Source organism: Streptomyces sp. NPDC018019 (genome assembly GCF_044327805.1).
GTDB lineage: Bacteria > Actinomycetota > Actinomycetes > Streptomycetales > Streptomycetaceae > Streptomyces.
In genome coordinates this window covers 173,014-219,047 of sequence record NZ_JBIRGD010000016.1, presented here as the reverse complement: position 1 = coordinate 219,047, position 46,034 = coordinate 173,014, and the positions used below count along the sequence as shown (strand labels likewise).

Genomic DNA, 46,034 nt, shown 5'->3' with positions numbered 1-46,034 from the left:
ATCGACCCCGCCGAGACCCGCGAGGTGCTCATCCGCTCCCTGGAGATGCTCCGCAGCAAGCACGCCGACCTGCCCGCCCGCAAACACGGCAACCCGCCCCAGTAGGGCGCGGCAGGCACCGACCGGACCCCGACCGGACCTTTCGCAGACCGGAGAAACGACGTGACCACTCCCGTTCAGACCAGCCCCATCCGTGTGGAGAAGGGCGAGGCCAGCGAGGAAGAGCTGGCGGCGCTGACCGCCGTCCTGCTCGCCCGCGCCGCCCACCGGCCGGCCGCCGACGCCGTCCCGGGCCGCCGCCGCGCCGGCACCGCCCGCTGGCGCCGCCTGGAGCGCCAGCACGGCTTCCACGGCGCCGGCAGCTGGCAGCGCTGAGCACAGCCGTCATCCGCACCACCGGGCCCGGTACTCACGGCGAGTACCGGGCCCGTGGCGTTGCCTGTCCGGTGCTTGGTTCGGCCCTCGCGCCACGTTGCTGCGGCGGCCGAATCAAGGCGTAGGTTCGCACCGACTCTCGGGGCGGGAGCTGTCCAACGCGCGCTGCCCGTGCTGACATGCGCTCGTCATGGCGCTCCCGGCGTCCCCGAACCGCCGGCCCGGGAGCGGCCCCCGGACGACCGGAAGGAAAGCCCATGTTCCGCACCCTGGGTGTCGGTGCCGCCGCGGCATCGCTGCTGATCCTCGCCGGCGCGGCGTCCCCCGCCTCCGCCCAGACGTCCCGGTTCGGCGACGCGCCGCCGGACGGCAGGATCACGATCAATGTCGCCACCGTCAACGGCTCGGGCTGCCGGCCCGGCAGCGCGGCGGTCGCCGTCGCGCCCGACAACACCGCGTTCACCGTGACGTACAGCGAATACCTCGCCCAGGCGGGCAAGGACAGCAGACCCACGGACTCCCGCAAGAACTGTCAGATCGCCCTGAACGTCCAGGTCCCGCAGGGCTTCACCTACGCCATCGCCCGCGCCGACTACCGCGGTTACGCCCAGCTCGCGCCCGGCGCCCACAGCCTCCAGCAGGCGGGCTACTACTTCCAGGGCAGCCCCCAGACCGACCGCAAGAGCCACCGCTTCACCGGCCCGTACGACGCCAACTGGCAGAGCTCCGACGAGACCGGGATCGACGCGCTGGTCTACGCGCCCTGCGGGGAGAAGCGCTACTTCAACATCAACACCGAGCTCCGGGTGGACGCCAAGACCTCCGACCCCAAGCTGACCAGCTTCATGGCGATGGACTCCACCGACGGCAGCATCAACACCAAGTACCACTTCTCCTGGAAGCAGTGCCCCAAGCCGTAGCCGTCACGGAAGCCGGGTCCGGCCGGGCCCGGCTTCCGCGTACCGCGGTCCGGGGGGAGCGGCGACGGCCGGGGCCGCCCCGCCTCCGTCCCCGCCCGGCCCGGCGGCGGGCTCCGGCAGCTTCAGATACAGCGTCAGGACGGCGGAGAGCACGTACAGCGCGGCGAAGACGAGCACGACGCCCGCCGGGCCGAGCGGGCCGAGGAAGACGCTGACGATGGCCGGGCCGACGAAGGCCGCGCCGCCCGCGCCCAGGTTGAGCAGGGCCATCGCGCCCCCCTTGTGGTCCGGGGCGAGGGCCGGGACCAGCGCGGAGATCGGCACGAACCCGGCCAGCGTGACGCCGTAGAGCATGCCGACGACGAGCGCGACCCCGTAGTGGCCGCCGACCGCCTTCGGTACGAAATAGAGGGTGAGCGTGGTGACCGCGCAGCCGATGCCGCCGAAGGAGGCGATGGTGCGCCGCCAGCCGATCCGGTCGCCGATCGCCCCGAAGAGCAGGTTGCACAGCACGTTGGTGCCGTAGATGACGGCCAGCAGGGTCAGCCAGCGGCCCTGGCCGAAGCCCAGCTCGTCGCCGAAGAAGGCCGGCAGGAACACCAGGAAGCCGAACTCGGGGGCGGTGTTGATGATGCGGACGACACAGCCGACGGCGACCTTCGGGTGCGTCCAGGCGATGGACAGGCTGGACACCAGCGACTGCACGGGCCGCACTTCCGGCGGGGCCGGCCGCGCGTAGCCGGTGCGTTCGCGGACGCCGAGCAGACAGCAGGCGCCGCCCAGGACGATGATGCCGAGCGCCACCCACAGGGTGCCGAACTGGCCGAACCAGGGGTTGGTGACGCCCGCGACGATCGAGCCGAGGGTGGGCAGACCGCCGGTGAAGGCCACGTAGAACCAGCCGACCGCGGTGCCCATCCGGGCCGCCGGCGCGGTGGCGGTGATCCACACCAGGAAGCCGAAGGCGAAGAGCGGATAGCCGAAGCCGCGCAGCCCGTAGAAGACCAGCATCAGCGGGTAGTTCTGCGGGCCCAGCGCGAAAACCAGGAAGAGCACGTCGAAGACGACCCAGACGGCCAGGCCCAGCTGCATGACGCGGCGCGGGCCCCACAGGTCGGACAGCGCGCCGGAGAGCCAGGACGCGAGCATGACGGCCACGCCGTAGGCGGTGATGACGTACGAGGCGTGCACCTCGGTGCCCGCACCGTGCCCGGCCATGTACGGGGCGATGAAGCCGGACTCGACGCCGTCTCCGACCATGAACAGCAGCACGCCGAGATAGCCGGGGACCAGCGCCTTCGGGATGCCGAGCCGGTCGGGGAGCGAGGGCTGCGGTGGGGCCATGGATGCCTCCGGGCGGAGCGGTGCGGTGTGGTGCTTGGCAGCATGAACCCTGTGAACTTCACATGCAAGATGTGATGTGGAGTCTTTTTCGGCGGTGACTTCGCAACAAGAGGGGAGGATTGCGCCGGGAGGGGTGACGGATATGTGATCCGGGTGTTAAATCCAACAGGGACGAAACAAAGGAGTGAGCCCGATGACCACCACCCCCGCCCCCGGCCTCGGCCACGACCCCGGTACGTTCCGCGAGGACTGGCTGGAGGGCCTGGCCGACGCCTACGCCCGCACCGTCCGCCGGGTCCCGGACGCGTACGGCGTCGTCGGGCGGCACGCGCCGCGCCCCGGCAAGGTCGCGGTCGTCATCGGCGGCGGCTCCGGGCACTACCCGGCCTTCGCCGGGCTGGTCGGCCCCGGCCTGGCCGACGCGGCGGCCGTCGGCGACGTCTTCGCCAGCCCGAGCGCCGAGCAGGTCTACCGCACCGCGCGGGCCGCGGACGGCGGCGCGGGCGTCCTCTTCAGCTACGGCAACTACGCCGGCGACGTGATGCACTTCGGCCTCGCCGCGCGCCGCCTGGCCGCCGAGGGTGTCGCGGTCCGTACGGTCCTGGTCACCGACGACGTGGCCAGCGGCCCGCCGCCCGTCGAGGGGCAGCCGGCCGACCCGTCCCGCGACCGGCGCGGCGTGGCCGGCGACTTCTTCGTCTTCAAGGTGGCGGGCGCGGCGGCCGAGCGCGGCGACGACCTGGCGGGCGTGGCCCGGCTCGCCGCCCGCGCCAACGCCCTGACCCGCACCTTCGGTGCCGCGTTCGCCGGCTGCACGCTCCCGGGCGCGAGCGAACCGCTGTTCACCGTCGACGCCGGGACGACCGAACTCGGCATGGGCATACACGGCGAACCCGGCCTGCGGACCACCCGCCACCTGACCGCGTCCGAACTCGCCGACGCCCTCGTCGACAACGTCCTGCGGGAACTCCCGGACCCGCCCGCCGGGGGCGACGGGCGCGTCGCCGTACTCCTCAACGGCCTCGGCCGCACCAAGTACGAGGAGATGTTCGTCGTCTACCGCCAGGTCAACCGCCGGCTGCGCGCCGCCGGACTGCGTCCGCACCGCCCCGAAGTCGGCGAGTTCGTCACGTCCTTCGACATGGCGGGGGTCTCCCTGTCCGTCATGCTCCTGGACGACGAACTGGCCGGACTGTACGACGCGCCCTGCGACACCCCGGCGTTCCGCCGCGTACCGGCGCGCCACGACGACCTGCGGCCCGCGGAGTCCGCGCCCGCCACCCCCGCGGCCGGTACGGCGGCACCCGTACGTGCCGTCCCGGCCACCGAGCGCCCCGCCAGCGACCGCCCCGCCGCCGACCGCCCCGCCACCGCCGCTCTCCAGGCCGCCCTCGACCTGATCGCGGCCAACGAGGAGGAACTCGGCCGGCTGGACGCCGTCGCCGGGGACGGCGACCACGGCATCGGGATCGTGCGCGGCCTGCGTGCGGCCGTCGCGGCGGCCCGCGCGGCCGAGCCCGGACCGCCCGCCGACCCCCGCTCGGCGGGCGCCGCGCTGCTCGCCGCCGGCCTCGCCCTGGCCGATGCCTCGGGTGGCGCGTCCGGCGCCCTGTACGGCACGCTGCTGGCCGAGGCCGGCGCCGTACTCGCCAAGGCCCGCAGTTACTCCACCACGCTGTTCGCGGACGCCGCCGAGGCCGCGCAGCGGGCCGTCTCGGAGCTGGGTGGCGCGCAGGTGGGCGACAAGACGATGCTCGACGCGCTGGACCCGTTCCGGGCCGGGCTCCGCGCCCACGCCGCCGAACCCCTCCCCGGCGCCTGGAAGGCGGCCGCCCGGTCCGCCGCCCGCGCCGCGTCCGCCACCGCACAGCTCATCCCGGCCCGCGGCCGTGCGGCCCGCATGGGCGCCCTCGGCCACGGCCACCCGGACCCCGGAGCGGTGTCGCTGTCGCTCCTCCTCACCGCGACCGCCGACCACTTGAACCGTTAGACGCCGGCGCGCGCTCGCCCGGAAGCAGCACAAGGCCCCCGCACCACCGGTGCGGGGGCCTTCGCCGTGGCGGCCCGGTCAGCGCAGGCGGGCCATGAGGGCGTGTTCGACGAGGGTGATGAGGGCGCTTTTGGCCTCGCTGCGGTGGCGGGCGTCGGTGGTGATGATGGGTGCGTCGGGGCCGATCTGGAGGGCTTCGCGGACTTCGTCGGGGGTGTAGGGCTGGTGGCCGTCGAAGCCGTTGAGGGCAATGACGAAGGGCAGGCCGCTGTTTTCGAAGTAGTCGACGGCGGGGAAGCAGTCGGCGAGGCGGCGGGTGTCGACCAGGACGACGGCGCCGATGGCGCCGCGGACCAGGTCGTCCCACATGAACCAGAAGCGGTCCTGGCCGGGGGTGCCGAACAGGTACAGGATCAGGTCCTGGTCCAGGGTGATGCGGCCGAAGTCCATCGCCACGGTCGTGGTGGTCTTGTCCGGGGCGTGCGTGAGGTCGTCGATGCCGGCCGACGCCGAGGTCATCACGGCTTCGGTGCGCAGCGGGTTGATCTCTGAGACGGCCCCGACGAACGTGGTCTTGCCCACGCCGAAGCCGCCCGCCACCACGATCTTCGCGGAGGTGGTGGAGCGGGCTGCACCGCTAGAGCTTGCGAAGTCCACTGAGCACCCTTTCGAGCAGTGTCACATCTGGCTGTCCGCCGGCGGTCTCGTCCCCGCCGGGCTGATGGATGGCGACGAGTCCGGCCTCCGCCAGATCGGCGACGAGGATTCGGGCGACGCCGAGGGGGATGGAGAGGAGGGCCGAGATCTCGGCCACTGACTTGATCTCGCGGCAGAGGTGGCAGATGCGCTGGTGCTCCGGCAGCTGGCCCTGTAGCCGTGCGGGGTCGGCGGTCGTGCTGACCAGCGCCTCGATGGCGAGCTGGTAGCGCGGCCGGGTCCGTCCCCCGGTCATCGCGTACGGGCGCACGAGCGGGTTGTGCGCGCCCCCGGTGGGGGCCGACGGCCCGTTCGCACGCCGCTGCCGGGGCTGCGCCGGCTGGACGCGGGGCCCCCGGGGCCGGTCGTACGGCGACGGCTCGTACGGCTGCCGGGAGTCGTACGGCGGTCCCTGCTGGTACGGCTGACCGGGCTGCGGCGGCTGTGGCGGCCGCTGCTGCCGGCGACTGGGCGCGGAAGGGAAGTTGAAGCGGTTGTGCTGGTGCTCGCCCTGGGGCCCGGACTGCTGTCCGGGCCCGTACGGGTAACCGCTCGGGGGCGTTGCCACGTCTCCTCCTTCAACTTGCCTGTCTGACGCCGGTCGCGCCACCGCACCCTATGGTGCGGTGGCGGGAAACGCACTGCCTGTCTGCTAGTTGAGAAGGCTGCCCTGCAGTTCCGCGCGCAGGTCGGGCGTGAGCACCGTGCCCGCGCGGTCGACCAGCAGGGCCATCTCGTAACCGACGAGGCCGATGTCGCACTCCGGGTGCGCCAGTACGGCCAGCGACGATCCGTCGGAGACGGACATGATGAAGAGGAAGCCGCGTTCCATCTCCACCACGGTCTGGTTGACGCTTCCGCCTTCGAAGATGCGGGAGGCGCCGGAGGTCAGCGAGGTGAGGCCGGAGGCCACCGCCGCCAACTGATCGGCTCTGTCCCGAGGGAAGCCCTCGGACATGGCGAGGAGGAGACCGTCCGCGGAGACCACGACCGTGTGGGACACACCGGGGGTGTTGTCCACGAAGTTGGTGATCAACCAGTTCAGGTTCTGCGCCGCCTGGCTCATCGGGCTCACACTAACGCTCCTGATCGTAGGTGCTGCCGGGGCCGAAGCCCTGTTGGTCATTCTGGGGGACCTCCGAGTGGTCCGTGCCCACGTTCCGTCCCTGCTGGACCCCGCGCCGCAGGTTGCTCAGCCGGCCGCGGACGTCCTCCGGCGCGCGGGAGACCTGGGGGCCGCCCTGCGGGCTCTGCTCCGCCGTGCCCTCGACCAGGTTGGCCTTGGGGACCCGCCGGGGCAGGCCGGAGGGAGTGACTCCGCCCGCCTTCGGCTCGCGCAGCCGCTCCGCCCGCTGCCAGCGCTCGTCGTTGGCCGAGCGCCACCCGGAGCCGTCCGAACCGGGCTCCGGCGTGTTCCCCTGCGGGGCGGCCGCCGGCTCCTCCTGGACCCGGGGCCTGGAGGACGCCTCCTCGAACGGCTGCCACTGCTGCTGAGCCTGCGGCTGGCCGGCTCCGCGGCGCGGAAGGCCGGCGTCGGTCAGCGACGGCGCGTCGTTCGGGGTGGGGTCCGGACGGTCGAATGCTACGCGTTCCGGGCTGTCCGCGGGAGCGGGCCGCTGATTCCGGTCCGATTCCGTTTCCGGTCCGGAATAGCCGGTGTGCGCTCCGTTTTCGGGCCCGTCGTCCTGTCGCGGCGGCTCGTACGGGGCGTACGGCTGCTGGCCGGTGGCCTCGTCACGACCGACTTCGGCAAGTCCCTGGTCCAGCGGCGACCCCGCGTCGTAGGCCCCGAGCTCGGGTTCCGCATATGCCTGGCCGGGGTAGTTCCCGTAGCCCGCACCGGTGTTCTGCGCCGGGTCCTGGAAGAGCGCCGCCGCCGGGTCCTGGTACGGGTCCTGGTACGACTGCTGCTGCGCGGGGTCGTACGGCGCATCCTGCGGGCCCGCGCCGCCGGCCTGCGCCTCCAGCGCCGCCCGGCGCTCCTCGCGCATCAGCGAGCGGTTGACCGGGTCGAGCGGCGCGGCGGCGCCGTGCCGGCCGAAGCCGGAGTCGTCGAAGCCCAGTTCGGCGGCCGAGCGCCCGTCGGCCTCGTACCGGCCCTGCTGGTGCTCGGGGACGATCCGGGAGACCGTGAAGTCGTCGTCGTAGCCCTCCGCCGCGCCGCCACCGCCGTGGGTGATGGCCTCGGGGAGCATGACGAGGGAGGTGGTGCCGGCCTGCTCGCCGGAGGGGCGCAGCTGGACGCGGATGCCGTGCCGGTCGGCCAGCCGGCCGACCACGAACAGGCCCATGCGCTGGGAGACCGAGGCGTCCACGGTCGGCGGGTTGGCCAGCTTGTGGTTGATGTCCGCGAAGTCCTCGGGGGTCAGCCCGATGCCCTTGTCGTGGATCTCGATCATGACCCGGCCGTCCGGCAGCCGGGTGGCGGCGACCCGTACCTTGGTCTGCGGCGAGGAGAACGTGGTGGCGTTCTCCAGCAGCTCGGAGAGCAGGTGCACGAGGTCGGTCACGGCGGTGCCGTGGATGTCGCCGTCCGGCACGCCGGACAGTTCTATTCGCTCGTACGCCTCGACCTCGGACGTCGCCGCGCGCAGCACGTCGATCAGCGGCACCGGCTGGTTCCAGCGGTGGCCCGGCTCCTCGCCCGCGAGGATGAGGAGGTTCTCGCCGTTGCGCCGCATACGGGTGGCCAGGTGGTCCATCCGGAAGAGGTTCTCCAGCTGGTCCGGGTCGGCCTCGTTGTTCTCCAGCTCGGTGATCAGGGTGAGCTGGCGCTCGATCAGGCCCTGGTTGCGCTGCGAGAGGTTGGTGAAGATCGCGTTGACGTTGCCGCGCAGCAGCGCCTGCTCGGCGGCGAGCCGGACGGCCTCCCGGTGCACCTGGTCGAAGGCGCGGGCGACCTCGCCGATCTCGTCGGTGGTGTGGATCGGGATGGGCTGCACCCGGGTGTCGACCCGGCCCGGGTCCGTACGGGAGAGCTGGTCGACCAGGGTCGGCAGCCGCTGCTCGGCGATGCCGAAGGCCGCGGAGCGCAGCCGGCTCATGTTGCGGCTCATCCGGCGGGCCATCATGCCGGCCACCAGGAACGCGATGACCAGGGCGGCGATCACGATCGCGGAGTCGGTGAAGGTGGACTGCCGGGCGTCCGAGGAGATCTCGGCCGCCTCGTCGACCGCCTTGTCCGCGAGGTCCTTCTCGATGGCGCGGTACATGTCGAACGTGCCGGTGGCCGCGGTGAACCAGGTCTCCGGCGTGATGCCCTGCGCGGCGAGCTGCTGGGGGGAGGCGCCGGAGGCGATGGCGGTGGCCATCGCGTCGAAGGCCGGCGGCGCCTTGAACTGCTGCCCGGCGCTCTGCGCGCGCTCCCGCGCCTTGGCGGCCTCTTCCGCGCCCCGCTGCTTGAGCTTGGCGGCGTCGTCCTTCAGCCGCTGGACGTCCTCGGGGGTGCCGCCGGAGGTGTACTCGCCGATCGCGATGTTCTCCAGGTACTTGTACGAGGCGAACGCGGTCAGCTGCTTCTTGTGCTCCTTGCCGCCCTGCGGGGACGCCGGGTCGATCAGCAGGTGCGTACCGATGGAGCGGGTGAGCGACTCGGCGGCCTTGGCCAGCGAGACGGCGTAGACCGTACGGCCGTACGAGGTGATGTTCCCGGTGCCCAGCCCCAGTTCGTTGGCGAACTCCATGAGCGGGTGCTGGATGGCGACGTAGCCCTCTTCGGTGCGCACGCCGGCCAGCTGCGGGGTGTACGCGGCCTCGCGCAGCTTCTTCAGGCCCGGCTCGACCTTCTCGAAGGCGGCCAGCCGGCGCTTGAGGCCCGCCTTGTCGGGCATCTCCTTGACCGCGGCGTGGAACGCTTCGGCGGCGGTGTCGGTCGCCTCGCGCGCCTCGCGCACCGCCGGGTCGTCGCGCTTGCCCGTGAGCAGCGGCTCGGCGGTGCGGTCGCGCTCGTCGATGATGGCGTGGCTGTAGGCGGCCGCGGCGCGCACCAGTTTCGCGGTGTTCTCGGCGTCCTGGGCCTCCTGCCAGGTCTCGACCGAGCTGTTGACGCGCAGGCCGCCGAAGACCAGGGCGACGAGTACGGGAATGAGCAGGATCGCGTTGAGCCGGGTGGCCACGCGCCAGTTGCGCGGGGAGAACCGCCCGCCGCTCACCGGGGCGGTGGCGACCGGGCTCCCGGCCGCGCCGGCAGCCGGTGCCGCGCTGTGCGACGGTGGCGTGAAGTTGCCCCGCCGCGGTTCCTGCGGCTCGGGGCCCGACTTGCTTCGCCTCACTCGACCAACAACCTCTCGGCGCCGGCACCCACGCTTTTGCGCTGTGCCGATTTCTTCGGGGCCTTACTACTCCGGAGTTCAGCGAATTTCAGCACGTCAGGACCGTGCGTTCCAAACACTGGGCAAAGCCGGAGCAACTCGCTGAGCACGTCAGATAAAAGGGGCGTTAAGGGCGAGCGGCGGCAAAAGGCGAGAGAAATGTGCGCACAGCGGAGCCGCGTGTGCGCGCCGGGTGTCGGCGGCGGGTGAATTCTCTGTCGAAACGTTATGAACGCGTCGGGCGGCGTGGCCAAGGACACAGATCCCGCGGCGTCGCGCGGGAACCGGTGCCCGGGGGCACCGGTCCGGTCCTCATTGCCCGAGGCAACTTAACTGCGGGCGAAGCGACTTGGGAACGTCACTTCAGGCGGGCCATGAGGGCGTGTTCGACGAGGGTGATGAGGGCGCTTTTGGCCTCGCTGCGGTGGCGGGCGTCGGTGGTGATGATGGGTGCGTCGGGGCCGATCTGGAGGGCTTCGCGGACTTCGTCGGGGGTGTAGGGCTGGTGGCCGTCGAAGCCGTTGAGGGCGATGACGAAGGGCAGGCCGCTGTTTTCGAAGTAGTCGACGGCGGGGAAGCAGTCGGCGAGGCGGCGGGTGTCGACCAGGACGACGGCGCCGATGGCGCCGCGGACCAGGTCGTCCCACATGAACCAGAAGCGGTCCTGGCCGGGGGTGCCGAACAGGTACAGGATCAGGTCCTGGTCCAGGGTGATGCGGCCGAAGTCCATCGCCACGGTCGTGGTGGTCTTGTCCTGCACATGGCTCAGATCGTCGATCCCGGCCGAGGCGGAGGTCATCACGGCCTCCGTACGCAGCGGGTTGATCTCCGAGACGGCCCCGACGAACGTGGTCTTGCCCACGCCGAAGCCGCCCGCCACCACGATCTTCGCGGAGGTGGTGGACCCACCGCCGTGAGCGGCGGCGGGCCCGGCTCCGTCAGAGCTTGCGAAGTCCACTGAGCACCCTTTCCAGCAGCGTCACATCGGGCGTACCGCCGGCCTCGGTGCCGCCGCCCGGCTGGTGGATCGCCACCATGCCGGCCTCCGCCAGGTCCGCGACCAGGATCCGGGCCACCCCCAGCGGGATGTGCAGCAGCGCCGAGACCTCGGCGACCGACTTCACCTCGCGGGTCAGGTGGCAGATGCGCTGGTGCTCCGGCAGCAGACCGGGCAGCTGGGACGGGTCGGCGGTGGTGCTGACCAGTGCCTCGATGGCGAGCTGGTAGCGCGGCCGGGTCCGTCCCCCGGTCATGGCGTACGGGCGGACCAGCGGCTGGTCACCTTCGCCCCCGTACGGCGCTTGGCTGTAGGCGCCGTACGGGCCGGGCGAGGCAGGTGGCGGGGTCATGGGGTCCTCCGGACGGGACAACTGACTGTCGTCGGGTTGGGCCGGTGGGGGGTGCGGCACGGTGGTCGGTGGGTCGGGTCGTGACGTTCGGCGGGACTCAGTGCAGCAGGCTGCCCTGGAGCTCGGCGCGCAGGTCGGGCGTGAGCACCGTGCCCGCGCGGTCGACCAGCAGGGCCATCTCGTAACCGACGAGGCCGATGTCGCACTCCGGGTGCGCCAGTACGGCCAGCGACGATCCGTCGGAGACGGACATGATGAAGAGGAAGCCGCGCTCCATCTCCACCACGGTCTGGTTGACCAGGCCCCCCTCGAAGATGCGGGAGGCGCCGGAGGTCAGCGAGGTCAGCCCGGAGGCCACCGCCGCCAACTGATCGGCACGGTCGCGCGGGAAGCCCTCGGACATGGCGAGGAGCAGTCCGTCCGCGGAGACCACCACCGTGTGGGACACACCGGGGGTGTTGTCCACGAAGTTGGTGATCAACCAGTTCAGGTTCTGCGCCGCCTGGCTCATCGGACTCAACTAACGCTCCTGCTGGTGAGTGGGGTCGACAACGCCGTGGTTGCCGGTGGAGGCGTTCTCCTCGGCCCGGTAACGGCCCTGCTGGATACCCCGACGAAGGTTGGTCAGCCGGCCGCGCACGTCGTCGGGCGCACGCGAGACCTGCGGACCGGTCTGGTTCGACTGCTGCTGCGCGGTGCCGGCGACCAGATTGGCGCGCGGCACCCGGCGGGGCAGTCCGGAGGTGGTGACGCCGCCCGCGGCGGGCTGGCGGAGCTGTTCCGCCTGCCGCCAGCGCTCGTCGTTGGGCGAGGTGCGCCACTGTCCCGGCGCACGGCCGTCGGCGGCCGCCCCGTTGAGGTTCAGACCCGCGCCGGACGTGCCGCCGGTCGCGGCGCCGGGCTCGCGGCGCGGCAGCGGCGGCGCCTCGGAGCGCTCCGCCGACGGGCTCGCCGGCTCCTCCTCGGCCTGCTGCGGCACGGAGGCACCGGCCGCCGGCTGGCTGAACCAGTTCGACTCGATGGTGTCGAAGATCGGCGTACGGCCGTCCCCGGGGCCGGCCGGCGTGCCGCCGCCGAGCAGGTCGCCGGAGCCGTCGGCCGGGCGTTCCCGGTCCTGCGCCGGCACGGCGAATTCGCCGGTGCTCTGCTGCGATCCGTTCCGCAGGTCGGCGGGGAGGGCGAACTCGCCGGTGGTCCCGGCCCCCTGCTGCTGTGGCGCGCCGCCACCGAGGGCACCGCCGGCCTCGAAGGCGCTGCCCGCGGTCGCGTCGTACCCGTTGTTCTCGTAGGCGTTCTCGTAGCCGCGCTCGCCGTACTCGCCGAGGCCGCCGCGCCCGGCGTCCGGGCGGGCGAACTGCCCGGTGTCGCCGGGGCCCTGCGGAGCCTCGCCCCGCAGGTCGGCGGGGAGCGCGAACTCACCGGTGGTCTGGTCGCCACGCTGCGGCGTGCCGAAGGCATCCGGCCGGTCGAACTCACCGGTGTCACCCGGACCGCGGCCGGCCTGCGCGCCGTCCGCCGCGGGCGGCGGGGCGTCGAAGTCGGGGCGGGCGAACTCCGCCGTGTCGCCGGGGCCGCCGGCCGCCGGGCGGGCGAAACCGCCGGTCTCCGGCTCCTCGTGGCCGCGTGGCCGGTCCTGCGCCTGGCGGGGCGTCATCGGCCAGTCGTCCGAGGCGCCGCGCTCACGGCGGGCACCCCAGCTGGTGGTCCCGGGCTGGGCGGCACCGCCGGCGGCGTCGCCACCACCGGTCAGCTCCGCCGCCGCGCCGCGCTGCGGCAGCTGCCCGCGCTCCTCGCGGCGGGGCGCGCCGGTGGGCGGCGCGACCGTCGGCATCTGGGAGGTGTCACCGGCGTCGGCACCGGCGTCCGCGTTCGCACCGGCCGGCGCGCCACGGGTCGGCAGCGCCGGACGCCCGTCGCTCAGCTGGCCGGCACCAGGGCCGCTCTTCGCGGGGCCGCCGGGAGCGTTGCCCGTACGGCCGCCCGGGGCACCGAACGCGCCGGCACCCGGCCCGCCCTGGCCACCGGGGCCGCCCGGACCGCCGCGCCCGGGCAGCGCCGGACGTACGCCGCCCGCGCCGACCTGGCCGCGCGGCTGGAGGCCGGCGAGGCGGTTGGCGGAGGCGTTCGGGGTGTTGGGCAGTCCCTCACCGTGCCCGGCGGGGCCGCCCTTGCCCGGCTGCGGCTTCTTGCCGCCCTGGGCGACGTCGACCGGCAGCATGACCAGCGCCGTCGTACCGCCCGAGTCGGACGGCCGCAGCTGGATGCGGATGCCGTGCCGCAGCGACAGGCGGCCGACCACGAACAGGCCCATGCGGCGGGAGACCGAGACGTCCACCGTCGGCGGGCTGGCCAGCCGCTCGTTGATCGCGGACAGGTCCTCGGGCGACAGGCCGATGCCGGTGTCGTGGATCTCGACCAGCACCCGGCCGTCGGGCAGCGCGTGACCGGTCACCTTGACCTTGGTCTGCGGGGAGGAGAACGAGGTCGCGTTCTCCAGCAGCTCGGCGAGCAGGTGCACGAGGTCGTTGACGACCCGGCCGGCGACCTCGGTCTGCGGTACGGCGCTCAGTTCGATGCGCTCGTACTGCTCCACCTCGGAGGCGGCGGCGCGCAGCACGTCGACCAGCGGCACCGGGCGCGTCCAGCGGCGGCCCGGCTCCTCGCCCGCGAGGACGAGGAGGTTCTCGCCGTTGCGGCGCATACGGGTCGCCAGGTGGTCCAGCTTGAAGAGCGAGGACAGCTGGTCCGGGTCGGCCTCGCGGGACTCCAGTTCGGAGATGAGCGACAGCTGGCGCTGGATCAGGCCCTGGCTGCGGCGCGAGAGGTTGGTGAACATCGCGTTGACGTTGCCCCGCAGCAGCGCCTGCTCGGACGCCAGGCGGACGGCCTCGCGGTGCACGTCGTCGAAGGCCGCGGCCACCTTGCCGATCTCGTCGCGGCTGTGCACGCCGACCGACTCCACGGAGGTGTCCACGTCCTGCGGGTCCGCCTCGGACAGCTGCTTGACCAGCTCGGGCAGGCGCTCCTGGGAGACCTTCTGCGCGGTGTTCTGGAGACGGCGCAGCGAGCGCACCATGGACCGGGAGACGACGAACGCGCCGACCAGCGAGATACCGAGGACCAGCAGGATCAGCGCACCGCTGATGATCGCTTCCTGCGTCGCCTCGTTGCGCAGCTCGCGGGACTTCTGCTCCATCTGCGAGAGCAGCGAGCTCTCGATCTTCGACATCTCTTCGATCTTGACGGTGTCGGTGTCGTACCAGTCGAGGTACTTGTAGTCCTCGCTGCGGATACCGCCGTCGCTGGCGAACGTCCGGTGCGCGAAGGCGACGGCCGCCTTGATGTCGTCGTTGTTGCCGTCCAGACCCTTGGTGAGGTCGGTGGCGCCCTCGGAGATCTGGGAGAAGCGGTTGCGGGCCGCCTTCTCGTTGTCCTCGGCGGTACGGCCGGCCAGCCGGTCGTTGGCGGACAGCTGCGGGCCGCCCTTGTGCGCGAGGCCGGCGCTGACCAGCGCGCGCTGCATGGACGCGTACTCCTTGGCGGAGGAGAACGCCGCCAGCGCGCGGGTGGAGCGGATCATCTCCGGGTTGCTGGTCGCCTGCGCCATGTCCTGGGACAGCGCGAGCAGCGAGGTGATCAGCTGGTTGTAGCTGCTGACCGTACGGGAGGCGTTGTCGGCGTCCTTGTACGCGTTGTTGCGGATCTCGTTGAGCGTGTTGAGCTGACGCCCGATGTCCAGCAGGGTCGCCTGCACGCCGGCCATCGCCGGGTCGTCGCGCTGGACGTGCCCGGTGGCCTTGTTGAACGCCAGCTTGGCGCGGTCGGTCGCCTCACGCGGCGCGACGACGTTGGCGTCGTCCTTGACGTTGCCGCTGCCGGCGATCGGGCCGGCCGACTTGTCCCGCTCGACCTGGAGCGCGTCGGCCAGCTCGGTGGCCTGCCGCGTCATCTCGGTGAGCAGCTGCATCTTGTCGAGCTGGTCGATGTTCTCCAGGGAGTTGGAGATCCGCATGCCGCCCAGCGTGGTGGCGGCGATGACGGGGAGCGCGAGCAGGGACACCAGGCGGGTGCTGATGCGCCAGTTGCGCATGGCGATGCGCGAGCCGGGACCGCTCGGCTCCTTGGCGTCCTTGGCCGGCTGGGCCGCGGCGCCGTCGGCGGAGTCGCCGCCGATCGCCGGGCCGGTGCCCGGGCCATGCTGGGGCGAGGAGGCGCGGTCACTCCCGCCGCGCAGCTCCGGGTCCGCCGCAGCTTCCCCTTGGCCCTGGCGGGCCTGGGGAGACCCCATGCCATCCCTCTTGAAACGTCCCTGCACTAGCGTCGCAACCTCTGGACCAGGCGTCCCTCCGCGTCAACGGCGGGACGGTTGTCGAGTCGTAGGGGACCGGGGCCCCCGTTTGGCGGTCGTGAGTGACCGGCGGGCTACCCCCTCTGGCCGAGAGAGCGGCACCACCGCGCGGCGCTTCGCTGCGCCCCCTGCGCGCCGTCCGGCTGAAACCTGCGGCGGTCCGTGGAATTCCAGCACAGTGCCGGATCTCCAACAAGGGCGGCGCGGTCCCCTGTGACATGCGTGACGCAGTGTGCGGTACGTGTCACCACGCGTAGAGAGTGGTGACGTCGATAACGGACTTATACCCGCGAGTCGCTCACGCGTGACCCCTGTCCCAGGTGCGGTGATCGGGAGCGGAACATGCGCTTCAATCCAGCAATGTCCGTTTCGCCCCTGGATGTTGATCATGGGAAATGCGGCATTTGTCACACACTTCGTGAGCAAACTCACAGGCGCCTGGTCGACTTTCCCCGAGCGCCACGGGGAATAGCGCGCATAGCCTGACGCTTTACACAGTTGCCCAAAACGACAAGGCCGCAACCCCGGAAATCCCCGGTGCGGCCCTGTTTCCCGACGTCCCTACGCGAGGCCCGAGCAGTGAAGACCACGATGATGTTCCGCAACATAGCCAACCCGCGGCGCACCACCCTCGCGCATCTCAAGGATGCCGACGAACTCCAGAGCGCCGCGGCCGAAGCGCCGGAGCACGCCGTCGAGCTGCCCACCCAGACCGCCAACCCCCGCCGCACCGTCCTGATGGACGCCCCCGCGCCGCAGACCGTCCCCGCGCAGGCCGCCGCCGCGCCGGACGCGGCCGTCTGACCAAGGGGAAGCGGGCCGGCCGCGCCCCCGCGATAGCCTGGAGTGTCAACTCCGGCCAGTGATCAATGAGGGGCAGCGGCAACCCGTGCGCATCGCCAGATTCTCCATCGACGGCAACGTCGGCTTCGGCGTCCTCGACGGCGACGAGATCGACGTCATCAAGGGACACCCCTTCGCGGAATTCGAGCGCTCGGGCCACAAGGTCCCCCTGGACAAGGTCCGTCTGCTCCCCCCGGTCCTGCCCAACAAGGTCGTCGCGGTCGGCCGCAACTACGCCGAACACGCGCGCGAGCTGGGCAACGAGGTCCCGGACGTGCCGGTCACCTTCTTCAAGCCCTCCACCTCGGTGGTCGGCCCCGGCGACCCCGTCGTGTACCCCTCCTTCTCCCAGGAGGTCCACCACGAGGCGGAGCTCGCCGTCGTCATCGGCCGCATGTGCCGCGAGGTCCCGCGCGAGCGCGTCAAGGACGTCGTCCTCGGCTACACCTGCGCCAACGACATCACCGCGCGCGACGTGCAGCAGCGCGAGTCCCAGTGGGCGCGGGCCAAGGGCTTCGACACCTCCTGCCCGCTCGGCCCCTGGGTCGAGACCGAGCTGGACCCGGGCGACCTGACGATCATGTGCACCGTCAACGGCGAACAGCGCCAGCTGGGCCGTACGAGCGAGATGGTGCGCTCCGTCGAGGACCTGATCGTCCACATCACCGAGGCGATGACGCTGCTCCCCGGCGACGTCGTCCTCACGGGCACCCCGGCCGGGGTCGGCCCCCTCCATGACGGCGACGAGGTCTCCGTCATCATCGAAGGCATCGGCACTCTCACCAACAAGGTGATCAAGCGTGGCTAACGCGACCCCCTCCCCCAAGCTCTCGGCTTCGCTCGAGCAGGGGGTACCCCCCCGCGTCCGTTTCTGTCCCTCCCCGACCGGCAACCCCCACGTGGGCCTGGTCCGCACCGCCCTGTTCAACTGGGCCTTCGCCCGGCACACCCAGGGCACCATGGTCTTCCGCATCGAGGACACCGACGCGGCCCGCGACTCCGAGGAGTCCTACGAGCAGCTGCTCGACTCGATGCGCTGGCTGGGCCTGGACTGGGACGAGGGCCCCGAGATCGGCGGCCCGCACGCGCCGTACCGCCAGTCGCAGCGCATGGACCTCTACAAGGACGTCGCGCAGAAGCTGCTGGACGCCGGCCACGCCTACAAGTGCTACTGCTCCACCGAGGAGCTGGACGCCCGCCGCGAGGCGGCCCGCGCCGCCGGCAAGCCCTCCGGCTACGACGGCAAGTGCCGTGCCCTGACCGCCGACGAGATCACCGCGTACGAAACCGAGGGCCGTGAGCCGATCGTCCGCTTCCGCATGCCGGACGAGCCGATCACCTTCACCGACCTGGTCCGCGGCGAGCTGACCTTCACCCCGGAGAACGTTCCGGACTACGGCATCCTCCGCGCCAACGGCGCGCCGTTGTACACCCTGGTCAACCCGGTCGACGACGCCCTGATGGAGATCACCCACGTCCTGCGCGGTGAGGACCTGCTCTCCTCCACCCCGCGCCAGGTGGCCCTGTACAAGGCCCTGATCGACCTGGGCATCGCCAAGTCCATCCCGCTCTTCGGCCACCTCCCCTACGTCATGGGCGAGGGCAACAAGAAGCTCTCGAAGCGCGACCCGCAGGCGTCCCTCAACCTCTACCGCGAGCGCGGTTTCCTCCCCGAGGGCCTGCTGAACTACCTCTCCCTGCTCGGCTGGTCCTTCTCCGCCGACCAGGACGTCTTCTCCATCGAGGAGATGGTCGCGGCCTTCGACATCGCCGATGTCAACGCCAACCCGGCCCGCTTCGACCTGAAGAAGGCCGAGGCGATCAACGCCGACCACATCCGGCGCCTCGACCCGAAGGCCTTCGCCGAGGCCTGCCGCCCCTGGCTCCAGGCCCCGCACGCCAACTGGGACCCGGCCGACTTCGACGAGGCCGCCTGGCAGGCCATCGCCCCGCACGCCCAGACCCGCCTGACGGTGCTGTCCGACATCACCGCCAACGTCGACTTCCTCTTCCGCAAGGAGCCGGTCGAGGACGAGGCGTCCTGGACCAAGGCGATGAAGGGCGACCCGGTGGCCCTGCTCACCACCGCCCGCGAAAAGCTCGTCGGTGCCGACTGGTCCAGCCCCGAGTCCCTCAAGCAGGCCGTCCTGGCCGCCGGCGAGGAACACGGCCTCAAGCTGGGCAAGGCCCAGGCCCCGGTCCGCGTGGCCGTCACCGGCCGCACGGTCGGCCTCCCGCTCTTCGAGTCCCTGGAGATCCTGGGCAAGGACCGCACGCTGGCGCGTATCGACGCGGCGCTGGCGAAGCTGGGCGCGTAACCGCGCGGCAGCCACGCCGTACGCCGAAAGGGCGACCACCGTGTGCCGGTGGTCGCCCTTCGTACGTCACGGGCCGGATCACACGGCCACCAGGTCGATGACGTCGGCCCGGAGCCCGATACGCGGCGCCCAAGGCCGCCCCGCACCGTGCGGCGCGGTCCGCGTACCTGATCACGTAGGCGGTCATGGGCACCTGCCGACGTCGATGGGATTGTTCTCGGCGTCGTACGCGTTGCCCTCGGCGTCCCAGAAATCCAGGCTTCCGTGCCCCGACGGATGAGTCATGACCGGTGACGGTCGGAACGGTCGTTCTGTCGGCCACTTACGTCCCCGGCCACACGACGCTCCCGAGGCTGCCCGGCCGCAACGAGACGAACCGGGCCGCGCGGTCCGGCGCCGTCACCGACATCCGGAAACCGCCGCCCACAGCGGCGACATCCGCACTCCCGTCCTCATAGGCGAGCCCCCAGGCAGCAACCTGCGCGTCCCGCAGCCCCCCGACGGCGTATTCCTCGACGACGGCGAACACCCGGGGCGCGGTGGCGTCGACCAGTTCCTGGATCTCCCGGGCGAAGCCATCGGGTGGGTCGGGGAGGGGTGGGGGTGGGGATACGGTGGTCATGGTGAAGTCTCCCGCTGGTAAGCGCAGTTGTGCTGCTGTTGGTGAGGAGGCTAGGGCGGTCGCTGGTATGTAGGCCATTGTTTGGCTAGATCTCATACCGCTTCCACTCCTGTGAGTGAAAGGCAGAAGACATGGTCCGGGCCAAGGTCCCACCGACGGTCAGGCAACGGCGCCTGGGGGCCGAGCTGCGCCGCCTCCGGGAACGTGCGGACCTGTCTGTGACGCGTGCCGGCGAACTGTTTGGTGTGCCGCAATCACGTATCAGCAATATCGAGTCGGGCAACTACGCGGTCAGTGCGGACCGCGTCAGGGCGCTGGCCCGGCTCTACGAGTGTTCGGACGACGCCTTCATCCAAGCGCTGGCCGCGATGACCGGCGGCCGTACGCGCGGCTGGTGGGACGAATATCGTGAGTTGCTGCCCACGGCCCTGATCGAGGTAGCCGAGTTCGAACACGAGGCCACAGCGCTGCAGGTCGCTGTGCTCGTGGCCATGCCCGGTCTCCTCCAGTCTGCCGAACACGTCCGCGCCGCGTACAACCAGAACGTGCCTGCACTTCGCCCGTTTGAGGTCGAACACTGCACTGCGTTCCGCATCAGGCGGCAAGGCGTCCTGCATGGGGAAACGCCGTTGCCCTACACGGCGATCATCCATGAAGCCGCGCTGCGAATGGGGATCGGCGGGACCGATGTCGTGCGCGCGCAGCTCCGGCATCTCATGGACATGGGCGAGTACGAGCACATCACGATCCGGGTCATCCCTTTCGGGCGGGCGGATCTTCCCGCTTCGGGCGGCCAACCGATCACCTATGCGTGTGGGCCCGTGCCCCGACTGGACACCGTCCTGCTGGATACCGATCACGGCCTTGAGATTCTCCACGCGGAGGATCAGCTCGCCCGTTACCGGGAGGTTCTGGACCGCATGCGTCGGTGTGCACTCGATTCCGTCGAGAGTCGCAACTTCATCCACAAGATCGCGAAGAGTTTGTGAGGCCCGACGATGCACGATTACCAGTGGCAGAAGTCCTCGTACAGCAACGCGGCGGTGAATTGTGTGAACATCGCCGCCGCCCCCGACGGCACCCTCCGCCTGCGGGAGAGTGACGCCCCCGAGGTGATCCTCTCGGCCACCCGCGGCGGGCTGGCCGCGTTCTTGGCGGTGATCAAGGGGGAGGGAGCGGTTCCGGCAGGGCGTCGTGGCCGGGAGGCGGTCGCGTGACCGTCGATGCCGTCCTCTGGGACGTGGACGACACCCTCTTCGACTACACCGGGTCCGACCGCGCGGGAGCGCTTCGGCACATCGAGGCCGAGGGGCTGCTCGCGCGGTTCGAGAACGCCGAGTGTGCGCTCGGGCGGTGGCGGGAGTGCATGGAGGCCGCCTTCGCGCGGTTCCTCGCGGGGGAGCTGGGGTTTCTGGAGCACCGCAGGGAGCGGGCGCGGTCCTTTCTGGGGAAGCCGCTCAGCGATGACGAGGCCGACGCCTGGTTCGGGCGGTATGTCGCGCACTACGAGGCGGCCTGGGCGCTCTTTCCGGACACGGTACGGGCCCTGGAGGAGCTGGCTCCGCTGACCCGGCAGGGCGTGCTGTCGAACTCCTCCGGCGCCGTCCAGGAGCGGAAGCTGCGGACGCTGGGCATCCGTGATCACTTCGAGGTGGTGCTGTGCGCCGACGAGGTGGGGCATGCGAAGCCCACGGCCGAGGCGTTCCGGGCGGCCTGCGACGCGCTGGGGCTGGAGCCCGCCCGGGTCCTGTACGTCGGCGATCACCGGGACGTCGACGCGGTCGGCGCGCGGGACGCCGGGCTGGGCGCCGTGTGGGTGGACCGGGCCGGGGAGCCGGGCGAGGCGCCGGCCGGGGTGACCCGGGTCGGCGGGCTCGCCGAGCTGCCCGGGCTGGTCCGTGGCCTTATCGGTTTTGGAGCGTCGTCCACCTTCGGGTAATGTTCTTTCTGCGCCGCCCGGGAGGGCCGAAAGGCCGGGCCGGGAAGCGCAAGCCGAACAAAACCTCCACCGGAGGTTGCGTTTTGGTGGGCTATGGTGTAATTGGCAGCACGACTGATTCTGGTTCAGTTAGTCTAGGTTCGAGTCCTGGTAGCCCAGCAAGAGATCTTCTGAGGGTCTCTTGATCGCGCAGTACCAGGCCCCCGTTGTGTAGCGGCCTAGCACGCCGCCCTCTCAAGGCGGTAGCGCCGGTTCGAATCCGGTCGGGGGTACAGATCCTTTCTCTCCGTCACCTTCGGGTCGCTCCCGGATGTGACGATGCAAGGATCGCTAGGGCCCCCGTTGTGTAGCGGCCTAGCACGCCGCCCTCTCAAGGCGGTAGCGCCGGTTCGAATCCGGTCGGGGGTACTGGTCTAAACCACCATGGGCTATGGTGTAATTGGCAGCACGAGTGATTCTGGTTCATTTAGTCTAGGTTCGAGTCCTGGTAGCCCAGCGCGAAATCGCAGGTCAGCTGCGGTTCTGCAGAGCTAGCCCCCGTTGTGTAGCGGCCTAGCACGCCGCCCTCTCAAGGCGGTAGCGCCGGTTCGAATCCGGTCGGGGGTACACAAACGGAAAGGCCCTTCCCGGCAGGGAGGGGCCTTTCCGCGTGGGCCGCGCGGACCGCGGGCGGGCCCGCGCCGCCCGGCTCACCCGCCCTCGCCGTACCGGCGGTACGACTCCTCGGCCTCCGCGAGCCGTCGCAGACTCAGCAGCACCGGCTCGTACAGCACGGTCAGTGCCACCGCGGCCTCCACCTGCTCGGTGGGCGTCTCGAACCCCTCCACCAAATCCAGGTCGGTGACGGCCAGTTCACCCGCGAGCCGCGCGTACGGCAGGACGTTCTCGACGCCGTGCGGATAGCCGAGCCGGGCGAGCGCGGCGATGGCGTTCACCAGCAGCCCGTACGCAGGCGACAGCGCCCCCAGCTCCATTCCGAACCGCCAGTCCAGGCGGCGCAGCAGTTCGTCCGCCGTACGGCGCGCCGCGGCGGTCTCCGGGGTCTCCTCGGCGGGCCCCGGGTCGAACGGCAGCGCCCACACGGCCGCGCCGAGCCGCATGTGGTGGTCCAGCGACTCGTCCTCGACGGCGGCCAGCACCTCGCGCGCCGTCGCCACCGACATCTTTCCGACCTGGATCAGCGCCCGCACCAGACGCAGCCGGCGCAGGTGGGCGTCGCCGTACTCGGCCGTGGTGGCGGTGACCCGCTCGCCCGGCGGGAGCAGCCGCTCGCGCAGGTAGTACTTGATCGTGGCGGTCGGCACCCCGCTGCGTTCGCTCAGTTCCGCCAGTCGCATCCCTTGCGCCCTTCGTTGGAGAGTGACAGTATCCAAGCATGGATAGTGCCGCTATCCAAAGAATGGGAACAGGGGGAGATGTCATGGGTGGCAAGGTCGTGCCGGAGCGGGTGCGGGCGGACGCCGACGGGGAAGTGGTGGTCTACCTGGTCGGGATGCGTGTCAACCGGTGGCGCTCGGTGCGCAGTTGGCTGCCGGCGTTCCTGGCGATGCCGCGGATGCTGAAGGAGCTGGCGCGTGACCCGGGTGCGGGTCTGCTCGGTTACCGGTTGCTGAGCGGCGGGCCGCGCTTCTTCACCGTCATCCAATACTGGGAGTCGCGGGAGAAGCTGTACGCGTACGCCTCGGCCCCGGACCGGCAGCACCGCCCCGCGTGGGCGGCGTTCAACCGCCGCGCGCGAAGCGGCAAGGGCGGCGTGGGGATCTGGCACGAGACGTACGTGGTGCCGGCCGGTGCGCATCACACGCTGTACGACTCCATGCCGCCGACCGGGCTCGGCGCCGCGTACGGCGTCACCACGCCCGGCCGGCGCGGGGCGCGGAGCGCGCCCGTGGCCGTGGCGTAGTACGGCTGACCGGATACGGCTGACCGGCCGGTGCGCGCGTTCGGCGCCACCGGCCGGTCGGCGTTCCGGCGGGTCGGGTGGTGGGTGCTTCCGGCAGCTCAGCCCGTACGCCGCAGCGCCTCGCTGAGCCGCGCCGCGGCGTCGATGACCGCCTGGGCGTGCATCCGGCCCGGGTGCCGGGTCAGCCGCTCGATCGGTCCGGAGACCGAGACGGCGGCGACCACCCGGTTCGAGGGGCCGCGTACCGGGGCGGAGACCGAGGCCACGCCCGGCTCCCGCTCGCCGATCGACTGGGCCCAGCCGCGGCGCCGTACGCCGGACAGGGCCGTGGCGGTGAACCGGGCGCCCTGGAGGCCGCGGTGCAGCCGCTCCGGCTCCTCCCAGGCCATCAGGATCTGGGCCGCCGAGCCGGCCTTCATGGGGAGCGTGGAGCCGACCGGGACGGTGTCCCGCAGTCCGGACAGCCGTTCCGCCGCGGCGACGCAGATGCGCATGTCGCCCTGACGCCGGTACAGCTGCGCGCTCTCGCCCGTCACGTCGCGCAGGTGGGTGAGCACCGGTCCGGCCGTGGCCAGCAGGCGGTCCTCGCCGGCCGCCGCGGCCAGTTCCGACAGCCGCGGGCCGAGGATGAACCGGCCCTGCATGTCCCTGGCCACCATCCGGTGGTGTTCCAGTGCCACGGCCAGCCGGTGGGCCGTGGGCCGTGCGAGCCCGGTCGCCGTGACCAGCCCGGCGAGGGTGGCCGGACCGGACTCCAGAGCGCTCAGTACCAGAGCTGCCTTGTCGAGAACGCCGACGCCGCTAGAGTTGTCCATGCAACGATACTCACGTCTCACAGTGTGAAACGCAAGTTCAATTTTCCGGGGAAGTCGCCAATCTGTAGGGGCGGCCCTCGACCAGGGCCCGGCGCGACGTCCGGAACCGGGGGCCGGACGCTGCGCACACAGTCGAGTTGGGCCGGCGATGCGGCCGGCCGGAGGGAAAGCGATGGGACGGACACTCGCGGAGAAGGTCTGGGACGACCACGTCGTCCGGCGCGCGGAAGGCGAGCCCGACCTCCTCTTCATCGATCTGCATCTGCTGCACGAGGTCACCAGTCCGCAGGCGTTCGACGGCCTGCGCAAGGCCGGCCGGCCGGTGCGGCGCACCGACCTGACCATCGCCACCGAGGACCACAACACCCCCACCCTCGACATCGACAAGCCCATCGCCGACCCGGTCTCCCGCACCCAGCTGGAGACGCTGCGCAAGAACTGCGCGGACTTCGGCGTCCGGCTGCATCCGCTGGGCGACGTGGAGCAGGGCGTCGTCCACGTAGTGGGACCGCAGTTGGGACTGACCCAGCCCGGCACCACCGTGGTCTGCGGCGACAGCCACACCTCCACCCACGGCGCGTTCGGCGCGCTGGCCTTCGGCATCGGCACCAGCCAGGTCGAGCACGTGCTGGCCACCCAGACGCTGCCGATGGCGCCGTTCAAGACCATGGCCGTCACCGTCGAGGGCGAGCTGCCCGACGGCGTCACCGCCAAGGACCTGATCCTCGCCGTCATCGCCCGGATCGGCACCGGTGGCGGCCAGGGCTACGTCATCGAGTACCGCGGCCCGGCCATCGAGAAGCTCTCGATGGAGGCCCGGATGACCGTCTGCAACATGTCCATCGAGGCGGGCGCCCGGGCCGGCATGATCGCCCCCGACGAGACCACCTTCGCCTACCTCAAGGGGCGCGCCCACGCGCCCGAGGGGGCCGACTGGGACGCGGCGGTCGCCTACTGGAAGACGCTCCGCACCGACGCGGACGCGGTCTTCGACCACGAGGTCGTCGTGGACGCCTCCGAGCTGGCGCCGTTCGTCACCTGGGGCACCAACCCCGGGCAGGGTGCCCCGCTTTCGCAGACCGTCCCCGACCCGGCTTCGTACGAAGACGCATCGGAGCGCTATGCCGCCGAAAAGGCCCTGGAGTACATGGGGTTGACGGCAGGTCAGCCGCTGCGCGACATCCGCGTGGACACCGTCTTCGTAGGTTCGTGCACCAACGGGCGGATCGAGGACCTGCGCTCCGCGGCGGAGGTCGTACGGGGCCGCCGGATCGCCGACGGGGTCCGGATGCTGGTCGTCCCCGGCTCGGTACGGGTCGCCCTCCAGGCGGTCGAGGAGGGGCTGGACAAGGTCTTCACCGCGGCCGGTGCCGAGTGGCGGCACGCCGGCTGCTCGATGTGCCTGGGCATGAACCCGGACCAGCTGGCGCCCGGCGAGCGCTCCGCGTCCACCTCCAACCGGAATTTCGAGGGGCGGCAGGGCAAGGGTGGCCGCACCCACCTGGTCTCGCCCCAGGTCGCCGCCGCAACGGCGGTTCTCGGCCATCTGGCATCGCCGGCCGACCTGTCCGACGCCGACGCCGACGTACGCACGCCCGCGGGAGTCTGAACCACCATGGAAGCTTTCACCACGCACACCGGCCGGGCCGTCCCGCTGCGCCGCAGCAACGTGGACACCGACCAGATCATCCCGGCGCACTGGCTCAAGAAGGTCACCCGCGACGGCTTCGAGGACGGGCTCTTCGAGGCGTGGCGCAAGGATCCCCAGTTCGTGCTGAACCAGGAGGCGTACCGGGGAGCGACGGTGCTGGTCGCCGGGCCGGACTTCGGCACCGGCTCCTCCCGTGAGCACGCCGTGTGGGCGCTGCAGAACTACGGCTTCAAGGCCGTCGTCTCGTCGCGTTTCGCGGACATCTTCCGGGGCAACTCGCTGAAGAACGGACTGCTGACCGTCGTGCTCCCGCAGGAGACCGTCGAGGCGCTGCAGCAGCTCGCCGAGGCGGACCCCGCCGCGGAGGTCACCGTCGACCTCGTCGGCCGGCAGGTCCGGGCACCGGGCATCACCGCTGGGTTCGAGCTGGACGAAAACGCGCGCTGGCGACTGCTGGAGGGCCTGGACGACATCAGCCTCACCCTTCGGGAGGAGGAGGCCATCGCCCGGTACGAGGCGAACAGGCCGTCGTTCAAGCCGCGTACGGTAGTAGTCTGACCTCGGGTTTTTTGGCTCAAAGCCTTATTGCGTACGATGCGCCCCTTGCTAGTTGGCAGGGGGCGCATCGGCGTGTGAAGGCTGCCGTTGAGGCCCCGTGAAGCGACAACTCGCCGCAGATGGCACAATTAGCGCATGGAACGCGACGACCAACTCGAGCTCTACGGTCTCGTCGCCGACCGACTCAAGGACGCACACACACGAGTGCGGACACTGCAAGTCCCGGAGGGCGTACGCATGGCGCTGACCCGGAAGCTGCTCGTCATCACGGCGGCGGCGAAACACGATCTGGCGGACGCGGCAAGGCGTCTGGAGTGGTTCATGAACGACCTCGACGAGGGTCGCTTTCCCGAAGACGTGCACGCCGACGGAACTCCGTGAAGGTCGAGTTCGTTGCGGCACAAGGGTGATTAGCCCGTTTCGTGTTTGATTTGCGGTATATATCTGCCTAACGTGCGAAAAGGCTTGAACACTTTCGTTCCAGCAATGTCTCCGAAGGGGAAGACGTGAACAAGGCGCAGCTCGTAGAAGCCATTGCCGACAAGCTCGGCGGCCGTCAGAACGCCGCCGACGCGGTGGACGCGGTACTGGACGCAATCGTGCGTGCAGTTGTCTCCGGCGACCGTGTATCGGTCACCGGATTCGGTTCGTTCGAGAAGGTCGACCGGCCGGCCCGGTACGCCCGCAACCCGCAGACGGGTGAGCGGGTGCGGGTCAAGAAGACCTCGGTACCGCGTTTCCGCGCGGGTCAGGGCTTCAAGGACCTGGTCAGCGGCTCGAAGAAGCTCCCGAAGAACGACGTGGCCGTCAAGAAGGCTCCCAAGGGCAGCCTCTCGGGCGGTTCTTCCACCCGTACGACGGCCAAGGCCGCCGCGAAGAAGGCCACCGCCAAGAAGTCGGCCGCGAAGAAGACCACGGCCACCGCCAAGAAGGCCACGCCGGCGAAGAAGACCACCACGGCGAAGAAGACGACGGCCACGCCGGCGAAGAAGACCACCGCCACGGCGAAGAAGTCGGCGGCCAAGAAGACCACGGCCACCGCCAAGAAGGCCACCCCGGCCAAGAAGGCCGCCACCACCGCCAAGAAGGCGACGGCCAAGAAGACCGCGCCCGCGAAGAAGGCGACGGCGAAGAAGGCCCCGGCCAAGAAGACCACGGCCCGCAAGACCACCGCCAAGAAGACCACCGCCCGCAAGCGGTAATCAGCAGCGGCGACGCCACGCGTCGGGCCGGACTCCCCCCGGGGAGTCCGGCCCGCGGTGCGTCCCGGCCGGTGCGCGCCCGGCCCGCGCCCCGTGCCGTCTAGGCTGGTCCGCATGCAGGCCACCGCGTACACCTACGACGCCCAGACCCGTTCCGGCAGCGTGCTGCTCGACGACGGCACGCCGCTGCCCTTCGACACGGCGGCCTTCGACGCGGGCGGCCTGCGGCTGCTGCGGCCCGGGCAGCGGGTGCGCATCGAGGTCGAGGGCGAGGCCGGCGGCCAGGAGACCGACGGGCGCCGCATCGTGCTCGTCACGCTCCAGACGTTCTGACGCCCTCCGCGTCCGCGCGGGCCCGTATCCGCGGCACACAGAGCGCGGTGTGCCGCCCCACGCCCAGTTCCAGCGCGGCCAGCAGATCCGTGCCGGTGTCCACGTCCCGGCGGACGGATTCGGTGCCCGGCAGCACGATCTCGTGTGCCCCGGATTCCCGGTGCCGCGCCCGGGACGGCCCCCCGAAAGCGGGCGCCAATTCCACTCCGGGAGCCGCGGACAGCAGTGTCGTACCGATTTCCGCCGCATCCGTGAGAAATGCCCGGGGAAATGCGGCGGCGGCCCGCAGCACCCGGCGCAGTTCCGCCGGGCGCAACGCCGGGAGATCCGCGTTCAGCGCCGCGACAGGCGCGGCGGGGCGCAGCCGGCGCGCCTCCTGCGCCCCGTACGCCAGCGCCGCGTTCAAGCCGCGTCCCGGAAGGTCCGCGACGACCCGCGCCCCGAGCGCCGTCAGCCGTTCCCCGGCCAGCCGGTCGTCCGTGACAACCGCCACATCCGCGACGTCTTCGCAGGCCAGCGCAGCCGTCACGGTGTCCAGCGCGAACGCCAGTGCCAACTGCGGCCGCAGCTGCTCGCCCGCCGCCCCGGACAGCCTGCTCTTCGCCCGTACCAGGGGTTTCAGCGGCACCACCAGGCTCCAGCCGGCGTCCGCTCCGTCAGATCGCATCGCCCTCATTCTCACCTGCCGCCACCGCCATCCGTGAGCGGCGGGGTTACGGTGTTCTCGACATAGCGGGTACCTGGGGCGACACTTGTGCGGCTGCCGGGTCGCAGCAGCTCAGCAGATCCCACAAGGAGGGTGTCCCAGTGTCCCGCCGCAGAATCGGCTTCTGGTACCGCTTGGCCGCGGTCATCTGCAAACCGCCGCTCCTGGTTCTGTTCAAGCGGGACTGGCAGGGAATGGAGCACATTCCCGCCGACGGCGGATTTATCACCGCGGTCAACCACAACTCGTATCTGGACCCGCTGTCGTACGCGCACTACCAGTACAACACCGGACGGGTCCCGCGATTCCTCGCCAAGTCCGGGCTCTTCAAGGGCGGCTTTGTCGGCCTGATGATGCGCGGCACCGGCCAGATCCCGGTCTACCGGGAATCGACCGACGCCGCGGTGGCCTTCCGCGCCGCGGTGGCCGCCATCAACAAGGGCGAATGCGTCGCCTTCTACCCCGAGGGCACCCTCACCCGCGACCCCGACCTGTGGCCCATGCAGGGCAAGACCGGGGCCGCCCGGGTGGCGTTGCTCACCAAGGCGCCGGTGATCCCGGTGGCCCAGTGGGGCGCCAACGAGGTGATGCCGCCCTACGCCAAGGAGAAGAAGCTGCGCCTGTTCCCGCGCAAGACGCTGCGGGTCAAGGCGGGGCCGCCGGTCGACCTGAGCGAGTTCTACGGCAAGGAGCCGACCGCCGAGGTGCTGCGCGCGGTGACCGACAAGGTCATGGCCGCCGTCACCGAACTGCTGGCCGAGGTCCGCGGCGAGCCGGCGCCCGCCGAGCCGTACGACCACAAGAAGGCCGTCGCCGCCCGGCGCGGCCGGGCCCGCCGCGAGCGGGAGGCGGCCGAGCGGGCGCGCGAGCTGGACGAGCGGGGCGTGAAACTGGACGACCAGGCACCGAAGACACAGGAGGATGAAGGCAAGTGACGCGCTGCGCCGTCTACGGCACGGGGTCCTGGGGAACCGCATTCGCGATGGTGCTCGGTGACGCGGGCTGCGAGGTGACCCTGTGGGGCCGCAGAGCGGGCCTGGTCGACGCCATCAACACCGGCCGGACCAACCCCGACTACCTGCCGGACGCGGAACTGCCCGCGTCCGTACGGGCCACCACCGACCCGGCCGAGGCCGCGCACGGCGCCGATTTCACCGTCCTGGCCGTCCCCTCCCAGACCCTGCGCGGCAACCTCGCCGAATGGGCGCCGCTGCTGCCCGCCGACACCGTCCTGGTCTCCCTGATGAAGGGCGTCGAACTGGGCACCGCCAAGCGGATGAGCGAGGTCGTCGAGGAGGTCGCCAAGGCCCCCGCCGAGCGGGTCGCGGTGCTGACCGGCCCCAACCTCGCCAAGGAGATCGCCGCCCGGCAGCCCGCCGCCGCGGTCGTCGCCTGCGCGGACGAGGCGGTGGCCCGGCGTCTCCAGGCCGCCTGCCACACCCCGTACTTCCGCCCGTACACCAACACCGACGTGGTCGGCGCCGAGCTGGGCGGTGCGGTCAAGAACGTCATCGCGCTGGCGGTCGGCATCGCCGACGGCATGGGGCTGGGCGACAACGCCAAGGCCTCCCTGATCACCCGCGGCCTCGCCGAAACCACCCGGCTGGGCCTGGCGATGGGCGCCGACGCGCACACCTTCGCCGGCCTCGCCGGCATGGGCGACCTGGTCGCCACCTGCTCCTCGCCGCTGTCCCGCAACCACACGTTCGGCGCCAACCTCGGCCGCGGCATGACCCTGGCGGAGACCATCGCGGTCACCAGGCAGACCGCCGAGGGCGTCAAGTCCTGCGAGTCGGTGCTGGAACTGGCCCGCCGGCACGCCGTCGACATGCCGATCACCGAGACGGTCGTGGGCATCGTCCACGAGGGCAAGCCGCCGCTGGTGGCCCTCAAGGAGCTGATGTCGCGCAGCGCCAAGCCCGAGCGCCACTGACCGCCGCGCCGCGCCGGGGCCGGTACGGCTTCCGGCCACGGCCGGACGGCGCCCCCGGGGCCGCCGCGGCACTGACTCCGCCTGGGGCAGCAGGTACGCTCAACGCGATATGAGCAGCGAGACCCCTCCCCAGAAGCCCCGCGTCGCCGTCGTGTTCGGTGGCCGCAGCTCCGAACACGCCGTCTCCGTGGTGACCGCGGGCGCCGTGCTGGCCGCCATCGACCGCGAGAAGTACGAGGTGCTGCCCATCGGCATCACCCCGGACGGCCGTTGGGCCCTGACCGCCGACGATCCCGAGCGGATGGTCTTCACCGACCGTCGGCTGCCGAGCGTCACGGAGCTGGCCGAATCCGCCGAGGGCGCCGTTCTGCTCCCCTCGGACCCGACCAGCCGCGAGGTCGTCTACAGCGAACCCGGCTCGGCGCCCAAGGCACTGGGCGAGGTGGACGTCGTCTTCCCCGTCCTGCACGGCCCGTACGGCGAGGACGGCACGGTCCAGGGCCTCCTGGAGCTCTCCGGCGTCCCCTACGTCGGCTCGGGTGTCCTCGCCTCGGCCGCCGGCATGGACAAGGAGTACATGAAGCGGGTGTTCGTCTCCTACGGGCTGCCGGTCGGCCCGTACGAGGTCGTCCGCCCCCGCGAGTGGGAGCAGGAGGACCGGGCCGCCGCGGCCCGCGAGCGGATCGCGGACTTCGCCGGACGGCACGGCTGGCCGGTCTTCGTCAAGCCCGCCCGTGCCGGGTCCTCCATGGGCATCAGCAAGGTCGACGACCTCTCCGGCCTGGACGCGGCCATCGAGGAGGCGCGCCGCCACGACCCGAAGATCCTGGTGGAGGCGCTGCTCACCGGTCGCGAGATCGAGTGCGGGGTGCTGGAATTCGAGGACGGGCCGCGCGGCAGCCTCCCGGCCGAGATCCCGCCCGTCTCCGACCACACCTTCTACGACTTCGAGGCCAAGTACATCGACTCGGCCACCGGCATCGTGCCCGCCCCGCTGACCGCGGAGCAGACCGCCGAGGTCCAGGAGCTGGCCGTCCGTGCCTTCGAGGCGCTGTCCTGCGAGGGCCTGGCCCGCGTGGACTTCTTCCTCCAGGACGACGGCACCTACGTCATCAACGAGATCAACACGATGCCCGGCTTCACGCCCATCTCGATGTACCCGCGGATGTGGCAGGAGAGCGGCGTCGCCTACCCGGAGCTGATCGACCGGCTGGTCCAGGCGGCGCTGCGGCGCTCCACGGGCCTGCGCTGAGGCCCCCGGGCCGCACCCGGCCGGGGCCTCACACCCCGGCCGGCACCGTCTTCTTGACGGCGTCCGCGAGGTCGGTGAGCACATCGACCTCGGGGGCGTACTTCTTCGGCACGCTCACCTCGACGTACGTCTTGCGCAGCACGGTCGTGAAGCGGTACCCCTCGTCCCCCTGCTTCTCGAAGAGCCACTCGACACCGTTGACCTCCGCCGCGTCCGCACCGGGGTTGTAATGTTCACTCCCAGGCACCAGCACGGCGGGCTTGGCCACGCCGCACCGCAGCCGGACGGCGGGATCGCCCCAGACGGCGGTGAAGTCCGAGACCGGCTCGGCGGTGCCGCGCTCCAGCCCGTCCACGGTCCGCGGCAACTCCTTCTGGAGCGCCCGGCACTGCCGCGCGGACGCGCCCTCGGGCGCGGGGGCGGCGACGGGGGTCGAGGACGAGCAGCTCACCGCGGCGAACGCCACGGTGAGCAGGGCCGGTGTCAGCAGCCGGCGCGACGAGGAGATCACCCGGCCGAGCATACGGGGAGCTAGAGATGGACCACCGGGCAGGTCAGGGTGCGGGTGATGCCGTCCACCTGCTGGACCTTGGCGACCACCATGCGGCCGAGTTCGTCGACCGTCTCGGCCTGGGCCCGCACGATCACGTCGTACGGACCGGTGACGTCCTCGGCCTGGATCACGCCGGGGATCTTGGCGATCACTTCCGCGACGGCCGACGCCTTGCCCACCTCGGTCTGGATCAGGATGTACGCCTGTACCACGGGACCTCCAGGGCGGCTTCGAGGATCATGTGGGAAGAAGGGACGCCACGGTACCGCGTCGGCGCGCGCGCCGGGGAGACCCGCGCCGCCGGGAACGCGGTGCGCGGCGCAACCAGGGGCGGCGCGACGGCCGTCCGCCCAGGGGGAGCACGGGCCGGCCGCGCGGTAGTGGAGTACGGATCGGCAGCGCAGTACGGATCGTCCGTACGCATCGGAAGGGCAGCAGCATGAAGGGCACCGTGGGCGAGCTGGGAGAGTTCGGGCTGATCAGGGAGCTGACCTCCCGGCTCACCGCCACCCCGGCCGTACGGATCGGACCGGGCGACGACGCCGCGGTGGTCACCGCGCCGGACCGCCGGGTCGTGGCCAGCACCGACGTCCTCCTCGAAGGGCGGCACTTCCGCCGCGACTGGTCCACCGCCTACGACGTGGGCCGCAAGGCCGCCGCGCAGAACCTGGCCGACATCGCCGCGATGGGCGCGGTGCCCACCGCCATCCTGCTCGGCCTGGTCGTCCCCGCCGAACTGCCCGCGACCTGGGCGACCGAGCTGATGGACGGGCTGCGCGACGAGTGCCAGGTGGCGGGCGCCGCCGTGGTGGGCGGCGACGTGGTGCGCGGCGACACGATCACCGTCGCGATCACCGCCCTGGGCGACCTGCGCAACCAGGAGCCGGTCACCCGATCCGGTGCCCAGCCCGGCGACGTGGTGGCCGTCACCGGCTGGCTGGGCTGGTCGGCGGCCGGGCACGCGGTCCTGGCCCGCGGCTTCCGCTCCCCGCGCGCCTTCGTGGAGGCGCACCGCCGCCCCGAACCGCCGTACCACGCGGGCCCGGCGGCGGCCGGCCTCGGCGCCACCGCCATGACGGACGTCAGCGACGGCCTGGTCGCCGACCTCGGCCACATCGCCGAGGCCAGCAAGGTCCGCATCGACCTGCGCTCGGGCCAGATCGACATCCCCTCCCAGATGTCCGACATCGGTACGGCGGTCGGCGTGGACCCGATGCAGTGGGTGCTCAACGGGGGCGAGGACCACGCGATCGTGGCCACGTTCCCGCCGGACGTGAAGCTGCCCGCCCGCTGGAAGGTGATCGGCGAGGTGCTGCACCCGTCGGCGCTGCCGCAGGTCACGGTGGACGGGGCGCCGTGGGCCAAGGCGGGCTGGGACCACTTCGGCGACGACCAGGACGGCGAACCGGCCGGGAGCTGAGCGGCCCGGCCCCAGGCCCCGGGGCCCCGCCTCGCGCCGCCCCCTCGGCCCCGGCCCGCCCGGGGCGCCGGTAGATTCGCCGCCATGCGCACTCCTCCACGCGTCCTGACCGTCGCCGGGTCCGACTCCGGCGGCGGCGCGGGCATCCAGGCCGACCTGAAGACGATGCTGGCGCTCGGCACGCACGGCATGAGCGTGCTGACCGCCGTCACCGCGCAGAATTCGCTGGGCGTGCAGGGCGCGTGGGAGCTGCCCGCGGAAGCCGTACGGGCCCAGTTCCGCAGCGTCGTGGACGACATCGGCGTCCAGGCCGTCAAGACCGGCATGCTCGCCTCGCCGGAGCTGGTCGAGACCGTCGCGGAGCTGCTCGCCGGGATGGCGGCGCCCGTCGTGATCGACCCGGTGGGCGTCTCCAAGCACGGCGACACGCTGCTGGCCGCCGCGGCCCTGGACGCGGTCCGTACGAAGCTGCTGCCCACCGCCACCCTCGCCACCCCCAACCTCGACGAGGTCGCCCAGCTCACCGGCGTACGGGTCCGGGAGGAGGCGGACCTGCCGCGCGCCGCCGCCGCGGTCCTCGGCTTCGGGCCGCGATGGGTGCTGATCAAGGGCGGTCACCTGGAGGGCGACGCCGTCGACCTGCTCACCGACGGCACCGAGGAGCACTGGCTGCGCGCCCCGCGGCACGACAACCGGCACACCCACGGCACCGGCTGCACGCTCGCCAGCGCCGTCGCCGCGCAGCTCGCCAAGGGAGACGGCGTCCCGGAGGCCGTCGCGGCGGCCAAGGAGTACGTCACCGGGGCCATCGCGGGCGGCTTCCGGCTGGGCGCGGGGATCGGGCCGGTGGACCACGGGTGGCGGCTGCGCGGGTAGACGCCGCCCGGCTGCCGTACGGCGCCCCTGCGCGCGGGTACGGCAAAAAGCCGGTCCACCGAAGTGGACCGGCTTTCAGGCAACCGGCGGGGGCTGCGCTACGACTATGACGTCAGCGCGAGACCTTGCCGGCCTTGATGCACGAGGTGCAGACGTTGAGCCGCTTCGGCGTGCGCCCGATGACCGCGCGCACCGTCTGGATGTTGGGGTTCCAACGACGGTTGGTACGGCGGTGCGAGTGGGAAACGCTCTTGCCGAAGCCCGGCCCCTTGCCGCAGACGTCGCAGTTGGCAGCCACGGGTCACTCCAAAGACTTCAGATGCACTTACGGTGAAATCCCGACGAGCGGAGTGCATTGAACCGACCGGCTTCGCCAGGAGAGGAATGGCCCGATTCGCATCGGGCAACCGGAGCAGCATACAACGACCACTCCCGCAGAACGAAACTACCACGAGCGCCCCGGGCCCCGCCCCGGCGGACGGCCCCGCCCGCGACTACTGTGCGGTGGATCGCATGACCGAGCCGAGCCCGCCACGGGCCGCTGGCCTAGGAGGACGACGGTGCCGCACCCGCTCGACGCCGCTGCGGTACGCACCTGGTGCGCCCTGGCGCTCCAGGCCCTGGGCCGCGAGCGTGAGCGGATCGACGCGATCAACGTCTATCCGGTGGCCGACGGGGACACCGGCACCAATCTGTACCTGACCGTGGAGTCCGCGGCCCGCGCGGTCGAGGCCGCCTTCGACGGACACGGCGCCTCGGGCACCGCGCCCGGTCTGGCCGACGCCGTCGGCGCCATGGCGCACGGGGCCCTGATCGGGGCGCGCGGCAATTCCGGCACGATCCTCGCGCAGCTGCTGCGCGGCATGGCCGAGATCCTCGGAGACGGCGCGGACGGCGACGGGCGGACCGACGGCGCCGCGGACGGCGGCCACGGCGCGGCCACCGCGCTGAAGCGGGCCTTGCGGCGGGCGGCCGAGTCGACGTACGAAGCCGTGGCGCACCCCGTGGAAGGCACCGTCCTGACGGTCGCCACCGTGGCCGCCCGGGCGGCGGAGCGGGCCGACGGGAGCCCGGCGGCGGTGGCGCGGGCCGCGTACGAGGGAGCGCGTACGGCCCTGGAGGCGACGCCGGGCCAGCTGGCGGTCCTGGGCCGGGCGGGCGTCGTGGACGCGGGCGGCTGCGGCCTGGTCGCGCTGCTGGGCGCGCTCGCCGGGGCGCTGTCCGGGGAGGTGCCGACCGCGGCGATCGCCGTACGGCCGGACGCCCCCGTTCCGGCGGCCGGGGACTGCCCGGCGGCGGACGGCGACGCGGCGGGCCGGGGCGGGCCGCACGGCGACGGGGACCCGGACGGGCCGGCCTTCGAAGTGATCTACCTCCTGGAGGCGGACGACGCCGCCGTGGCCCGGCTGCGCGCGCGCCTGGACGGTCTCGGCGACTCCCTGGTGGTGGTCGGCGGGGACGGCCTGTGGAACGTGCACGTCCACGTGGACGACGCGGGCGCCGCCGTCGAAGCGGGCATCGAGGCGGGCCGCCCGTACCGCATCCGCATCACCCACTTCGGGGCGGCCGACGGGGGCCGGACGGCCCGCCGCCGCGAGCCGGAGCCGGCGGCACGCGCCGTGGTGGCGGTGGTACCGGGCGACGGCCTCGCCGGGCTGTGCGCCGAGGCGGGCGCGACCGCGGTGACCGTACGCCCCGGGGAGCCGCCCGCCAGCGGCGAACTGGTCCAGGCGATCCGGCAGGCGCACGCCCGCGAGGTGATGCTGCTGCCCAACGACCCCGAGCTGCGGCACACCGCGGCGGCCGCGGCCGAGCAGGCCCGTACCGAAGGCGTACGGGTCGCGCTGATCCCCACCCGCGCCGCCGTCCAGGGGATCGCCGCGCTGGCCGTGCACGAGCCGGCCCGCAGCTTCGACGAGGACGTGGTGGCCATGACCGCCGCCGCGGGCGCCACCCGCTACGCGGAGCTGGCCGTCGCGGAACGGCAGTCCTGGACGATGGCCGGGGTCTGCCAGGCCGGGGACGTGCTCGGCCTCATCGACGGGGACGTGGCGGTGATCGGCTCCGACCTCGCCGGGACCGCGACGACCGTCCTGGACCGGATGCTCTCCGCCGGCGGGGAAATGGTGACGCTCGTGCTGGGCGCGGAATTCCCCGATTCCCTCGCGGAACGCCTGGAAAGGCACGTACGGGAGCGTTATCTGGCCGTGGACACCGTCGTCTACGAAGGCGGGCAGCGCGGTGCCCCGCTGCTCATCGGCGTCGAATGACGCGTTTCCGGGCGGCGGGGAAAACCGGCCCGGCCCCCGGCGGAAACCGGGGCTTGCCGCCCGATGTCAGTGGCGTGGTGTGCAATGGTCTGCGTGTCCGCGCTCGACGAACCCCTGAAGAAGATTCTCGGTGGCACCACCGCCAAGGTGATGGCCGAGCAGCTCGGCCTGAACACGGTCGGGGACCTGCTGCACCACTATCCGCGCAGATACGCGGAGCGCGGTGAGCTGACCCGGCTCTCCGACCTGCCGCTGGACGAACACGTCACGGTCGTCGCGCGGGTCGCCGACGCCCGGGTGCTGAAGTTCAACCACGGCCGCGGCCAGCGTCTGGAAGTGACCCTCACCGACGGCAGCGGCCGGCTCCAGCTCGTCTTCTTCGGCAAGGGCATCCACAAACCGCACAAGGACCTGCTGCCCGGCCGCCGCGCCATGTTCGCGGGCAAGGTCTCGGTCTTCAACCGCAAACTGCAGCTGGCCCACCCCGAATACGCGCTGCTGGAGGGCGAGGGCGGCGAGGAGGCCGTGGATGCCTTCGCGGGCCGCCTCATGCCGATCTACCCGGCCTGCCAGCAGATGGCCTCCTGGAAGATCAGCAAGGCCGTCGACGCCGTGCTGCCCAGCGCGCGCGAGGCGCTCGACCCGCTGCCCGAGGCGCTGCGCGCGGGGCGGGCCCTGCTGCCGCTCCCGGAGGCCCTGGAGAAGGTCCACCGGCCGCGCACGAAGGCCGACGTCGAGGACGCACGCTCCCGGCTGAAGTGGGACGAGGCGTTCGTCCTCCAGGTGGCGCTGGCCCGCCGCCGGATGGCCGAGACCCAACTTCCCGCCACTCCGCGCCCGTTGACGCCCGGCGGGCTGCTCGACGCGTTCGACGCGAAGCTGCCCTTCACCCTCACCGAAGGCCAGCGGAAGGTCAGCCGCGAGATCTTCGACGACCTGGCCACCGACCATCCGATGCACCGCCTCCTCCAGGGCGAGGTGGGCTCCGGCAAGACGCTGGTCGCGCTGCGCGCGATGCTCGCCGTCGTGGACACCGGCGGTCAGGCGGCGATGCTCGCGCCCACCGAGGTGCTGGCCCAGCAGCACCACCGGTCCATCACCGAGATGATGGGGGAGTTGGCCGAGGGAGGGATGCTGGGCGGGGCCGAGCAGGGCACCAAGGTGGTGCTGCTGACCGGCTCGATGGGTGCCGCCGCCCGCCGCCAGGCCCTGCTCGACCTCGTCACGGGCGAGGCCGGCATCGTCATCGGCACCCACGCGCTCATCGAGGACAAGGTCCGGTTCCACGACCTCGGGCTGGTCGTCGTCGACGAGCAGCACCGCTTCGGCGTCGAGCAGCGCGACGCCCTGCGCGGCAAGGGCAAGCAGCCGCCGCACCTGCTCGTCATGACGGCCACCCCCATTCCCCGTACGGTCGCCATGACCGTCTTCGGCGACCTGGAGACGTCCGTGCTGGACCAGCTCCCCGCCGGCCGCTCGCCGATCGCCAGCCACGTCGTGCCGGCCAAGGACAAGCCGCACTTCCTCGCCCGGGCCTGGGAGCGGGTGCGCGAGGAGGTCGAGGCCGGCCACCAGGCGTACGTGGTCTGCCCCCGCATCGGCGACGAGGAGGACGCGCCGAAGGCCAAGGGCGGGAAGCAGAAGTCCGCGCAGGAGGCCGGGGACGGCGGGGACGGCGGGGACGCGGACAAGCGCCCGCCGCTGGCCGTGCTGGAGGTCGCCGACCAGCTCCTCAAGGGCCCGCTCGCCGGACTGCGCGTCGAGGTGCTGCACGGCCGGATGCACCCGGACGACAAGGACGCGGTGATGCGCCGGTTCGCGGCCGGCGAGGTGGACGCGCTGGTGGCGACCACCGTCATCGAGGTCGGCGTGAACGTGCCCAACGCCACCGCCATGGTGATCATGGACGCGGACCGCTTCGGCGTCTCCCAGCTGCACCAGCTGCGCGGCCGGGTCGGCCGCGGCGCGGCGCCCGGCCTGTGCCTGCTGGTCAGCGAGATGCCCGAGGCCAGTCCCGCGCGCGCCCGGCTCGCCGCGGTGGCCGGCACCCTCGACGGCTTCGAGCTGTCCCGGATCGACCTGGAGCAGCGCCGCGAGGGCGACGTCCTCGGCCAGGCCCAGTCCGGCGCCCGTACGTCCCTGCGGATGCTCGCCGTCATCGAGGACGAGCAGGTCATCGAGGCCGCCCGCGAGGAGGCCACCTCGGTGGTCGCCGCCGACCCCGAGCTGGCGGGCTACCCGGAGCTGCGCATCGCCCTCCAGGCCCTGCTGGACGCCGAGCGCGAGCAGTACCTCGACAAGGGCTGAGCGCCCGCGCCCGGTCCGGCCGGGGCCGTCCCACGGGCCGCGGGCCCGGCCCGGGTCCGGCCGGCGCGGCCCCGGGCCGTCCGACGCCATATCGTGGGGGAGTGGTCCGCGCAGGCGGACCGTTCCCCTCCGCAGCGTGAAGGACCGAGGACCCATGACCCGCGTGATCGCCGGCGCGGCCGGCGGCCGGCGCCTGGCCGTGCCCCCCGGCAACGGCACCCGCCCGACCTCCGACCGGGCGCGCGAGGGCCTGTTCTCCACCTGGGAGTCGCTGTACGGCCCGCTGGCCGGTGCCCGGGTGCTGGACCTGTACGGCGGCTCCGGCGCCGTGGGCCTGGAGGCGCTGTCCCGCGGTGCCGCGCACGTCCTGCTGGTCGAGGCCGACGCCCGCGCCGTCCGCACCATCCGCGACAACGTCCGCACCCTCGGCCTGCCGGGCGCCGAGGTGCGGGCCGGCAAGGCCGAGCAGGTGGCCGCCGGAGCGGCCCCCGCCGACCCGTACGACGTGGTCTTCCTCGACCCGCCGTACGCCGTCACCAACAGCGATCTTGGAGAGATCCTGCTCACACTCCGCCGACGGGGCTGGTGTGCCGACGAGGCACTCGTCACCGTGGAGCGGAGCACCAGAGGCGGTCCGTTCCCCTGGCCGGACGGGTTCGAGCCGATTCGGTCCCGGCGCTACGGCGAGGGAACGCTTTGGTACGGTCGCGCCGCTTCGACGTGCGACAACGCGTCATGACCGGACCGGAGAGCGAGGAGACTCACGTGCGCCGCGCAGTCTGTCCGGGGTCGTTCGACCCCATCACCAACGGGCACCTGGACATCATCGCCCGGGCCTCCCGGCTCTATGACGTCGTCCACGTCACCGTGATGATCAACAAGGCCAAGCAGGGCCTGTTCTCGATCGACGAGCGGATCGACCTGATCCGCCGCGCCACCGCCGAGTACGGCAACGTCGAGGTCGAGTCCTTCCACGGCCTGCTCGTCGATTTCTGCAAGCAGCGTGACATCCCCGCCATCGTCAAGGGGCTGCGCGCGGTCAGCGACTTCGACTACGAGCTCCAGATGGCCCAGATGAACAACGGCCTCTCCGGCGTCGAGACCCTCTTCATCCCCACCAGCCCCACCTACAGCTTCCTCTCCTCCAGTCTGGTCAAGGAGGTCGCGGCATGGGGCGGCGACGTCTCCCACCTCGTGCCGCCCTTCGTCCTGGAGGAGCTGACCGCACGGCTCGGCGCCAAGTGATCCGCTGACGCCTCGTCAGCAGGTGTCGGTGCGGGGGTCTGTGGACGTACAGTCGTCCCCGTTCCGTCGTACCGACCCGGAAAGTGGCGAGTCCAAGGTGGACGTGCAGAAGAAGCTCGACGAGATCGTCCGGACCGTCGGCAGCGCCCGGTCCATGCCCATGTCGGCCTCGTGCGTGGTCAACCGCGCCGAGCTGCTCGCCATGCTGGAGGAGGTGCGCGCCGCCCTGCCCGGGTCGCTCGCCGAGGCCCAGGAACTGCTCGGCGGCCGCGAGCGGATGGTCGAGGAGGCCCGCGCCGAGGCGGAGCGGATCATCGAGTCCGCCAACGCCCACCGCGGCTCGCTGATCTCCGACACCGAGGTGGCCCGGCGGTCGCAGGCCGAGGCCGACCGGATCCTCGCCGAGGCCCGGCGCGAGGCCGAGGAGATCCGCGCCGAGGCCGACGACTACGTGGACAGCAAACTGGCCAACTTCGAGGTCGTCCTCACCAAGACCATCGGCTCGGTCGACCGCGGCCGCGAGAAGCTGCTCGGCCGCGCGCCGGGCGAGGACGGCCACGAGGACGAGGACGGTGTCCGGCAGCCCGAGCACAGCGCCGACCCGCAGACGCTCAAGGAGCGCGCCGACCGCTACGTGGACGCCAAGTTCGGCGCCTTCGAGGCCGTACTGACCAAGACCCTGGAGGCGGTCGGCCGCGGCCGGCAGAAGCTCCAGGGCGCCCGTCCGGCGGACGAGCTGGGCGCCCACCTCGCCGCGCAGCCCGACGGCCGCCACCCGGGCCACACCGGCGACGCCGAGTACCTCGCCGGTCTCGCCGAGCTGGCCGACCCCGTACCGCCGCAGTCCCCCGTACCCCCGCAGCCCGATCCCCAGCAGGGCTACTACACCGACCCGGCCTACCGGCAGCAGGACGCCTACGGCTATCCGCAGGCCCCGTACGCGCAGCAGGACCCGTACGGCTACGGCTGGCCGGACCCGCAGGCCCAGCAGCACCAGCAGCCCTATGACCCGAACGCGGCCTACCTGCCGCAGCACCAGCAGGCCCAGATCCCCGGGCAGGCCGCAGGCGGCCGGGGAGCGCAGCCCGCCGCGCTCGACGAGACCAGCCTCTTCGACACGAGCATGATCGACCTGGACCGGCTGCGGCAGTACGAGGAGGGGCGGCAGTAGCGGATTGGGCCTATCGGGACCGTTCCAGTATCCTGGCTCTTCGGTCGCGTGTACGTCCGCGATCCCTGCTGCCCGGTCACCGCCGGTGACGGGTGGCTCGTACGTCAGCGTAGAAAGCAGGAAGCCATCAACGCCCGCCTCGACCATCGTTCCCCGCTCGTGTTCGACACGCGCGATCTGGGGCGTCGTCCCGGTGCGCTGCAGCGGCTCTCCCGTACCGTCGAGGCCCCCCGGGACCTCGGCAACGAGGTCATCGGCGTGCCCGAGGGCGCGCCGGTGGAACTCGACTTCCGTCTGGAGTCGGTCATGGACGGGGTGCTCGTCACAGGCACCGCCCGTGCATCCGTCCAGGGGGAGTGCGTAAGGTGTCTGGAGCCGCTGGAGCGTGAGCTCGACGCGGACTTCCAGGAGATGTTCTCCTACCCCGACGCCGACGCCCGGGTCCGCACCGCGGAGCCCGGCGACGACGCCGAGGACGAGGAGGACACCCTCTTCCTCGAGGACGACCTGTTCGACCTCGAACCCGTGCTGCGTGATGCGGTGGTGCTCGCACTGCCGATGCAGCCGGTGTGCCGGGACGACTGCCCGGGCCTGTGCTCCCAGTGCGGAGAGCGGCTCGCGGACGACCCGGACCACCACCACGACGCCGTCGACATCCGTTGGGCGGCACTGCAGGGACTCGCCACCGGCCCGGACGGCGAGAAGGACAACATGAGCGGCGCCGAAGCGGGCGTCGACGAGAAGCAGGAGAAGTAGCCGTGGCTGTTCCGAAGCGGAAGATGTCGCGCAGCAACACGCGCCACCGCCGGTCGCAGTGGAAGGCTGCGGTCCCCACCCTGGTGGCGTGCGAGCGCTGCCACGAGCCGAAGCAGCAGCACATCGCGTGCCCGAGCTGCGGCACCTACAACAAGCGACAGGTCCTCGAGGTCTGATCGGCTGGTGACAGGCTCTATGTCAGACGCCCCTACGTCTCCCCGCAAGCGCGCGGCTGAAACGGCACCGGCGGACACGGCCTCGTCCCACACGCTTCTGGAAGGGCGGCTCGGCTACCAGGTCGAGTCCGCCCTTCTGGTGCGTGCGCTGACGCACCGCTCGTACGCGTACGAGAACGGCGGCCTGCCCACCAACGAGCGGCTCGAATTCCTCGGCGACTCGGTGCTCGGCCTGGTGGTCACGGACACGCTGTACCGCACCCACCCCGACCTGCCCGAAGGGCAGCTGGCCAAGCTGCGGGCCGCGGTGGTCAACTCGCGGGCGCTCGCCGAGGTGGGCCGCGGCCTCGACCTCGGCGCCTTCATCCGCCTCGGCCGGGGCGAAGAGGGCACCGGTGGCCGCAACAAGGCATCCATCCTGGCCGACACCCTCGAAGCGGTGATCGGCGCGGTCTATCTCGACCAGGGTCTCGACGCGGCCGGCGAGCTGGTGCACCGGCTCTTCGACCCGCTCATCGAGAAGTCCGCCGGCCTGGGGGCCGGCCTGGACTGGAAGACCAGCCTCCAGGAACTGACCGCGACCGAAGGTCTCGGTGTGCCGGAGTACCTGGTCAGCGAGACCGGTCCGGATCACGAGAAGACCTTCACTGCTGCTGCCCGCGTCGGTGGTGTCTCGTACGGCACCGGCACCGGCCGCAGCAAGAAGGAAGCCGAACAGCAGGCGGCGGAGTCCGCCTGGCGGGCGATCCGCGCGGCGGCGGACGAAGCGGCCGAGCGGGCCGCGGACGCGCCGCCGGCCGGGGAGCCCGTGGTTCCGCCGGCCGGGGACCCGCCCGTCGTCGGCTGAGCCCCCACTCGGTGTACCCGGCCGTCCGCCCCCGCACGGGGGAGGGCGGCCGGACCGTGCTTTACGGGACGGGGCCGGGGCTTTGCCGAACCGTCCGAGGCCCTACGGGATCGTCCGAGGCTTTGCGGGACCGCCCAGCGTCTCACGGGGCCGCCGGGCGTTCCCGGCCCGCACCATCCGTACCGCGTCCGCCGCCCGCGGCGGGCCCCCAGACGAGGAGAGCCGTGCCCGAGCTGCCCGAGGTCGAGGTCGTACGCCGCGGACTGGAGCGCTGGGTACGCGGCCGTACCGTCGCCGAGGTCGAGGTCCGGCACCCGCGCTCGGTCCGCCGGCACACCGCGGGCGCCGTCGACTTCGCCACCCGCCTGAAGGGGCAGCGCATCGGCGAGGCACGGCGCCGCGGCAAGTACCTGTGGCTGCCGGTCACCGACGGCCTGTCCGTCCTGGCCCACCTGGGTATGAGCGGGCAGCTGCTGGTCCAGCCGCAGGACACCCCGGACGAGAAGCACCTGCGCATCCGCTTCACCTTCGACGACGACGCCGGCACCGAACTGCGCTTCGTCGACCAGCGCACCTTCGGCGGACTGTCGCTGCACGACGCGGTGCCCGGCGACCCCGAAGGGCTGCCCGACGTCATCGCGCACATCGCCCGCGACCCGCTCGACCCGGCCTTCGACGACGCCGCCTTCCACGAGGCGCTGCGCCGCCGCCGCACCACCGTCAAGCGCGCCCTGCTGGACCAGTCGCTGATCAGCGGCGTCGGCAACATCTACGCCGACGAGGCGCTGTGGCGCTCCCGGCTGCACTATGACCGCCCGACCGCCACCTTCACCCGCCCCCGCACCGCCGAGCTGCTCGGCCACATCCGGGACGTGATGACCGCGGCCCTCGCCGTCGGCGGCACCAGCTTCGACAGCCTCTACGTGAACGTCAACGGCGAGTCGGGCTACTTCGAGCGGTCGCTGGACGCCTACGGGCGCGAGGACGAGCCGTGCCGCCGTTGCGGTACGGCCATGCGCCGCCGCCCCTGGATGAACCGCTCCAGCTACTTCTGCCCACGCTGCCAGCGGCCACCGCGCCCGTAAACTCCCGGGCCCGCCCGCGGGCGAGGCGCGCGCCCGGCCCGCATACCCCGCCCCCCGCGTGCCGCCGTACGCGGGGACCTGTACACGCCGACCCACGCGCATACGCGTGCTTTCGTACGGATGGAGATGCGACCCTGTAGCCAGGGGGCCATACCTTCGGAGGTTGGGATCCGATGGCGACGAGCATGCATCTGGTCTGGAGCTCGGCGGCGCCCGGCAGCGTCGTGTACGAGACACACGCGATCGAGGTGGTCGAAGAGGGCGGCGTACACGGAGAGGTCGTCAGCGAGCGGCACGAGGTCACGGTGCGCAGCCGCGCCCACGCGGAGGAGATCGCCGCCGAGCACGACTACGAGCTGTACCGGGACGGCCCGGAGTGGGAGAGCCTCCCGGAGGAGCACGAGACCGCGTGAGCCGCGCGCGGCGGGCGACCGGCTCAGAAGCCGAAGTCCTGCGTCCACCAAGGGCCGCCGGGGCCGAAGTGGGCGCCGACGCCCAGGGTCTTGTATTCGCAGTTGAGGATGTTGGCGCGGTGGCCGGGGCTGTGCATCCAGGTGTCCAGGACCGCGCGGGCGTCGGCCTGGCCGCGGGCTATGTTCTCGCCGCCAAGGTTGTCCACGCCCGCCGTCTTGGCCCGGTCCCATGGGCTGCGGCCGTCCGGGTCGGTGTGGTCGAAGAACCCGCGGCGCGCCATGTCACCGCTGAAGTCGCGGGCCAGGGCGCCGAGTTCGGGGTCGGCGGTGAGCGGTGAGCAGCCGGCCGCGGCGCGTTCCCGGTTGACCAGTGCCAGTACCTGCGACTCGGCGGTCGAGGGCGCGGTGTCCGGCGCGGCGGTGGCGCTCGGCGTGCTCTTCGCCGGCGCGGAGGACGGGTGCGTACGGTCCGGTTGCTCCGTACGGTCCCGGCCGGTGCCGGTGCTCCTGCCGGTGCCGGTGCCCCCGTCGGTGTCCGCGGGTGCGGACGGCTGCCGGGGGGCCGGGGTGGCCGACGGGGTGGCGGCCGAGGAGGGGTGTTCCCGTTCCGGGAGGCCGGGGCGGGTCTCGCCGCGGCTGGCCGGACCGGTGCCGCGGTCCGAGGGCGTCGCGGACGCCGCGGCACGCGCCGGCGGGGTCGGCAGCGAGCCCGCGCGGACCCGTTCGCCGGTGCCCCCGATGCCCCAGTCGTACTGGCTGCCGCCGGGCAGCAGGCCCGAGGCGACGGCCACGGCGCCCATCGCCACGGCGGCCGAGGCGCCGAGCAGCCCGGTGCGCACCGGAGCGCCGCGGCGGTCGCGCGCCGGGCGGTCGCCGCGGTGGCGGCCGGTGTGCGTGGGGGATGCGGCGGCCGGGGGCCCGGTCCGGTCCGTGGCTCCGGCGGCTTCGGGCGATGCGGGAGCGGAGCGTCGATGGCGGCCCATCCACTGCCTTCCTTCTGTCCACACGAGCGTCAACGCGCCTCACTCGTAAGGGTGAGTCTCGTTGCCGGGCGACTGTACGCCATGGCGTGCGGGGCCGATGTGCTCGCCGAGCAATTGGCCGGTTAACGTGCAGACATGAACGAAGATGTCCGCCTGACCGCCTGGGTGCGCGGCCGGGTCCAAGGCGTCGGCTTCCGGTGGTTCACCCGGGCCAACGCCCTGCGCATCGGCGGCCTCGCCGGTTTCGCCTCCAACCTCGGCGACGGCCGGGTGCAGGTGGTCGCCGAGGGCCCCCGCGCGCGCTGCGAGGAACTCCTGGAGTGGCTGCGCACCGGCGACACGCCCGGGCGCGTCGAAGGGGTGACGGAGATCTGGGACACACCGCGGGGCGGCTACGACGGGTTCGCGATCCGCTGACCCGCTGCGGCGCGGGGGATCCGCGTACCGGCCCACGGGTCGGTTTCGCGTGTCCCCGTCACATGCACAGTGCAGTCATGACCTGGTGGTTGCCAACTCGGCCGACCC

At 72.0% G+C, this 46,034-nt stretch carries 48 protein-coding genes and 5 tRNA genes; 36 read left to right on the top strand and 17 right to left on the bottom strand.

Going from position 1 to position 46,034, the window contains the following annotated elements; translation table 11 throughout:
* The first annotated feature begins 162 nt into the window (after positions 1 to 162).
* Both ACH4FX_RS26060 and ACH4FX_RS26055 read left to right on the top strand, forming a co-directional pair.
* Complete coding sequence (locus ACH4FX_RS26060) at positions 163 to 375, top strand: acyl-CoA carboxylase epsilon subunit (protein WP_398482785.1); 213 nt, start codon at positions 163 to 165, stop codon at positions 373 to 375.
* A gap of 257 nt (positions 376 to 632) precedes the next feature.
* Positions 633 to 1,295 carry a DUF4360 domain-containing protein gene (locus ACH4FX_RS26055; RefSeq protein ID WP_398482784.1) on the top strand — a complete coding sequence of 221 codons (663 nt, stop codon included), beginning with the start codon at positions 633 to 635 and terminating at the stop codon, positions 1,293 to 1,295.
* A 3-nt stretch (positions 1,296 to 1,298) separates the two neighbouring features.
* Here ACH4FX_RS26055 and ACH4FX_RS26050 read toward each other — a convergent pair whose 3' ends face one another.
* Positions 1,299 to 2,639 (bottom strand): MFS transporter, encoded by a 1,341-nt coding sequence (locus ACH4FX_RS26050; RefSeq protein ID WP_398482782.1) that lies wholly within the window; start codon positions 2,637 to 2,639, stop codon positions 1,299 to 1,301.
* 193 nt (positions 2,640 to 2,832) lie between these two features.
* Between ACH4FX_RS26050 and ACH4FX_RS26045 the strand changes: the two genes are divergently transcribed.
* A complete protein-coding gene (locus tag ACH4FX_RS26045) occupies positions 2,833 to 4,629 on the top strand; it encodes a dihydroxyacetone kinase family protein (protein ID WP_398482780.1) in 1,797 nt (598 codons plus the stop codon).
* A gap of 78 nt (positions 4,630 to 4,707) precedes the next feature.
* Here ACH4FX_RS26045 and ACH4FX_RS26040 read toward each other — a convergent pair whose 3' ends face one another.
* From ACH4FX_RS26040 to ACH4FX_RS26005, 8 genes are all read right to left on the bottom strand, one after another.
* Complete coding sequence (locus ACH4FX_RS26040; protein ID WP_073447656.1) at positions 4,708 to 5,286, bottom strand: ATP/GTP-binding protein; 579 nt, start codon at positions 5,284 to 5,286, stop codon at positions 4,708 to 4,710.
* Complete coding sequence (locus ACH4FX_RS26035; protein WP_398482779.1) at positions 5,267 to 5,893, bottom strand: DUF742 domain-containing protein; 627 nt, start codon at positions 5,891 to 5,893, stop codon at positions 5,267 to 5,269. The genes ACH4FX_RS26040 and ACH4FX_RS26035 overlap by 20 nt, the downstream gene beginning before the upstream one ends.
* 84 nt (positions 5,894 to 5,977) lie before the next feature.
* The gene (locus tag ACH4FX_RS26030) at positions 5,978 to 6,391 is read right to left on the bottom strand and encodes a roadblock/LC7 domain-containing protein (RefSeq protein WP_018087204.1); all 414 of its coding nucleotides are present in this window, start codon (positions 6,389 to 6,391) and stop codon (positions 5,978 to 5,980) included.
* 10 nt (positions 6,392 to 6,401) lie between these two features.
* A complete protein-coding gene (locus ACH4FX_RS26025) occupies positions 6,402 to 9,596 on the bottom strand; it encodes a nitrate- and nitrite sensing domain-containing protein (protein WP_398482777.1) in 3,195 nt (1,064 codons plus the stop codon).
* Positions 9,597 to 9,993: 397 nt separating this feature from the next.
* Positions 9,994 to 10,593, bottom strand: coding sequence for a GTP-binding protein (locus ACH4FX_RS26020; RefSeq protein ID WP_398482775.1), 600 nt, complete (start codon positions 10,591 to 10,593; stop codon positions 9,994 to 9,996).
* The gene (locus ACH4FX_RS26015; RefSeq protein ID WP_030682600.1) at positions 10,574 to 10,984 is read right to left on the bottom strand and encodes a DUF742 domain-containing protein; all 411 of its coding nucleotides are present in this window, start codon (positions 10,982 to 10,984) and stop codon (positions 10,574 to 10,576) included. The genes ACH4FX_RS26020 and ACH4FX_RS26015 overlap by 20 nt, the downstream gene beginning before the upstream one ends.
* A 97-nt stretch (positions 10,985 to 11,081) precedes the next feature.
* Positions 11,082 to 11,495 (bottom strand): roadblock/LC7 domain-containing protein, encoded by a 414-nt coding sequence (locus ACH4FX_RS26010; RefSeq protein WP_398482812.1) that lies wholly within the window; start codon positions 11,493 to 11,495, stop codon positions 11,082 to 11,084.
* Positions 11,496 to 11,504: 9 nt separating this feature from the next.
* A complete protein-coding gene (locus ACH4FX_RS26005) occupies positions 11,505 to 15,272 on the bottom strand; it encodes a nitrate- and nitrite sensing domain-containing protein (RefSeq protein WP_398482773.1) in 3,768 nt (1,255 codons plus the stop codon).
* 639 nt (positions 15,273 to 15,911) lie between these two features.
* On the opposite strand from ACH4FX_RS26005, the gene ACH4FX_RS26000 reads away from it, so the two are divergent.
* The 3 genes from ACH4FX_RS26000 (at position 15,912) to gltX (ending at position 18,493) form a co-directional block, all read left to right on the top strand.
* Positions 15,912 to 16,136, top strand: a complete 225-nt coding sequence (locus tag ACH4FX_RS26000) for a hypothetical protein (protein WP_398482771.1) — start codon at positions 15,912 to 15,914, stop codon at positions 16,134 to 16,136.
* 85 nt (positions 16,137 to 16,221) lie between these two features.
* Positions 16,222 to 16,983, top strand: coding sequence for a fumarylacetoacetate hydrolase family protein (locus ACH4FX_RS25995; RefSeq protein WP_398482769.1), 762 nt, complete (start codon positions 16,222 to 16,224; stop codon positions 16,981 to 16,983).
* Positions 16,976 to 18,493: a glutamate--tRNA ligase gene (gene gltX, locus ACH4FX_RS25990; RefSeq protein WP_398482767.1), complete on the top strand. Its 1,518-nt coding sequence runs from the start codon at positions 16,976 to 16,978 to the stop codon at positions 18,491 to 18,493. Before ACH4FX_RS25995 ends, gltX begins: the two co-directional genes overlap by 8 nt.
* Positions 18,494 to 18,815: 322 nt before the next feature.
* Here the strand turns inward: gltX and ACH4FX_RS25985 are convergent, their stop codons facing one another.
* A complete protein-coding gene (locus ACH4FX_RS25985; RefSeq protein WP_398482765.1) occupies positions 18,816 to 19,115 on the bottom strand; it encodes a hypothetical protein in 300 nt (99 codons plus the stop codon).
* Between the two features lie 131 nt (positions 19,116 to 19,246).
* On the opposite strand from ACH4FX_RS25985, the gene ACH4FX_RS25980 reads away from it, so the two are divergent.
* The 8 genes from ACH4FX_RS25980 (at position 19,247) to ACH4FX_RS25945 (ending at position 21,660) form a co-directional block, all read left to right on the top strand.
* The gene (locus ACH4FX_RS25980) at positions 19,247 to 20,104 is read left to right on the top strand and encodes a helix-turn-helix domain-containing protein (RefSeq protein WP_398482763.1); all 858 of its coding nucleotides are present in this window, start codon (positions 19,247 to 19,249) and stop codon (positions 20,102 to 20,104) included.
* Positions 20,105 to 20,113: 9 nt separating this feature from the next.
* Positions 20,114 to 20,332: a DUF397 domain-containing protein gene (locus tag ACH4FX_RS25975; protein ID WP_398482762.1), complete on the top strand. Its 219-nt coding sequence runs from the start codon at positions 20,114 to 20,116 to the stop codon at positions 20,330 to 20,332.
* Positions 20,329 to 21,054, top strand: coding sequence for an HAD family hydrolase (locus ACH4FX_RS25970; protein ID WP_398482760.1), 726 nt, complete (start codon positions 20,329 to 20,331; stop codon positions 21,052 to 21,054). Before ACH4FX_RS25975 ends, ACH4FX_RS25970 begins: the two co-directional genes overlap by 4 nt.
* A gap of 87 nt (positions 21,055 to 21,141) precedes the next feature.
* Positions 21,142 to 21,213: transfer RNA gene (locus ACH4FX_RS25965), tRNA-Gln, on the top strand.
* Between the two features lie 40 nt (positions 21,214 to 21,253).
* Positions 21,254 to 21,326: transfer RNA gene (locus tag ACH4FX_RS25960), tRNA-Glu, on the top strand.
* A gap of 63 nt (positions 21,327 to 21,389) precedes the next feature.
* Positions 21,390 to 21,462: transfer RNA gene (locus ACH4FX_RS25955), tRNA-Glu, on the top strand.
* 16 nt (positions 21,463 to 21,478) lie between these two features.
* Positions 21,479 to 21,550, top strand: a tRNA-Gln gene (locus tag ACH4FX_RS25950).
* Positions 21,551 to 21,587: 37 nt separating this feature from the next.
* Positions 21,588 to 21,660: transfer RNA gene (locus ACH4FX_RS25945), tRNA-Glu, on the top strand.
* A gap of 83 nt (positions 21,661 to 21,743) precedes the next feature.
* On the opposite strand, the gene ACH4FX_RS25940 is transcribed toward ACH4FX_RS25945, so the two are convergent.
* Positions 21,744 to 22,391 (bottom strand): MerR family transcriptional regulator, encoded by a 648-nt coding sequence (locus ACH4FX_RS25940; RefSeq protein ID WP_398482758.1) that lies wholly within the window; start codon positions 22,389 to 22,391, stop codon positions 21,744 to 21,746.
* Positions 22,392 to 22,474: 83 nt separating this feature from the next.
* Between ACH4FX_RS25940 and ACH4FX_RS25935 the strand changes: the two genes are divergently transcribed.
* Entirely contained in the window at positions 22,475 to 22,957 is a 483-nt protein-coding gene (locus tag ACH4FX_RS25935) for a DUF4188 domain-containing protein (RefSeq protein WP_398482756.1), read from the top strand.
* Positions 22,958 to 23,055: 98 nt separating this feature from the next.
* Here the strand turns inward: ACH4FX_RS25935 and ndgR are convergent, their stop codons facing one another.
* Positions 23,056 to 23,772: an IclR family transcriptional regulator NdgR gene (gene ndgR / locus ACH4FX_RS25930; protein ID WP_003984709.1), complete on the bottom strand. Its 717-nt coding sequence runs from the start codon at positions 23,770 to 23,772 to the stop codon at positions 23,056 to 23,058.
* Between the two features lie 172 nt (positions 23,773 to 23,944).
* Here ndgR and leuC point away from each other — a divergent pair, with 172 nt between their 5' ends.
* The 5 genes from leuC to ACH4FX_RS25905 all read left to right on the top strand — a co-directional run bounded on the left by leuC (position 23,945) and on the right by ACH4FX_RS25905 (position 27,516).
* Positions 23,945 to 25,381 (top strand): 3-isopropylmalate dehydratase large subunit, encoded by a 1,437-nt coding sequence (gene leuC, locus ACH4FX_RS25925; protein ID WP_398482754.1) that lies wholly within the window; start codon positions 23,945 to 23,947, stop codon positions 25,379 to 25,381.
* A 6-nt stretch (positions 25,382 to 25,387) separates the two neighbouring features.
* Positions 25,388 to 25,981, top strand: coding sequence for a 3-isopropylmalate dehydratase small subunit (gene leuD, locus ACH4FX_RS25920; protein WP_398482752.1), 594 nt, complete (start codon positions 25,388 to 25,390; stop codon positions 25,979 to 25,981).
* A 135-nt stretch (positions 25,982 to 26,116) separates the two neighbouring features.
* Positions 26,117 to 26,362: a hypothetical protein gene (locus tag ACH4FX_RS25915; RefSeq protein WP_003984706.1), complete on the top strand. Its 246-nt coding sequence runs from the start codon at positions 26,117 to 26,119 to the stop codon at positions 26,360 to 26,362.
* Positions 26,363 to 26,487: 125 nt separating this feature from the next.
* Positions 26,488 to 27,183, top strand: coding sequence for an HU family DNA-binding protein (locus ACH4FX_RS25910; protein WP_398482750.1), 696 nt, complete (start codon positions 26,488 to 26,490; stop codon positions 27,181 to 27,183).
* Between the two features lie 114 nt (positions 27,184 to 27,297).
* A complete protein-coding gene (locus ACH4FX_RS25905; protein ID WP_398482748.1) occupies positions 27,298 to 27,516 on the top strand; it encodes a hypothetical protein in 219 nt (72 codons plus the stop codon).
* Here the strand turns inward: ACH4FX_RS25905 and cofC are convergent.
* Positions 27,497 to 28,183, bottom strand: a complete 687-nt coding sequence (gene cofC / locus ACH4FX_RS25900; protein WP_398482746.1) for a 2-phospho-L-lactate guanylyltransferase — start codon at positions 28,181 to 28,183, stop codon at positions 27,497 to 27,499. The genes ACH4FX_RS25905 and cofC overlap by 20 nt on opposite strands.
* 140 nt (positions 28,184 to 28,323) lie before the next feature.
* Between cofC and ACH4FX_RS25895 the strand changes: the two genes are divergently transcribed.
* The 3 genes from ACH4FX_RS25895 (at position 28,324) to ACH4FX_RS25885 (ending at position 31,407) form a co-directional block, all read left to right on the top strand.
* Entirely contained in the window at positions 28,324 to 29,157 is an 834-nt protein-coding gene (locus tag ACH4FX_RS25895) for a lysophospholipid acyltransferase family protein (protein ID WP_398482744.1), read from the top strand.
* Positions 29,154 to 30,155: an NAD(P)H-dependent glycerol-3-phosphate dehydrogenase gene (locus ACH4FX_RS25890; protein ID WP_398482742.1), complete on the top strand. Its 1,002-nt coding sequence runs from the start codon at positions 29,154 to 29,156 to the stop codon at positions 30,153 to 30,155. Before ACH4FX_RS25895 ends, ACH4FX_RS25890 begins: the two co-directional genes overlap by 4 nt.
* Before the next feature lie 109 nt (positions 30,156 to 30,264).
* On the top strand, positions 30,265 to 31,407 hold the full coding sequence (locus tag ACH4FX_RS25885) for a D-alanine--D-alanine ligase family protein (protein WP_398482740.1): 1,143 nt from the start codon (positions 30,265 to 30,267) through the stop codon (positions 31,405 to 31,407).
* Between the two features lie 28 nt (positions 31,408 to 31,435).
* On the opposite strand, the gene ACH4FX_RS25880 is transcribed toward ACH4FX_RS25885, so the two are convergent.
* Both ACH4FX_RS25880 and ACH4FX_RS25875 read right to left on the bottom strand, forming a co-directional pair.
* A complete protein-coding gene (locus ACH4FX_RS25880; protein ID WP_398482738.1) occupies positions 31,436 to 31,930 on the bottom strand; it encodes a DUF3515 domain-containing protein in 495 nt (164 codons plus the stop codon).
* A gap of 8 nt (positions 31,931 to 31,938) precedes the next feature.
* Positions 31,939 to 32,172: an Lrp/AsnC family transcriptional regulator gene (locus ACH4FX_RS25875; RefSeq protein ID WP_398482736.1), complete on the bottom strand. Its 234-nt coding sequence runs from the start codon at positions 32,170 to 32,172 to the stop codon at positions 31,939 to 31,941.
* Positions 32,173 to 32,399: 227 nt separating this feature from the next.
* On the opposite strand from ACH4FX_RS25875, the gene ACH4FX_RS25870 reads away from it, so the two are divergent.
* Positions 32,400 to 33,380 carry a thiamine-phosphate kinase gene (locus ACH4FX_RS25870; protein ID WP_398482734.1) on the top strand — a complete coding sequence of 327 codons (981 nt, stop codon included), beginning with the start codon at positions 32,400 to 32,402 and terminating at the stop codon, positions 33,378 to 33,380.
* 84 nt (positions 33,381 to 33,464) lie between these two features.
* On the top strand, positions 33,465 to 34,256 hold the full coding sequence (gene thiD, locus ACH4FX_RS25865) for a bifunctional hydroxymethylpyrimidine kinase/phosphomethylpyrimidine kinase (protein ID WP_398482732.1): 792 nt from the start codon (positions 33,465 to 33,467) through the stop codon (positions 34,254 to 34,256).
* Between the two features lie 112 nt (positions 34,257 to 34,368).
* On the opposite strand, the gene rpmB is transcribed toward thiD, so the two are convergent.
* On the bottom strand, positions 34,369 to 34,554 hold the full coding sequence (gene rpmB / locus ACH4FX_RS25860) for a 50S ribosomal protein L28 (protein WP_003984695.1): 186 nt from the start codon (positions 34,552 to 34,554) through the stop codon (positions 34,369 to 34,371).
* 262 nt (positions 34,555 to 34,816) lie between these two features.
* On the opposite strand from rpmB, the gene ACH4FX_RS25855 reads away from it, so the two are divergent.
* From ACH4FX_RS25855 to ACH4FX_RS25810, 10 genes are all read left to right on the top strand, one after another.
* On the top strand, positions 34,817 to 36,526 hold the full coding sequence (locus tag ACH4FX_RS25855) for a DAK2 domain-containing protein (protein WP_398482730.1): 1,710 nt from the start codon (positions 34,817 to 34,819) through the stop codon (positions 36,524 to 36,526).
* A 93-nt stretch (positions 36,527 to 36,619) separates the two neighbouring features.
* On the top strand, positions 36,620 to 38,833 hold the full coding sequence (gene recG, locus ACH4FX_RS25850; protein WP_398482728.1) for an ATP-dependent DNA helicase RecG: 2,214 nt from the start codon (positions 36,620 to 36,622) through the stop codon (positions 38,831 to 38,833).
* 154 nt (positions 38,834 to 38,987) lie between these two features.
* Positions 38,988 to 39,572, top strand: a complete 585-nt coding sequence (rsmD, locus tag ACH4FX_RS25845; protein ID WP_398482726.1) for a 16S rRNA (guanine(966)-N(2))-methyltransferase RsmD — start codon at positions 38,988 to 38,990, stop codon at positions 39,570 to 39,572.
* Positions 39,569 to 40,078: a pantetheine-phosphate adenylyltransferase gene (gene coaD, locus ACH4FX_RS25840; RefSeq protein ID WP_030185812.1), complete on the top strand. Its 510-nt coding sequence runs from the start codon at positions 39,569 to 39,571 to the stop codon at positions 40,076 to 40,078. Before rsmD ends, coaD begins: the two co-directional genes overlap by 4 nt.
* A gap of 97 nt (positions 40,079 to 40,175) precedes the next feature.
* Positions 40,176 to 41,249 carry a cell division initiation protein gene (locus ACH4FX_RS25835; protein WP_398482810.1) on the top strand — a complete coding sequence of 358 codons (1,074 nt, stop codon included), beginning with the start codon at positions 40,176 to 40,178 and terminating at the stop codon, positions 41,247 to 41,249.
* 126 nt (positions 41,250 to 41,375) lie between these two features.
* Positions 41,376 to 42,005 (top strand): YceD family protein, encoded by a 630-nt coding sequence (locus ACH4FX_RS25830; protein ID WP_398482808.1) that lies wholly within the window; start codon positions 41,376 to 41,378, stop codon positions 42,003 to 42,005.
* Between the two features lie 2 nt (positions 42,006 to 42,007).
* Positions 42,008 to 42,181 carry a 50S ribosomal protein L32 gene (gene rpmF / locus ACH4FX_RS25825; protein ID WP_003951102.1) on the top strand — a complete coding sequence of 58 codons (174 nt, stop codon included), beginning with the start codon at positions 42,008 to 42,010 and terminating at the stop codon, positions 42,179 to 42,181.
* A gap of 19 nt (positions 42,182 to 42,200) precedes the next feature.
* Positions 42,201 to 43,028: a ribonuclease III gene (gene rnc, locus ACH4FX_RS25820; RefSeq protein WP_398482724.1), complete on the top strand. Its 828-nt coding sequence runs from the start codon at positions 42,201 to 42,203 to the stop codon at positions 43,026 to 43,028.
* Positions 43,029 to 43,252: 224 nt separating this feature from the next.
* The gene (gene mutM, locus ACH4FX_RS25815; protein ID WP_398482723.1) at positions 43,253 to 44,113 is read left to right on the top strand and encodes a bifunctional DNA-formamidopyrimidine glycosylase/DNA-(apurinic or apyrimidinic site) lyase; all 861 of its coding nucleotides are present in this window, start codon (positions 43,253 to 43,255) and stop codon (positions 44,111 to 44,113) included.
* 173 nt (positions 44,114 to 44,286) lie between these two features.
* Entirely contained in the window at positions 44,287 to 44,526 is a 240-nt protein-coding gene (locus ACH4FX_RS25810) for a hypothetical protein (protein WP_398482721.1), read from the top strand.
* A 23-nt stretch (positions 44,527 to 44,549) separates the two neighbouring features.
* On the opposite strand, the gene ACH4FX_RS25805 is transcribed toward ACH4FX_RS25810, so the two are convergent.
* The gene (locus ACH4FX_RS25805) at positions 44,550 to 45,509 is read right to left on the bottom strand and encodes a CAP domain-containing protein (protein WP_398482719.1); all 960 of its coding nucleotides are present in this window, start codon (positions 45,507 to 45,509) and stop codon (positions 44,550 to 44,552) included.
* Between the two features lie 135 nt (positions 45,510 to 45,644).
* Between ACH4FX_RS25805 and ACH4FX_RS25800 the strand changes: the two genes are divergently transcribed.
* The gene (locus tag ACH4FX_RS25800; RefSeq protein WP_398482717.1) at positions 45,645 to 45,926 is read left to right on the top strand and encodes an acylphosphatase; all 282 of its coding nucleotides are present in this window, start codon (positions 45,645 to 45,647) and stop codon (positions 45,924 to 45,926) included.
* The last annotated feature ends 108 nt before the right edge of the window (positions 45,927 to 46,034 follow it).

What these genes read in the sequence shown, in the direction of transcription:
- ACH4FX_RS26055 (WP_398482784.1), top strand. Translation starts at nt 633, where the DNA reads ATGTTCCGCACCCTGGGTGTCGGTGCCGCCGCGGCATCGCTGCTGATC.
- ACH4FX_RS26050 (WP_398482782.1), bottom strand. Translation starts at nt 2,639, where the DNA reads ATGGCCCCACCGCAGCCCTCGCTCCCCGACCGGCTCGGCATCCCGAAG.
- ACH4FX_RS26045 (WP_398482780.1), top strand. Translation starts at nt 2,833, where the DNA reads ATGACCACCACCCCCGCCCCCGGCCTCGGCCACGACCCCGGTACGTTC.
- ACH4FX_RS26030 (WP_018087204.1), bottom strand. Translation starts at nt 6,391, where the DNA reads ATGAGCCAGGCGGCGCAGAACCTGAACTGGTTGATCACCAACTTCGTG.
- ACH4FX_RS26015 (WP_030682600.1), bottom strand. Translation starts at nt 10,984, where the DNA reads ATGACCCCGCCACCTGCCTCGCCCGGCCCGTACGGCGCCTACAGCCAA.
- ACH4FX_RS26010 (WP_398482812.1), bottom strand. Translation starts at nt 11,495, where the DNA reads ATGAGCCAGGCGGCGCAGAACCTGAACTGGTTGATCACCAACTTCGTG.
- ACH4FX_RS26005 (WP_398482773.1), bottom strand. Translation starts at nt 15,272, where the DNA reads ATGGGGTCTCCCCAGGCCCGCCAGGGCCAAGGGGAAGCTGCGGCGGAC.
- ACH4FX_RS25985 (WP_398482765.1), bottom strand. Translation starts at nt 19,115, where the DNA reads ATGACCACCGTATCCCCACCCCCACCCCTCCCCGACCCACCCGATGGC.
- ACH4FX_RS25980 (WP_398482763.1), top strand. Translation starts at nt 19,247, where the DNA reads ATGGTCCGGGCCAAGGTCCCACCGACGGTCAGGCAACGGCGCCTGGGG.
- ACH4FX_RS25975 (WP_398482762.1), top strand. Translation starts at nt 20,114, where the DNA reads ATGCACGATTACCAGTGGCAGAAGTCCTCGTACAGCAACGCGGCGGTG.
- ACH4FX_RS25940 (WP_398482758.1), bottom strand. Translation starts at nt 22,391, where the DNA reads ATGCGACTGGCGGAACTGAGCGAACGCAGCGGGGTGCCGACCGCCACG.
- ACH4FX_RS25935 (WP_398482756.1), top strand. Translation starts at nt 22,475, where the DNA reads ATGGGTGGCAAGGTCGTGCCGGAGCGGGTGCGGGCGGACGCCGACGGG.
- ndgR (WP_003984709.1), bottom strand. Translation starts at nt 23,772, where the DNA reads ATGGACAACTCTAGCGGCGTCGGCGTTCTCGACAAGGCAGCTCTGGTA.
- leuC (WP_398482754.1), top strand. Translation starts at nt 23,945, where the DNA reads ATGGGACGGACACTCGCGGAGAAGGTCTGGGACGACCACGTCGTCCGG.
- leuD (WP_398482752.1), top strand. Translation starts at nt 25,388, where the DNA reads ATGGAAGCTTTCACCACGCACACCGGCCGGGCCGTCCCGCTGCGCCGC.
- ACH4FX_RS25915 (WP_003984706.1), top strand. Translation starts at nt 26,117, where the DNA reads ATGGAACGCGACGACCAACTCGAGCTCTACGGTCTCGTCGCCGACCGA.
- ACH4FX_RS25905 (WP_398482748.1), top strand. Translation starts at nt 27,298, where the DNA reads ATGCAGGCCACCGCGTACACCTACGACGCCCAGACCCGTTCCGGCAGC.
- cofC (WP_398482746.1), bottom strand. Translation starts at nt 28,183, where the DNA reads ATGCGATCTGACGGAGCGGACGCCGGCTGGAGCCTGGTGGTGCCGCTG.
- ACH4FX_RS25885 (WP_398482740.1), top strand. Translation starts at nt 30,265, where the DNA reads ATGAGCAGCGAGACCCCTCCCCAGAAGCCCCGCGTCGCCGTCGTGTTC.
- ACH4FX_RS25880 (WP_398482738.1), bottom strand. Translation starts at nt 31,930, where the DNA reads ATGCTCGGCCGGGTGATCTCCTCGTCGCGCCGGCTGCTGACACCGGCC.
- ACH4FX_RS25870 (WP_398482734.1), top strand. Translation starts at nt 32,400, where the DNA reads ATGAAGGGCACCGTGGGCGAGCTGGGAGAGTTCGGGCTGATCAGGGAG.
- thiD (WP_398482732.1), top strand. Translation starts at nt 33,465, where the DNA reads ATGCGCACTCCTCCACGCGTCCTGACCGTCGCCGGGTCCGACTCCGGC.
- rsmD (WP_398482726.1), top strand. Translation starts at nt 38,988, where the DNA reads ATGACCCGCGTGATCGCCGGCGCGGCCGGCGGCCGGCGCCTGGCCGTG.
- coaD (WP_030185812.1), top strand. Translation starts at nt 39,569, where the DNA reads ATGACCGGACCGGAGAGCGAGGAGACTCACGTGCGCCGCGCAGTCTGT.
- rnc (WP_398482724.1), top strand. Translation starts at nt 42,201, where the DNA reads ATGTCAGACGCCCCTACGTCTCCCCGCAAGCGCGCGGCTGAAACGGCA.
- ACH4FX_RS25810 (WP_398482721.1), top strand. Translation starts at nt 44,287, where the DNA reads ATGGCGACGAGCATGCATCTGGTCTGGAGCTCGGCGGCGCCCGGCAGC.
- ACH4FX_RS25805 (WP_398482719.1), bottom strand. Translation starts at nt 45,509, where the DNA reads ATGGGCCGCCATCGACGCTCCGCTCCCGCATCGCCCGAAGCCGCCGGA.
- ACH4FX_RS25800 (WP_398482717.1), top strand. Translation starts at nt 45,645, where the DNA reads ATGAACGAAGATGTCCGCCTGACCGCCTGGGTGCGCGGCCGGGTCCAA.